Origin of the sequence: Agromyces sp. NPDC056389 (assembly GCF_042262385.1) — a bacterium.
In the GTDB taxonomy this organism is placed as follows: Bacteria; Actinomycetota; Actinomycetes; order Actinomycetales; family Microbacteriaceae; genus Agromyces.
This window is the reverse complement of the sequence record NZ_JBHJPN010000001.1, coordinates 1190023-1246073: the sequence shown is the minus strand read 5'-3', so window position 1 is coordinate 1246073 and position 56051 is coordinate 1190023. Positions and strand designations below refer to the sequence as shown.

General features: G+C 70.5%; 54 protein-coding genes, 1 tRNA gene and 1 riboswitch (1 of these 56 running past the window's edge). Of the genes, 31 read left to right on the top strand and 24 right to left on the bottom strand.

The genetic code is table 11. The features are described from left to right. The 4 genes in view from ACFCVM_RS05800 to ACFCVM_RS05785 are tightly spaced (each overlapping or abutting the next) and all read right to left on the bottom strand, a layout consistent with a single transcriptional unit that may run on beyond the window. Positions 1-288: the 5' portion of a ketose-bisphosphate aldolase gene (locus tag ACFCVM_RS05800; RefSeq protein ID WP_375834990.1), read on the bottom strand. It extends 561 nt beyond the left edge of the window; only the first 288 of its 849 coding nucleotides appear in the window; it begins with the start codon at positions 286-288; its stop codon lies beyond the left edge, outside the window. Then, positions 285-1277 (bottom strand): 1-phosphofructokinase family hexose kinase, encoded by a 993-nt coding sequence (locus ACFCVM_RS05795; RefSeq protein ID WP_375834988.1) that lies wholly within the window; start codon positions 1275-1277, stop codon positions 285-287. Before ACFCVM_RS05795 ends, ACFCVM_RS05800 begins: the two co-directional genes overlap by 4 nt. After that, positions 1274-2248 (bottom strand): ROK family protein, encoded by a 975-nt coding sequence (locus ACFCVM_RS05790; protein ID WP_375836667.1) that lies wholly within the window; start codon positions 2246-2248, stop codon positions 1274-1276. The genes ACFCVM_RS05795 and ACFCVM_RS05790 overlap by 4 nt, the downstream gene beginning before the upstream one ends. Next, entirely contained in the window at positions 2248-3117 is an 870-nt protein-coding gene (locus tag ACFCVM_RS05785) for an SIS domain-containing protein (RefSeq protein ID WP_375836666.1), read from the bottom strand. Before ACFCVM_RS05785 ends, ACFCVM_RS05790 begins: the two co-directional genes overlap by 1 nt. Positions 3118-3532: 415 nt before the next feature. On the opposite strand from ACFCVM_RS05785, the gene ACFCVM_RS05780 reads away from it, so the two are divergent. From ACFCVM_RS05780 to ACFCVM_RS05770, 3 genes are all read left to right on the top strand, one after another. After that, on the top strand, positions 3533-4777 hold the full coding sequence (locus ACFCVM_RS05780; protein WP_375834986.1) for an extracellular solute-binding protein: 1245 nt from the start codon (positions 3533-3535) through the stop codon (positions 4775-4777). A 61-nt stretch (positions 4778-4838) separates the two neighbouring features. After that, positions 4839-5825, top strand: coding sequence for a carbohydrate ABC transporter permease (locus ACFCVM_RS05775; protein ID WP_375834984.1), 987 nt, complete (start codon positions 4839-4841; stop codon positions 5823-5825). A gap of 2 nt (positions 5826-5827) precedes the next feature. Further along, a complete protein-coding gene (locus ACFCVM_RS05770) occupies positions 5828-6736 on the top strand; it encodes a carbohydrate ABC transporter permease (protein ID WP_375834981.1) in 909 nt (302 codons plus the stop codon). 140 nt (positions 6737-6876) lie between these two features. Here the strand turns inward: ACFCVM_RS05770 and ACFCVM_RS05765 are convergent, their stop codons facing one another. After that, a complete protein-coding gene (locus ACFCVM_RS05765) occupies positions 6877-7266 on the bottom strand; it encodes a VOC family protein (RefSeq protein ID WP_375834979.1) in 390 nt (129 codons plus the stop codon). A gap of 98 nt (positions 7267-7364) precedes the next feature. Beyond that, positions 7365-9029: a family 20 glycosylhydrolase gene (locus ACFCVM_RS05760; RefSeq protein ID WP_375834977.1), complete on the bottom strand. Its 1665-nt coding sequence runs from the start codon at positions 9027-9029 to the stop codon at positions 7365-7367. Between the two features lie 115 nt (positions 9030-9144). Then, positions 9145-9225, top strand: a riboswitch (ZMP/ZTP riboswitch). 68 nt (positions 9226-9293) lie between these two features. Between ACFCVM_RS05760 and glyA the strand changes: the two genes are divergently transcribed. Continuing rightward, complete coding sequence (gene glyA / locus ACFCVM_RS05755; RefSeq protein WP_375834975.1) at positions 9294-10568, top strand: serine hydroxymethyltransferase; 1275 nt, start codon at positions 9294-9296, stop codon at positions 10566-10568. Positions 10569-10576: 8 nt separating this feature from the next. Continuing rightward, positions 10577-11461 (top strand): bifunctional methylenetetrahydrofolate dehydrogenase/methenyltetrahydrofolate cyclohydrolase, encoded by an 885-nt coding sequence (locus ACFCVM_RS05750; protein ID WP_375834973.1) that lies wholly within the window; start codon positions 10577-10579, stop codon positions 11459-11461. A 70-nt stretch (positions 11462-11531) separates the two neighbouring features. Here ACFCVM_RS05750 and ACFCVM_RS05745 read toward each other — a convergent pair whose 3' ends face one another. Continuing rightward, positions 11532-12614, bottom strand: coding sequence for a type I restriction enzyme HsdR N-terminal domain-containing protein (locus ACFCVM_RS05745; protein ID WP_375834970.1), 1083 nt, complete (start codon positions 12612-12614; stop codon positions 11532-11534). 211 nt (positions 12615-12825) lie between these two features. Here ACFCVM_RS05745 and ACFCVM_RS05740 point away from each other — a divergent pair, with 211 nt between their 5' ends. From ACFCVM_RS05740 to ACFCVM_RS05730, 3 genes are read left to right on the top strand one after another with little or no spacing between them, the layout of a single operon-like run. Next, complete coding sequence (locus tag ACFCVM_RS05740) at positions 12826-14256, top strand: cytidylyltransferase domain-containing protein (RefSeq protein WP_375834968.1); 1431 nt, start codon at positions 12826-12828, stop codon at positions 14254-14256. A gap of 10 nt (positions 14257-14266) precedes the next feature. After that, complete coding sequence (locus ACFCVM_RS05735) at positions 14267-15142, top strand: N-acetylneuraminate synthase family protein (protein ID WP_375834966.1); 876 nt, start codon at positions 14267-14269, stop codon at positions 15140-15142. Then, positions 15139-16467, top strand: a complete 1329-nt coding sequence (locus tag ACFCVM_RS05730; protein ID WP_375834964.1) for a DUF6716 putative glycosyltransferase — start codon at positions 15139-15141, stop codon at positions 16465-16467. Before ACFCVM_RS05735 ends, ACFCVM_RS05730 begins: the two co-directional genes overlap by 4 nt. Positions 16468-16592: 125 nt before the next feature. Here ACFCVM_RS05730 and ACFCVM_RS05725 read toward each other — a convergent pair whose 3' ends face one another. After that, a complete protein-coding gene (locus ACFCVM_RS05725) occupies positions 16593-17129 on the bottom strand; it encodes a gamma carbonic anhydrase family protein (RefSeq protein ID WP_375834962.1) in 537 nt (178 codons plus the stop codon). A 9-nt stretch (positions 17130-17138) separates the two neighbouring features. Next, complete coding sequence (locus ACFCVM_RS05720; protein ID WP_375834960.1) at positions 17139-18455, bottom strand: APC family permease; 1317 nt, start codon at positions 18453-18455, stop codon at positions 17139-17141. A gap of 88 nt (positions 18456-18543) precedes the next feature. Between ACFCVM_RS05720 and ACFCVM_RS05715 the strand changes: the two genes are divergently transcribed. Further along, complete coding sequence (locus ACFCVM_RS05715; protein WP_375834958.1) at positions 18544-19035, top strand: YbaK/EbsC family protein; 492 nt, start codon at positions 18544-18546, stop codon at positions 19033-19035. 30 nt (positions 19036-19065) lie between these two features. Here the strand turns inward: ACFCVM_RS05715 and galK are convergent, their stop codons facing one another. Together galK and galT are read right to left on the bottom strand one after the other, a co-directional pair. Further along, positions 19066-20250 (bottom strand): galactokinase, encoded by a 1185-nt coding sequence (galK, locus tag ACFCVM_RS05710; protein WP_375834956.1) that lies wholly within the window; start codon positions 20248-20250, stop codon positions 19066-19068. Then, the gene (galT, locus tag ACFCVM_RS05705; RefSeq protein WP_375836665.1) at positions 20247-21353 is read right to left on the bottom strand and encodes a galactose-1-phosphate uridylyltransferase; all 1107 of its coding nucleotides are present in this window, start codon (positions 21351-21353) and stop codon (positions 20247-20249) included. The genes galK and galT overlap by 4 nt, the downstream gene beginning before the upstream one ends. 139 nt (positions 21354-21492) lie before the next feature. Here galT and ACFCVM_RS05700 point away from each other — a divergent pair, with 139 nt between their 5' ends. Together ACFCVM_RS05700 and ACFCVM_RS05695 are read left to right on the top strand one after the other, a co-directional pair. Beyond that, positions 21493-22338 (top strand): DeoR/GlpR family DNA-binding transcription regulator, encoded by an 846-nt coding sequence (locus ACFCVM_RS05700; protein ID WP_375834954.1) that lies wholly within the window; start codon positions 21493-21495, stop codon positions 22336-22338. After that, positions 22335-23267 (top strand): aldose 1-epimerase family protein, encoded by a 933-nt coding sequence (locus ACFCVM_RS05695; RefSeq protein ID WP_375834951.1) that lies wholly within the window; start codon positions 22335-22337, stop codon positions 23265-23267. The genes ACFCVM_RS05700 and ACFCVM_RS05695 overlap by 4 nt, the downstream gene beginning before the upstream one ends. Positions 23268-23294: 27 nt before the next feature. Here the strand turns inward: ACFCVM_RS05695 and ACFCVM_RS05690 are convergent, their stop codons facing one another. Continuing rightward, positions 23295-24473, bottom strand: a complete 1179-nt coding sequence (locus tag ACFCVM_RS05690; RefSeq protein WP_375834949.1) for a MarP family serine protease — start codon at positions 24471-24473, stop codon at positions 23295-23297. 155 nt (positions 24474-24628) lie between these two features. Then, positions 24629-25297 carry a fasciclin domain-containing protein gene (locus tag ACFCVM_RS05685; protein ID WP_375834947.1) on the bottom strand — a complete coding sequence of 223 codons (669 nt, stop codon included), beginning with the start codon at positions 25295-25297 and terminating at the stop codon, positions 24629-24631. 154 nt (positions 25298-25451) lie between these two features. Between ACFCVM_RS05685 and ACFCVM_RS05680 the strand changes: the two genes are divergently transcribed. From ACFCVM_RS05680 to ACFCVM_RS05660, 5 genes are all read left to right on the top strand, one after another. Further along, on the top strand, positions 25452-27167 hold the full coding sequence (locus tag ACFCVM_RS05680; RefSeq protein WP_375834944.1) for a cytochrome c biogenesis protein DipZ: 1716 nt from the start codon (positions 25452-25454) through the stop codon (positions 27165-27167). Further along, a complete protein-coding gene (gene sigK, locus ACFCVM_RS05675; protein WP_375834941.1) occupies positions 27164-27829 on the top strand; it encodes an ECF RNA polymerase sigma factor SigK in 666 nt (221 codons plus the stop codon). Before ACFCVM_RS05680 ends, sigK begins: the two co-directional genes overlap by 4 nt. After that, entirely contained in the window at positions 27826-28704 is an 879-nt protein-coding gene (locus ACFCVM_RS05670; protein ID WP_375834939.1) for an anti-sigma factor domain-containing protein, read from the top strand. The genes sigK and ACFCVM_RS05670 overlap by 4 nt, the downstream gene beginning before the upstream one ends. Before the next feature lie 101 nt (positions 28705-28805). Continuing rightward, a complete protein-coding gene (locus tag ACFCVM_RS05665) occupies positions 28806-29846 on the top strand; it encodes an LLM class F420-dependent oxidoreductase (RefSeq protein ID WP_375834937.1) in 1041 nt (346 codons plus the stop codon). 166 nt (positions 29847-30012) lie between these two features. Beyond that, complete coding sequence (locus ACFCVM_RS05660; protein WP_375834934.1) at positions 30013-30195, top strand: YegP family protein; 183 nt, start codon at positions 30013-30015, stop codon at positions 30193-30195. A gap of 75 nt (positions 30196-30270) precedes the next feature. Here ACFCVM_RS05660 and ACFCVM_RS05655 read toward each other — a convergent pair whose 3' ends face one another. Beyond that, positions 30271-31473, bottom strand: a complete 1203-nt coding sequence (locus tag ACFCVM_RS05655) for a hypothetical protein (protein ID WP_375834931.1) — start codon at positions 31471-31473, stop codon at positions 30271-30273. A 158-nt stretch (positions 31474-31631) separates the two neighbouring features. On the opposite strand from ACFCVM_RS05655, the gene ACFCVM_RS05650 reads away from it, so the two are divergent. From ACFCVM_RS05650 to ACFCVM_RS05630, 5 genes are all read left to right on the top strand, one after another. Next, the gene (locus ACFCVM_RS05650) at positions 31632-32957 is read left to right on the top strand and encodes a histidine kinase (RefSeq protein WP_375834928.1); all 1326 of its coding nucleotides are present in this window, start codon (positions 31632-31634) and stop codon (positions 32955-32957) included. Further along, entirely contained in the window at positions 32954-33613 is a 660-nt protein-coding gene (locus ACFCVM_RS05645) for a response regulator (protein ID WP_375834926.1), read from the top strand. Before ACFCVM_RS05650 ends, ACFCVM_RS05645 begins: the two co-directional genes overlap by 4 nt. A 41-nt stretch (positions 33614-33654) precedes the next feature. Continuing rightward, positions 33655-33727, top strand: a tRNA-Lys gene (locus ACFCVM_RS05640). 32 nt (positions 33728-33759) lie between these two features. Then, positions 33760-34398, top strand: coding sequence for a DNA-directed RNA polymerase subunit beta (locus ACFCVM_RS05635; RefSeq protein ID WP_375834923.1), 639 nt, complete (start codon positions 33760-33762; stop codon positions 34396-34398). A 230-nt stretch (positions 34399-34628) separates the two neighbouring features. Further along, a complete protein-coding gene (locus ACFCVM_RS05630) occupies positions 34629-35516 on the top strand; it encodes an aminodeoxychorismate lyase (protein ID WP_375834920.1) in 888 nt (295 codons plus the stop codon). 12 nt (positions 35517-35528) lie between these two features. Here ACFCVM_RS05630 and pstB read toward each other — a convergent pair whose 3' ends face one another. The 7 genes from pstB to ACFCVM_RS05595 all read right to left on the bottom strand — a co-directional run bounded on the left by pstB (position 35529) and on the right by ACFCVM_RS05595 (position 43609). Continuing rightward, positions 35529-36308, bottom strand: coding sequence for a phosphate ABC transporter ATP-binding protein PstB (gene pstB, locus ACFCVM_RS05625; RefSeq protein ID WP_375834918.1), 780 nt, complete (start codon positions 36306-36308; stop codon positions 35529-35531). Between the two features lie 22 nt (positions 36309-36330). After that, the gene (gene pstA, locus ACFCVM_RS05620; RefSeq protein ID WP_375834915.1) at positions 36331-37425 is read right to left on the bottom strand and encodes a phosphate ABC transporter permease PstA; all 1095 of its coding nucleotides are present in this window, start codon (positions 37423-37425) and stop codon (positions 36331-36333) included. Further along, a complete protein-coding gene (pstC, locus tag ACFCVM_RS05615; protein WP_375834912.1) occupies positions 37425-38363 on the bottom strand; it encodes a phosphate ABC transporter permease subunit PstC in 939 nt (312 codons plus the stop codon). The genes pstA and pstC overlap by 1 nt, the downstream gene beginning before the upstream one ends. 91 nt (positions 38364-38454) lie before the next feature. Further along, positions 38455-39546: a phosphate ABC transporter substrate-binding protein PstS gene (locus tag ACFCVM_RS05610; RefSeq protein WP_375834909.1), complete on the bottom strand. Its 1092-nt coding sequence runs from the start codon at positions 39544-39546 to the stop codon at positions 38455-38457. Between the two features lie 206 nt (positions 39547-39752). Next, positions 39753-40688 (bottom strand): NUDIX domain-containing protein, encoded by a 936-nt coding sequence (locus tag ACFCVM_RS05605; protein ID WP_375834906.1) that lies wholly within the window; start codon positions 40686-40688, stop codon positions 39753-39755. Next, positions 40685-42877, bottom strand: coding sequence for an RNA degradosome polyphosphate kinase (locus ACFCVM_RS05600; protein ID WP_375834904.1), 2193 nt, complete (start codon positions 42875-42877; stop codon positions 40685-40687). The genes ACFCVM_RS05605 and ACFCVM_RS05600 overlap by 4 nt, the downstream gene beginning before the upstream one ends. A gap of 45 nt (positions 42878-42922) precedes the next feature. Continuing rightward, entirely contained in the window at positions 42923-43609 is a 687-nt protein-coding gene (locus ACFCVM_RS05595) for a DNA-binding response regulator (protein ID WP_375834901.1), read from the bottom strand. Between the two features lie 78 nt (positions 43610-43687). Between ACFCVM_RS05595 and ACFCVM_RS05590 the strand changes: the two genes are divergently transcribed. The 4 genes from ACFCVM_RS05590 (at position 43688) to ACFCVM_RS05575 (ending at position 46716) form a co-directional block, all read left to right on the top strand. Then, a complete protein-coding gene (locus ACFCVM_RS05590; protein WP_375834899.1) occupies positions 43688-43999 on the top strand; it encodes a hypothetical protein in 312 nt (103 codons plus the stop codon). A gap of 154 nt (positions 44000-44153) precedes the next feature. Then, the gene (locus ACFCVM_RS05585; protein ID WP_375834896.1) at positions 44154-44762 is read left to right on the top strand and encodes an FABP family protein; all 609 of its coding nucleotides are present in this window, start codon (positions 44154-44156) and stop codon (positions 44760-44762) included. Beyond that, the gene (locus ACFCVM_RS05580) at positions 44762-45928 is read left to right on the top strand and encodes a YgfZ/GcvT domain-containing protein (RefSeq protein ID WP_375834894.1); all 1167 of its coding nucleotides are present in this window, start codon (positions 44762-44764) and stop codon (positions 45926-45928) included. The genes ACFCVM_RS05585 and ACFCVM_RS05580 overlap by 1 nt, the downstream gene beginning before the upstream one ends. A gap of 41 nt (positions 45929-45969) precedes the next feature. Continuing rightward, positions 45970-46716 carry a phosphoglyceromutase gene (locus tag ACFCVM_RS05575; protein WP_375834891.1) on the top strand — a complete coding sequence of 249 codons (747 nt, stop codon included), beginning with the start codon at positions 45970-45972 and terminating at the stop codon, positions 46714-46716. Between the two features lie 66 nt (positions 46717-46782). Here ACFCVM_RS05575 and phoU read toward each other — a convergent pair whose 3' ends face one another. Then, positions 46783-47442, bottom strand: coding sequence for a phosphate signaling complex protein PhoU (gene phoU / locus ACFCVM_RS05570; RefSeq protein ID WP_375834888.1), 660 nt, complete (start codon positions 47440-47442; stop codon positions 46783-46785). Positions 47443-47626: 184 nt separating this feature from the next. Here phoU and ACFCVM_RS05565 point away from each other — a divergent pair, with 184 nt between their 5' ends. Together ACFCVM_RS05565 and ACFCVM_RS05560 are read left to right on the top strand one after the other, a co-directional pair. After that, positions 47627-48811 (top strand): sensor histidine kinase, encoded by a 1185-nt coding sequence (locus tag ACFCVM_RS05565; protein WP_375834886.1) that lies wholly within the window; start codon positions 47627-47629, stop codon positions 48809-48811. Then, entirely contained in the window at positions 48808-49488 is a 681-nt protein-coding gene (locus tag ACFCVM_RS05560) for a winged helix-turn-helix domain-containing protein (RefSeq protein ID WP_375834884.1), read from the top strand. Before ACFCVM_RS05565 ends, ACFCVM_RS05560 begins: the two co-directional genes overlap by 4 nt. A 100-nt stretch (positions 49489-49588) precedes the next feature. Here the strand turns inward: ACFCVM_RS05560 and ACFCVM_RS05555 are convergent, their stop codons facing one another. Beyond that, positions 49589-50071: a hypothetical protein gene (locus ACFCVM_RS05555; RefSeq protein WP_375834882.1), complete on the bottom strand. Its 483-nt coding sequence runs from the start codon at positions 50069-50071 to the stop codon at positions 49589-49591. Positions 50072-50227: 156 nt separating this feature from the next. Between ACFCVM_RS05555 and ACFCVM_RS05550 the strand changes: the two genes are divergently transcribed. Genes ACFCVM_RS05550 through rlmB form a run of 4 tightly spaced genes read left to right on the top strand, consistent with a single transcriptional unit; the run spans position 50228 to position 54501 of the window. Next, positions 50228-50710, top strand: a complete 483-nt coding sequence (locus ACFCVM_RS05550) for a CarD family transcriptional regulator (RefSeq protein WP_022889889.1) — start codon at positions 50228-50230, stop codon at positions 50708-50710. A 28-nt stretch (positions 50711-50738) separates the two neighbouring features. Continuing rightward, positions 50739-52013 carry a 2-C-methyl-D-erythritol 4-phosphate cytidylyltransferase gene (gene ispD / locus ACFCVM_RS05545; RefSeq protein ID WP_375836664.1) on the top strand — a complete coding sequence of 425 codons (1275 nt, stop codon included), beginning with the start codon at positions 50739-50741 and terminating at the stop codon, positions 52011-52013. Positions 52014-52057: 44 nt separating this feature from the next. Continuing rightward, positions 52058-53482 (top strand): cysteine--tRNA ligase, encoded by a 1425-nt coding sequence (cysS, locus tag ACFCVM_RS05540; protein WP_375834879.1) that lies wholly within the window; start codon positions 52058-52060, stop codon positions 53480-53482. Next, on the top strand, positions 53479-54501 hold the full coding sequence (rlmB, locus tag ACFCVM_RS05535) for a 23S rRNA (guanosine(2251)-2'-O)-methyltransferase RlmB (protein ID WP_375834877.1): 1023 nt from the start codon (positions 53479-53481) through the stop codon (positions 54499-54501). The genes cysS and rlmB overlap by 4 nt, the downstream gene beginning before the upstream one ends. Before the next feature lie 90 nt (positions 54502-54591). On the opposite strand, the gene ACFCVM_RS05530 is transcribed toward rlmB, so the two are convergent. Then, a complete protein-coding gene (locus ACFCVM_RS05530) occupies positions 54592-55914 on the bottom strand; it encodes a DUF4032 domain-containing protein (protein WP_375834875.1) in 1323 nt (440 codons plus the stop codon). Positions 55915-56051 lie beyond the last annotated feature (137 nt).

Here is a 56051-nt window from a genome sequence, read left to right as displayed (position 1 = left end):
GTCGATCGCGAGCAGCGCGAGCGCCGGGTCCTCGGCGTGGTCGAGGTGCAGCGCGACGGCGGCGCTCGAGGCTTCGGCGACGGCGAGGGTGGCGCGGGCGATCGGTTCGAAGCCGCCGTGATAGCGGATCGCGTTCTCGGAGATCTGCAGGATGACGGGCAATCCGGTCGACTCCGCCGCGCGCACGAGGGCCTCGGCGGTCTCGAGGTGCAGCACGTTGAACGCGCCGACGGCGCGTCCGGCTGCGACGGCGTCGGTGAGGATGGCGCGAGTGGGAGTGAGGGTCATGCTGTCGCTTCCGGGTCGGAGGGTCCGGCGCTGCCGGTGCTGGTCGTGGTCACGACGACCTCGAGTTCGAGGGCGGTGTGCTCGGGCGAGAGGTCGCCCGCCAGGGGCATGAGCACCGCCGAGGCCGACCAGGCGGTGGCCCGGCGTGCGAGCCGGGCGCGCGCGTCGGCCGAGGCCGCGGTGTCGGCGGCGAGGTCCGGCGTCTCGGCGAGTGCCGCCGCGATCGCCGCCACCGCGGCATCTCCCGCGCCGGTCGCGTTGCCGTGCAGCCTGCGCGGCAAGCGGGCCCGGACCTGGTCAGGGGCATCCGACGACACGATCATGAGGCCCTCGGAGCCGAGCGAGGCGACGACGATGGCCGCGCCGAGGTCGAGCAGGGCGCGGGCTCCGGCGGCGGGGTCCTCGAGGCCGGTCGCCGCGCCGAGCTCCTCGGCATTGGGCTTCAGTGCCGAGGCTCCGGCGCGAGCGGCCGCGAGCAGGCCGGGCCCACTCGTGTCGATGATCACGGGCACGCCGGCATCGACGAGCGAGCCGACGAGCGAGGCCAGCTCGGCGGGACCGAACCCGTCGGGCAGGCTTCCGCAGATCGCGACGGCGTCGGCGCCGCGGCCGAGTTCGAGCGCGCTCGTCGTGAGGGCCTCGACATCGAGTGGTGCGAGCGCGGCGCCGCGTTCGTTCAGCACGCTCGTCTCCCCGGTCGCCTCGTCGACGAGGGCGATGCTGCGCCTCGTCGCCCCGGTCACGGGGATCAGGCGATGCGGGATGCCGCTCGAGGCGAGTTCCGCCGCGAACTCGTCGCCGACCGCGCCTCCGACGGTCGTGAGCGCGAGCACGTCGTGCCCCTCGGCGTGGAGCACGCGAGCGACGTTCAGTCCCTTGCCGCCCGCACGAGCGGCGCCGGCGTCGACCCGGTGCGTCTCACCCGGCTGCAGGCGATCGACGTGCCACGTCAGGTCGAGTGCCGGGTTCGGCGTCACGGCGAGGATCACGCGGCACCGCCCTCGCGTCGCGCAGCGGCGAGGTCGCGGGCCGCGAGCGCCGTGCCGAGGAGGCCCGCGTCATCGCCGAGTTCGGCGTGCACGAGTGCCGGTCGGCGGTGGAAGCTGAGCAGGGCGTCGAGGCGCGCCCCGAGCGGGCCGAAGAGGGCGGGGCCGGCCTGGGCGAGCCCGCCGCCGATCACGACGGCCTCGGGCGCGAGGATCGCGACGAGTCTCGCGATCGCCTCCGCGAGCGCCTCGACGGCGTCGTCCCACACCCGGCGTGCGAGCGGATCGCCCGCGGTGGCGGCATCGAGCACTTCGCGCGCCCCGCCGACCGGTGTGCCCGACGCGGCGGAGTACCGACGGGCGATCGCGCCGGCCGACGCGATGGTCTCGAGGCAACCGATCGCGCCGCAGGGGCAGCGCTCGCCGAGCGGGTCGGCGAGCGAATGACCGATCTCGCCGGCGAATCCGCCGCCCGCGTACGGGCGGTCGCCGAGCACGAGCGCGCTCGCGATGCCCGTGCCGATCGCGAGCACGACGACATCGCCGTAGCCGCGCGCCGCCCCGAGCCGGTGCTCGGCATCGCCCGCGGCCCGCACGTCGTGGCCGAATGCCACGGGCAGGTCGAGGGCGGCTTCGGCGAGTGAGCGGATCGGGGCGTCGCGCCAGCCGAGGTTCGAGGCGAACATGCCGACGCCGGCGCGCTCGTCGACCAGCCCGGGCACGCTGACGCCCGCGGCCACCGGAACGACGCCGGGAGCTGCGGCGAGATGCTCGCGGGCGAGCACCGCGAGCGAGGCCACGATCGTGCCGGCGGGGTCGGCGGAGTCGAGGGGCGTCGGCGTGCGGCGGAGGCCGAGCACCCGCCCCGACGCGTCGACGAGCGCCGACTTCGTGTCGGTGCCGCCGACATCGAAGGCGAGTACCGCGTCGCCCGGGCCGAGCCGGGTCGCGTCGGGAGAAGGGCGCTCGGTCATCACGCGTCGAGGATGACGGAGCGGGTGAGGTTGCGCGGCGCGTCGGGGTCGAGGCCCTTCGCGCGGGCACGGGCCAGGGCGACCCGCTGGGCGCGCACGAGCTCGGCCATCGGGTCGAGCGCGCCCGCCTCGAAGTGGGCGCCGGTGACGGCGACGTCGCCGGCGAGGCCCTCGGGCGCCTCGCCGAACTGCCAGGTGACACGGCCGGGCGCCGCGATCGCGATCGGGCCGTGGCGGTACTCCATCGACGGGTACGACTCGGTCCACGACTGCGAGGCCTCGCGCATCTTCAGCGCCGCCTCATGCGCGAGGCCGACCGACCAGCCGCGGCCGAGGAAGGTGTACTGCTCGGCGCCCGTCAGTTCAGGGGCGAGCTCTTCGGCCACCGCGCGCTCGGCGTCGGCGATCGCACCGCTCAGGTCTTCGCCGAGCGACGCACGGAAGAGCGCGAGCGCGGTCGTCGCGAACCGGGTCTGCACGACCGACTGCTCGTCGGCGAACGGCAGGAGCACGGCGTCGTCGACGAGGCCGACGAGCGGCGAGGATGCATCGCCGATGACGCCGACGGTGCGCACGCGCCCGCGCAGTCCCTCGACGAGTTGGAGCACCTCGGTGGTCGTCCCCGACCGGGTGAGGGCGACGACGGCGTCGTAGCCGCGATCGACGAAGGCCTCGGACGCCGCGAAGGCGTCGGTCTCGCCGTGGCCGCCGGCCTCGCGCAGCCACGCGTACGACTGCGCGATGAACCAGGACGTGCCGCAGCCGACTACGGCGATGCGCGCACCGCTGGCCGGGAGCAGCGCCTGCTCGGCGCGGAGCGACTCCGCCTTCGCCCAGGTCTCGGGCTGCGAGGCGAGCTCGGCCGCCATGTGCGCGGCAGGGGTGTGTTCGGTGGTCGAATGCTCGGTCAAGACGGCTCCAGACGGGTGTTCGGCGGCCGGCGCACGAGATCGGCGCCGACATGACTACTCATGATTGCAGATGACTGCAATCTGTGTCCAACGATCAGTCAAACGATCGAATGGAGCACTTTCGCTGCACTATCGAATTTGTGAGGGATCTGAACAAAATCTCATAACGAATCAGTTGCACGGCTTGACGGCCGATCCGGATTCGACATAGATTTCGTGCGTCGAGTGAACGAACATGATCGTTTGCACGGCGAAACGTTCAGGAAACAGCACTCCGGCAGAGTCGTCGGGTGCGAGTTCTCGAACACACGCACCGTCGCGCGAGGCTCCATCCGGGCGTTGGTGCACCATCCACCACAGTGAGGAAGCATCCATGAAGAAGTCTCTGCGCCTCGGCACGGCCGTCGCGCTCGCCGCCACGGCGTCGCTCACGCTCGCATCCTGCGGCTTCGGCGGCGGTTCGGGTGAGGAAGCCGGTGGCAAGACCACGCTCGACCTGCTCGTGCCGAGCTACTCCGACAACACCCAGGGCCTCTGGGAAGACGTCATCGAGGGCTTCGAAGCCGAGAACACCGACATCGACGTCAAGCTCGAAGTGCAGTCGTGGGACAACCTCGAGACCGTCATCGCCACGAAGATCCAGGGCGGTGAGGCTCCCGACATCTACAACGGCGGCCCCTTCGCCGGCTTCGCCGCCGACGAACTGCTCTACCCGGCCGAAGACGTCGTCTCGCCCGAGACGTTCAGCGACTTCCAGGACTCGTTCATCGCGAACGCCGAGGTCGACGGCACGGCCTACGCCCTGCCGCTCATCGCCTCGGCTCGCGCGCTGTTCGTGAACAACGCGCTGCTCGAGCAGGCCGGTGTCGCTGCGCCGCCCACCAACTGGGACGAGCTGCTCGACGCCGCCACGAAGGTCTCGGCGCTCGGCGGCGGCATCGCCGGCTACGGCATGCCGCTCGGCTCCGAAGAGGCGCAGGCCGAAGCAGCCGTATGGCTGTGGGGCGGCGGCGGCACGTTCGGTGACGCGACCGAGATCACGGTCGACGACCCGGCGAACCTGCCCGGCGCCGACCAGATCAAGAAGATGATCGACGCGGGCGCCACGCAGGCCGACCCGGGCTCGACCGACCGTTCGCCGCTCATGGACATCTTCATCCAGGGCAAGATCGGCATGCAGGTCGGCCTTCCGCCGACCGTCGGCCAGATCGAGGAGAACAACCCCGAGCTCGACTACTCGATCGTCCCGATCCCCACGAAGGACGGCAGCCCCATGACGGTCGGCGTCATGGACCAGCTCATGGCCTTCCAGAACGACGGCGACAAGCAGGAGGCGATCACCAAGTTCCTCGACTACTACTACACGGCCGACGTCTACGTGCCGTGGGTGCAGACCGAGGGCTTCCTGCCCGTCACCAAGTCGGGTGCCACCGAGCTCTCCTCCGAGGAGGCGCTCGCGCCGTTCCTCGAGGTGCTGCCCGACGCGCAGTTCTACCCGAGCACCAACCCCAAGTGGTCGGCGACGGATGCCGCGTTCAAGGCGCTGTTCGGACAGCTTCAGACGAAGCCCGCGCAGGACGTCCTGACCGAGATCCAGACGCAGGCCGACGCGGGCTGATCCCCGCTCGACCAGCAGTCCGCTTTCGCAACACCCCGGAGGGATCGGTGACCACCGAACCATGAGCACCACATCCGATGCGTCACCGATCCAGGCGGGGGCGGCCGATGGCCGCCCCCGCCCCGGGCGCGGAACCGAAACCCAGGGCCGCGCCGGCGGCCCCCGCCCCGGCGGCCGCGACCTGCTCGCCTCGCTGCCCTGGATCGGGCCCGCCCTGATCCTCATCTTCGGCGTCGTGCTGTTCCCGGCCGTCGTCATGTTCTACAACTCGACCCGCGACATCTCCCAGAGCGGCGTCGACAAGGGCTCGGTCGGCCTCGACAACTACATCGAGGTCTTCAACTTCCCCTACTTCTGGCCGATCTTCGGCCGCACGATCGTGTGGGTCGTCGTGGTCGTCGCCGCGACCGTCGTCATCTCGCTCGGCCTCGCGCAGCTGCTCAACAAGGCCTTCCCGGGGCGGCGCATCGTGCGCCTCGCCGTGATCATCCCCTGGGCGGCGTCCGTGGTCATGACCACGATGGTCGTCTACTACGGCCTCGAACCGTACTTCGGCATCATCAACAAGTTCCTCGTCGACGTCGGCCTCGTCGCCACGCCGGAGGGCTACGGCTGGACCCGCAACCCGGCGACGGCCTTCGCATGGTCGATCGTCGTCGCGATCTTCGTATCGCTGCCGTTCACGACGTACACGATCCTCGCCGGACTCCAGACGGTGCCGGGCGAGGTGCTCGAGGCCGCCAAGATGGACGGCGCCGGACCCGTCCGTACGTACTGGGGCGTCGTACTGCCGCAGCTGCGCAGTGCCATCGCGGTCGCGGTGCTCATCAACATCATCAACGTCTTCAATTCGCTGCCGATCCTGAAGGTGATGACCGGGTCGATCCCGGGCTACGACGCCGACACGATCATGACGATGATCTTCAAGTACATCCAGAACCAGCACAAGGTCGATGTCGCGAGCGCCCTCTCGGTCGTCGCGTTCGTCATCGTCATCGTGATCGTCGCCATCTACGTGCGCGTGGTCAAGCCCATGAAGGAGGTCTGATCGTGGCCGTCACCGCACCCGCGTTCGAGACGATCGCCCCGCCCGCGGCATCCGCTCGCAAGCGCCGTTACACCGAAGATCAGGTGCCGCTCCGCAAGGTGATCGTGCGCATGATCGCGGGCTTCGTCGTGCTCGCGATCTTCGTGCTCCCGTACGTCATCATGTTCTTCGGCTCGGTGAAGACGAAGGCGCAGATCCGCTCGGTCGACCCCACGTACCTCCCGACGGAGTGGCACTGGGAGAACTACATCAACATGTGGTCGACCCCCGAGACGCCGCTGCCGCAGAACCTGATCTCGACGATCGTGATCTCGGTCTTCGCGACCCTGCTCGTGCTGCTCGTCGCGATGCCCGCGGCGTACTACACGGCGCGCTTCAAGTTCCCGGGCCGCATGGTGTTCCTCTTCCTCGTGATCGTCACGCAGATGCTGCAGCCGGCGGTGCTGACCTCGGGCCTGTTCCGCCAGTTCCTCGCGTTCGACATGATCGACACCTGGGCGGCGATGATCTTCATCAACGCCGCGTTCAACCTCTCGTTCGCAGTGTGGATCATGCACTCCTTCTTCGCCGGCATCCCGAAGGAGGTCGACGAGGCCGCGCAGATCGACGGCGCAGGCCGGCTCCGGGTGCTCTTCACGATCAGCCTGCCGCTCGTCTGGCCGGGCATCGTCACGGCGATCGTGTTCACCTTCGTCGCGTGCTGGAACGAATTCGCGGCCTCGCTCGTGATCCTCTCGACCGCGGGCAACCAGCCGCTCTCCGTGGCCCTCACGAAGTTCGTCGGCCAGTACGAGACCTCGTGGCAGTACGTGTTCGGCGTCTCGATCGTCGCGATCGTGCCGGTCGTCATCCTCTTCATGATCATCGAGAAGCGCCTCGTCGGCGGGCTCACCGCCGGCAGCGTCAAGTAACCACCAGAACCAGCGGATGTCGCGGGTGCCGCCTGCCCCGCGACATCCGCTTCACTTCCGAGGAGATCATCGATTCCGAGGAGCGATCGGCGAGATCGAGTCCTCTGAACTGCAGATCTCCGCTCGAACCGCTGAATCGGTCACGAGGCGCTGGGGTCGGTCGTCCACAGCCCGAGGATGTTCCCCTCGGAGTCCTCGAAGTACGCGAACCACCCCATGCCGGGCACCGGAGCGCGCGGGGACACGACGGAGCCGCCGATCTCGGTGATGCGCTCGAGGGAAGCGTCGATGTCGTCGACGTCGACCGTGAGGATCGGGGTCGTCAGCCGTTCGGCACGCTGGAACATCCCGCCGTTGATCGCTCCCGGGGTGAGCGGCTGCCGGGTGGCCTCATCGACCGGTGTGGTGACCACGTTCGTGTAGTCCATGCCGGGGACGAGGTCGAGCGTCCAGTCGAACGCTGCACGGTAGAACGCGCGTGCACGCTCCTGGTCGTCGGCCGGAATCTCGAAATGCACGATGCCTGGCATCTCCGCCTCCTTCGTCGGGGCACGGCACGACCGTGCCTCACGGGAGGATAGACCCGGCGCAACGACGCCGACAGTGGACACGGGACGTGCTGCCCCGATCACTCGACCCAGGGCACCCCGCCGACCGCGCGGTACGCGACGCCGAGCGCGTCGAAGTGGGTGCCGAGCGACGCGAGCCGCGCGTGGAACGACGACTCGTCGCGTGCTCCGCCCTCGGGCGCCGGCGACCACGCGATCTCGGCGATCGCCGTGATGCGCGGGAACACCATGAACTCGAGCTCGGGCACGGTGCCGATCGTCTCGGTCCAGACTGGCGCCTCGACGCCGAGGATGTCGCTCTCGGCGAGGCCCGGCACGATGGCGGTCGGCTCCCAGGAGTAGGCCTCCTCGAGGGTCGTCGGACCGTCGGCCCAGAGCTGGCCGACCTTGCCGCCGAGCGGGCCGTCGGGGTCGTCGGGGTACTTCATGTCTAGGTACGTGACATCGGCGGGGGAGAGGACGACGCTGCCGCCCTGCTCCACGAACGAGGTCGTGAGCTCGGCCGCATCGTCGCGGGGGGTCACGAAGTCCCAGTACTGGCCGACCGTGCCGGCCGGCAGCTCGCGGGACGCTCCCATCTCGTGCCAGCCGATGACGGTCTTGCCGGTCGCGGCTCCGGCCGTCGTGATGCGTCGCACGAGATCGAGGTAGTCGGCCTCCGACGTCGCGAGCGACTCGTCGCCGCCGACGTGCAGCCAGGGGCCGGGCGTGATCGCGGCGACCTCGCCGAGGACGTCGGCGAGGAAGCGGTCGGTGGCCTCGGCGCGCTCGGTCGACGCGCAGAGCGACGAGAAGCCGACCTCGATGCCCTCGTAGGGCTTCGGCGCGACCCCGTCGCAGTTCAGCTCGGGATACGCGCTGAGCGCGGCGTTCGTGTGTCCGGGCAGGTCGATCTCGGGCACGACGGTCACGAATCGCTCCGCGGCGTACTCGACGATGCGCCGGTAGTCGTCCTTCGTGTAGAAGCCGCCGTCGTCGCCGCCCGTCGAGGTCGAGGCGCCGATGCCGGTCAGCTCGGGCCACGCGTCGATCTGCAGTCGCCAGCCCTGGTCGTCGGTGAGATGCAGGTGCAGCACGTTGAGCTTCAGCAGTGCGATGCGGTCGATGTGGTCGAGCACGTCCTCCACCGCGAAGAAGTGGCGGGCCACGTCGAGCATCGAGCCGCGGTAGGCGAAGCGCGGGGCATCGGCGACGGATGCCGCGGGCACGATCCACCCGTCGGCGGGCGCCTTCGAGGCATCCGATCGCTCGATCTCGGCAGGGAAGAGTTGGCGGAGCGACTGCGTGCCCCAGAAGAGGCCGGCCGCGGCGGGCGCCTCGATGCGCACACCGTCGCCGCCGCTCTCGAGCGTGTACGACTCGGCACCCGTGCCGGCCCCGGCGTCGATGACGAGCGCGATGTCGGATGCCGCGGCCTCGCCGCCGACCACGGGCAGGTCGAATCCGGTGGCGATGCGCGCCCGCGCCGCGAACGTCTCGGCGACGGCGGCAGCCTCGCCCTCCGCGACGAAGCGCGAGTCCTCGGTGAGCGTGAACGGTGCACCGCCCGCGAGCTCGAATCCGACGGGGGCCGGGATGATGCCGGTCACGGCGTCTCCGTTCTCTTGCGTGGCGGTGCAGCCGCCGAGGGCGAGCGCAGCGCCGACGAGCGTTGCGGCGGTGAGGCTCGCGGTGATGCGGGTGCGGGTGCGGGTGCGGGTGCGGGTGCGGTTGCGACGTTGCATGCGTCCTCGCTCGGTCGGAGCTGGCAAAGGTAAGGAATCCTAACTCACATCGTGGCACGAATCGTCGCCGTGCGGCAGTGCCGTCGTCGGCGCCGGGCCGCATCCATTGCTAAGCTTCGAGGGTCGCGACTGGCGTTGAGATGGATACCATCGGGGAGCGACTGGCACGGACCGACCGCACGCCTGGGCCGGTACGCATACCTCGGCGCTGGCGCGCGCGAGGCAGCACCCTACGTAGGTCCGTTCGTCATGAAGGAGCCAGTCTTGGCCGAGTCCGTTTTCAATGCGCCGCTTTCCGAAGTCGACCCCGAGATCGCCGAAGTTCTCGAGCTCGAACTCGGTCGCCAGCGCGACTACCTCGAGATGATCGCGAGCGAGAACTTCGTTCCCGTCTCCGTGCTGCAGTCGCAGGGCAGCGTTCTCACCAACAAGTACGCCGAGGGCTACCCCGGTCGCCGCTACTACGGCGGCTGCGAGTACGTCGACGTCGCCGAGTCGCTCGCGATCGAGCGGGCGAAGTCGCTCTTCGGCGCCGAGTACGCCAACGTGCAGCCCCACTCGGGCGCCACCGCCAACGCCGCGGTGCTCTCCGCGATCGCCTCCCCGGGCGACACCATCCTCGGACTCGAGCTCGCGCACGGCGGTCACCTCACGCACGGCATGAAGCTGAACTTCTCGGGCAAGCTCTACAACGCCGTCTCGTACGGCGTCGACCCCGAGACCTTCCTCGTCGACATGAACGTCGTGCGCGACAAGGCTCTCGAGCACAAGCCGCAGGTCATCATCGCCGGCTGGAGCGCCTACCCCCGTCACCTCGACTTCGCCGCGTTCCGCGCGATCGCCGACGAGGTCGGTGCGAAGCTCTGGGTCGACATGGCGCACTTCGCCGGCCTCGTCGCCGCGGGCCTGCACCCGAGCCCCGTTCCCTACGCCGACGTCGTCTCGTCGACCGTGCACAAGACGATCGGCGGCCCCCGCTCGGGCTTCATCGTCTCGCGCGACATGGAGCTCGCGAAGAAGCTCAACTCCAACGTCTTCCCGGGCCAGCAGGGCGGCCCGCTCATGCACGTCATCGCGGCCAAGGCGACGGCGTTCAAGATCGCAGCATCCGAGGAGTTCAAGAACCGTCAGGAGCGCACCATCCGCGGCGCGCAGATCCTCGCGGCCCGCCTCACGGCCGACGACTCGCGTGCGGCGGGCGTCGACGTGCTCACGGGCGGCACCGACGTGCACCTCGTGCTCGCCGACCTCCGCAATTCGAAGATCGACGGCCAGCAGGCCGAAGACCTCCTGCACGCGGCGCTCATCACCGTGAACCGCAACTCGGTGCCGTTCGACCCGCGCCCGCCGATGGTCACCTCCGGCCTCCGCATCGGCACGCCCGCGCTCGCGACCCGCGGCTTCGGCGACGCCGAGTTCACCGAGGTCGCCGACATCATCGCGCTCGCGCTCCAGGGCGAAGCGGATGTCGCGTCGCTCCGTTCGCGCGTCGAGGCCCTCACGGCGGCGTTCCCGCTGTACCCGGGCCTCGCGCAGTAGGGAGAGCAATGACCGCGATCACGCTCGACGGCGTCGCCACCGCGACGGCCGTCAAGACCGAACTCGCCTCGCGCATCCAGCTGCTCAAGGCGCATGGCGTCGTGCCGGGTCTCGGCACGCTCCTCGTGGGCGACGACCCGGGATCGCGGTCGTACGTCGCGGGCAAGCACCGCGACTGCGCCGAGGTGGGCATCGAGTCGATCCGCATCGACCTGCCCGCCTCGGCCACCACGGCCGACGTGCGCGCCGCGATCCGCGACCTGAACGCCGCCTCCGAGGTCACCGGCTACATCGTGCAGCTCCCGCTGCCTGCCGGTCACGACGAGAACGCGATGCTCGAGCTCATCGACCCCGACAAGGACGCCGATGGGCTGCACCCGACGAATCTCGGCCGTCTCGTGCTCGGCATCGAGGGCGAGCTGCAGTCGCCGCTGCCGTGCACGCCGGCCGGCATCGTCGAGATGCTGCGTCGCTACGACGTGCCGATCCGCGGGCGTCACGTCACCGTGATCGGCCGGGGCCTCACCGTCGGCCGCCCGCTCGGGCTGCTGTTCACCCGCAAGGGACTCGACGCCACGGTCACGCTCACGCACTCGCGCACTGAAGATCTCGCGGCGGAGGTGCGTCGCGCCGACATCGTCGTGGCCGCCGTCGGGGTTCCGCACCTCGTGCAGGCCGACTGGATCAAGCCCGGCGCCGCGGTGCTCGACGTCGGCATCACGCGGGTCCAAGACGAGGACACGGGCAAGGGCAAGCTGACGGGCGACGTCGATCCCGGCGTCGCGGAGGTCGCCGGGCACCTGTCGCCGAACCCCGGCGGCGTCGGTCCCATGACCCGCGCGATGCTGCTCGCCAACGTCGTCAAGGCCGCGGAGCAGCGCCTGCACCGCTAGTCGGTCTTCCGGTCGCGCAAGCTCGGCTTGAGTGGATGCCGCAGGCTCACGCCTGCGGCATCCGCCGTTTTCACATGTAGCGATTCACCGCTTCGCGGATCTCGCCGGCGAACTGATAGATGTCGTCGGGGCCGCTAATGGGATGCCGCGTCTCGACCTTGTCCGCGTCCATGAGCCCGAGGTACTTCTGCTTCCTCGAGTTGAAGTGGAGACGTGCGATCGGCTTTCGATTGTTGTCATCGAGAAGGATTGCGAAATACGACTTGGAGTCACGCTGGGTGACGCGTTGTGGTTTCACCTCGCTGCAGGCGATCGCTTTGACGATCTGGTAGGCCTCCAACTCTTCAAGCGTCGTCTCGATCTCGGTGTCGCGATCGAGATCTTCCTCCGCGACTTCTCGGCTTGTCACGGCCGCCTCGTCGTTCTCGCTGTAGCCGCCGCCCCGAAGCGCCGCCTTCAGCCGATCGTTGACCTGATCGTTGAGGAACTGAGCGGAAGCCTTGACCACGAGCGGCGCGAACTGTTCGCGGACCTTCTGGGTGATGGAACCGTCGTAGACCTTGCCGATGAAGAACCGCGTCCAGTCGTCGCTCGGAGCACGGAACTGCTCAGCGATCGTGCGCTTGAGTTGCCCGATGTACTTCAGCTCGCCTGCGGCACTGATGATCGAGTCCAGGTCGAAGGCGTCCTTGGTCAATTTCTTGATCTCTTCGATCAAGGTTTCATCGATATCGAGCAGGTCGAGCACGAGGAAGGGCTTCTCGTCCATGCGATTGGGGGCGTCGAGGTCCGTGAAGAAGTGATAGACCTGACCGTTCGTGAGAACGGCGACACGGGCGTTTGTCACCGCGAAGTAGCGGAAGAGTTGCGACGCGTGCTCAACCTTGAGTGGGGCGGTGGAACTCTTGCATTCGATCAGCATCTGGACTTCGCTGTCCCGCATGATGGCGTAGTCGATCTTCTCGCCACGCTTGATCCCCACATCAGCGGTAAATTCCGGAACCACTTCGATGGGATCGAACACGTCGTAGCCGAGCACCGTCGAGATGAACGGCATGACGAACGCGTTCTTCGTCGCCTCCTCGGTGAGGATGGCATCGCGCTGATTGGTCACCTTTTGTGCAAGGGCTGTCAGGGAATCCGCAAAGTCCATTCTTTGCCTTTCAGTTTGAAGTCCAACTCGTGACTCTATCGAGACGCATGGCGGCTGGCAGAGTGCGCAACGTCGCTTGCTACCCCTATTTCGAGGGACAAGCGTCCGATGAAGCCGAGCAATCAGGCATGCATCCGATGTCGACCCGATGGTCGCCGTTCGTTCACCGACCGTGCACCAGTCGGCTGCTCGTCGCGCGTAGCTTCTCGCCATGGCCAATGTCGAACTCGTCAATGCGTCGCGCGTGGCTGTCCCGCCGGCGCCCGTGTCGGCGACGCGGCTGAGCCGTCGCGCGGCGGGCCGAGCGGATGCCGCATCCGCGCGTGAGACCGCGCGGGCCACCGCGATCATCCCGGCCCGCGGCGGCTCGGTCGGCCTGCCGGGCAAGAACCTCGCGCGGGTCGGCGGAGTGCCGCTCATCGCCCGGGCGGTGCGCGCCGCGCTCGCCGCGGGGCGCATCGACCGCGTCGTCGTCTCGACCGACGACCCGGAGATCGCCGATGCCGCTCGCGCTGCGGGGGCGGAGATCGTCGACCGGCCGGCGGAGCTCTCAGGCTCCACCGCTTCGAGCGAGGCGGCGCTGCTGCACGCCCTCGAGCACCTCGAACTGCGCGATGCGTCAGGGTCGCCCGCACCGGATCAGCGCCGCGAAGGCGGTGAGGGACTCCGTCAGGGCGACGAACGCCCCGTCACGGTCTTCATCCAGGCCACCTCGCCCTTCATCGACCCGGCCGACCTCGACGCGGCGATCGGCCGCGTCGCTTCGGGCGAGCGCGATGTCGTCTTCTCCGGCGCGGCGACGCACGTGTTCCTCTGGCGCGACGACGCCGACGCGGACTCCGCGATCGGGGTGAACCACGCGGCGAACCGCCGGCTCCGCCGTCAGGAGCGAGAGCCCGAGTACCTCGAGACCGGGGCGTTCTACGTCTTCGCCACCGAGGGGTTCCGTTCGGCAGAGCACCGCTTCTTCGGGCGCATCGGCATCCAGCCGGTCGACGCCGACCACGCCATCGAGATCGACGAGCTCGCCGACCTCGAACGGGCGAGAGCACTCGCAGCGCACGTCGATCGCGGGCTCGCAGCATCCGCCCCGCCTGGCTCGACGCCCGGCGCGCACGGCCCGCGCATCGACGTCGACGCCCTCGTGACCGACTTCGACGGCGTGCACACCGACGACACCGTCATGGTCGACCAGCTCGGCCGCGAGTCCGTGCGCGTGAGCCGCAGCGACGGTGCCGGCATCGCGCGGCTGCGGAAGGCCGGCATCCCCGTGCTGATCCTGTCGGCCGAGCAGAACCCGGTCGTCGGGCGTCGGGCCGAGAAGCTCGGCGTCGAGTGCGCGCAGGGTGTGGGCGAGAAGGGCTCGGTGCTGCGCGAGTGGGCTGAGCGACGCGGCATCCGCCTCGATCGCATCGCCTACCTCGGCAACGACCGGGGCGACCTGCCCGCCCTCGAACTGGTCGGGTGGCCCGTCGCCGTGCCGGATGCCGCGGCCGAGGCGCTCGCCGCGGCGCGCCACGTGCTCACCAGCGCCGGCGGCCACGGAGCCGTCCGCGAACTGGCCGACCTGATCCTCGCCGCGCGCGACTCCGCCGAGGCGACCGAAGACCCCGATCCCGCGCCATCGCGCGATCCTGAATGAGGGAGCGAACATGTCTGTGCGCATCGGCCGATCGGTCGTCGGCAGCGAGTACCCGGTCTACGTCATCGGCGAGATCGGCCTGAACCACAACGGCGACGTCGAGATCGCGAAGCGCCTCATCGACGTCGCGGTCGAGGCGGGTGCGCAGGCCGTGAAGTTCCAGAAGCGCACCCCCGAGATCGCGACCCCCGAGCACATGCGCGACGTGCCGCGCGAGACGCCGTGGGGCACGATGAGCTATCTCGACTACCGGCGCCGCGTGGAGTTCGGCGAGCCCGAGTACCTCGAGATCGCCAGCTACGCGCTGCGCGCCGGCATCGACTGGTTCGCGTCGCCGTGGGACGTGCCGTCGGTCGAGTTCCTCGAGGGACTCGACGTGGTCGCGCACAAGGTCGCCTCGGCCTCGGTCACCGACCTCGCGCTGCTCGACGCGATCGCGCGCACCGGCAAGCCCGTGATCCTCTCGACGGGCATGTCGACGCTCGACGAGATCGACCGTGCCGTCGAGGCGCTCGGCACCGACCGCCTCGTGATGCTGCATGCGACCTCGAGCTACCCCATGCCGCCCGAGGAGGCGAACCTCCGCACGATCGAGACGCTCCGCGGGCGCTACCCGGGCGTGCCGATCGGGTACTCGGGCCACGAGCGCGGCCTCCAGATCTCGCTCGCCGCGGTGACCCTCGGCGCCGTCGCCGTCGAGCGCCACATCACGCTCGACCGTGCGATGTGGGGCTCCGACCAGGCGGCCTCGCTCGAGCCGACCGGCTTCGAGCACCTCGTGCGCGACATCCGCGTGATCGGCGAGGCGATGGGCGACGGCGTCAAGCGCGTGTTCCCCGGCGAGGAGGCGCCGCGGGCGAAGCTGCGCCGGGTTCCCGCGCTGTGAGCGACGGAGCACCCGCCGGCGCGCCGCCGGGGCTCGGCCCCTCCGGTCGCCTGCTCGTGGTCGCCGACTCGGACTCCTACGTGAAATGGGGCGCGGCGTTCGCCCGCGGGTTCCCGGAATCGTGGCGCCTCGACCTCGTCGTGCTGCGGACGCCGGTGCAGCCGAGCCCCCGGCAGTTGCGGGCCGCGCTCGCCGGATCGGGATTCACCGCCGGCTCGGTCGAGACCGTCGACCTCGATGGACTGGGGGAGCGGCTCGCGCGCACCCGACCCGATGTCGTGCTGCTCGCACTGCGCGGCCCGCTGGTGCGCGTCGTCGCGCCGATCATCGGGCGCCGGCCGGATCGTCCGGTGCTCGTGAGCGGCTTCCCGGGTCTCACGATCCCGGCGGAGCCGAAGGCGATCGTCTACCGCGAGCAGGTCGACCTCATCGTGCTGCACAGCCGCCGCGAGGTGCGCGAGTTCCGCGCCAACGCCGAGCATCTCGGGGTGGCGATCGAGTTCGGCCTCGCGACCCTCCCGTTCCTGCCCGATGACGTGGTGACGGATGTCGCGGCCGACCCGCATCGCACCGACCTCGTCTTCGCCGCGCAGGCCAAGGTGCCCGCCGAGCGCGAGGACCGCGTGCGCCTGCTCGGCTGGCTCGCCGCCGCGGCCCGGCGGCACCCGCATCGGCGGGTCGTCGTCAAGGTGCGCGCGCGGCGCGGCGAGGCGCAGACGCACGCCGAGGCGTTCGACTACGCCGAGCTCCTCGACGACGCCGAGGTGCGCCGCGAACTCGGCGGCACGCTTCCCCCGAACCTCGTCGTCGAGGACGGGCCGATGGCGGCGCACCTCGCCCGCGCGGCCGGCCTCGTGACCGTGAGTTCGACCGCCGTGCTCGAGGCCGTCGCCGCCGGGCTCCCCGTGCTGCTCGTCGACGAGTTCGGGGTGACGCCGAAGCTCATCAACACGGTCTTCGAGGGCAGCGGCCTGTTCGGCGGGGCCGGTGCCCTCGCCGCCTGGGAGCTCCGTCGGCCGAACGCGGACTGGCTCGCCGACGACTACTTCCACGGCAGGGGACACGACGACTGGGACACCCTGCTCACCCCGCTCCTCGAGCAGCGCGCGGCGGGGCGGCTCGGCGTGCGGACGCGGACGCACAACCTCACCGGCGGGGCGCTGCGACGCGCGTTCGAGCGCAAGCGGATGCTGGGGACGCACGACCGATCGGTCGTGGGTGTCGTCTCGATGGCCGTCGCGCTTCCCGCACGGTGGCTCCTGCGCCGCGCCCGCAGGGTTCGGAAGCGCGTGCTGGCGGCCCGCGGAGGCGTCGTCGAAGCCTGATCGGCGCACGGAGACCGGCAGCGCGTGCCGAAGCCGGCGCACCCCGTGCCTGGAGCGGGAGCCGTCTCGGCGCGTCATCCTGCTCTCAGACCGGCGATCACGACGGCGGCGGTGGCGCCCGCGGCTCAGTCGACGGGCGCCGAGTGCTCGTCGACGTGCATGAGGTACGCGGCGGCATTGCGCTGGATGCCGGCGCGCTCGATGTCGCTGAGCTCGCGACGCACCTTGGCGGGAACCCCCGCGACGAGGGAGCCGGGCGGCACGACCGTGCCCTCGAGCACCACGGCACCCGCGGCCACGAGCGAACCGGCTCCGATGACGGCGCCGTTCAGCACGGTCGCATTCATGCCGACGAGGCAGTGGTCCCCGACGGTGCAGCCGTGCAGTACCGCGCCGTGCCCCACCGAGACGCCGCGACCGACCTGGAGCGGGTAGCCCGCGTCGACGTGGCAGACGACCGTGTCCTGCAGGTTCGAGCCCTCGCCGATGCTGATCGGCTCGGCCTCGGCGCGGAGCACCGCGTTGTACCAGACGCTCGATCCCGCTGCGAGGCGCACGTCGCCGACGATCACCGCTCCGGCGGCCACGAAGGCCGTCTCGTCGAGGGCGGGTGCGGCGATGCCGGCGATGGTCAGGATTCGAGCCGAGGGATCTGCGGACATGCGCACAGCCTACGCGTGCCCGTCGGGCGGCCCGCCGAGCCCGCGTCGGAGTCTCGCGGAGCGAGCGGCCCGGGCGATGAGGCGGTAGACGACACCGAGCGCGAGCACCGCGACGCCCGCGCCGATCGAGACCGGCGGAAGCGTCACGACGAGCACGAGGCATCCGACCGCCCCTGCCGCCGAGAGCGCCCTCGGCACGCGCCGTTCCGATCGCGGCTGGCTGATCGCCGCGAGGTTCGCGACGAGGTAGTACAGCAGCACGCCGAACGAGGAGAAGCCGATCGCGCCGCGCAGGTCGACGGTCGCGACGAGCGCGATGACGACGACGGCGACGGCGACCTCGGCGACGTGCGGCACCCGGAACCGCGGATGCACCCGGGCGAGCGGTCGGGGCAGCTCGTCGTCGCGCGCCATCGCGAGGGCGGTGCGACCGATGCCCGCGAGGAGGGCGAGCAGCGCCCCCAGTGCCGCCACCGCGGCACCGAGGCGCACGAGCGGTGCGGCCCAACCCCATCCGGCGTTCTCGACGACGTCGACGAGCGGGGCGACGGATGCCGCGAGCCCCGCCGGCCCGAGTGCGCCGAGTGCTGCGGCGCCGACGGCGGCGTAGACGAGCACGGCGACGGCGAACGCGATGCCGATCGCCCGGGGGATCGTGCGCGAGGGCTCGCGGACCTCCTCACCGAGCGTCGCGATGCGCGCGTAACCGGCGAATGCGAAGAACAGCAGTCCCGCCGACTGCAGGATGCCGAGCCAGCCCTGGTCGTCCGTCGGCGCGAGCAGGGGCGACGCGCCGGCCGAGGCGCCGCCGGTGCCGCCGCCGAACGTCGCGGTCGCGCCCGCCGCGACGACGAGCGCGAGCACCACGAGCACCCCGATCACGACGACGGTCGCCACGCGTGCAGTGCGGGTGATGCCCCGGAGGTCGACGGCGGCGATCGCGATGACGGCGACGATCGCGAGCGGCCGCTGCCAGTCGGGCGGCGCGAGGTAGGCGGCGAAGGTCATGGCCATGGCGGCGCAACTCGCCGTCTTGCCGATGACGAAGCTCCAGCCGGCGAGGAATCCCGGCCACTCGCCGAGGCGCTCGCGGCCGTATCGGTAGGCCCCGCCCGACTCCGGGTACCGTGCGGCGAGCTGCGCCGTCGAGCCCGCGTTGGCGAGCGCCACGAACGCCGCGATCGCGAGCCCGATCATGAGCCCGGCCCCCGCTGCCTGCGCGGCGGGGGCGAACACCGCGAAGACGCCGGCGCCGATCATCGCGGCGAGGCCGATCGCGACCGCCTGCCGGAGGCCGAGGCGGCGGGCGAGGGAGGGCTGATCCACGCTCGCACACTAGGCCATCGAGGTGACGAGCGGGAAGCCGCCCGGGAACCGGCGAGGCCGGCCGGCCGCGGTCGCTAGGATCTTCGGCATGCCATCGCCATCGCACGCCGCCGTCGACCGAGTCGCCAGCGCCCTCGCCGGGCACGGGCTCGCCCCCGAGATCGTCTGGTTCGACGATGCCGTCACGACCGCTCCGCTCGCTGCGGAGGCGCTCGGCGTCGAGGTCGGCCAGATCGCGAACTCACTCGTCTTCACGATCGACGACGAGCCGATCCTGGTGCTGACGTCGGGGTCGCACCGGGTCGACACGGAGTGGCTCGGGCGCCAGCTCGGCGGCGTCATCCGTCGCGCCTCGAAGGAGACGGTGAAGGAGGCGACCGGCCAGGTGATCGGCGGGGTCGCACCGCTCGGTCATCCCGCGCCGGTGCGCACGGTCGTCGACGTGCAGCTCGCCGACTACCCGGCCGTCTGGGCGGCCGCGGGCCACGCGAAGACGGTCTTCCCGACGTCGTTCGACGAGCTCGTGCGCATCACGGGCGGCACGCCGAGCGCGGTCGAACCGCCGGCCGCGTCGCGGTGATCCGGCGCGCCCGATCGGGCGCGCCGAGCCTCAGGCGACGCGGTGAGCGCCTGCGTCGGCCTGCACCGTGAAGATCGCCGGCTCACGGTAGCCGCGCTCGGCGAACACCGCGAGCACCTCGCGGGTCACGACGGGAACGAGCGCGTCGACCATCAGCGCGATCGCCGCGCCGCCGAAGCCGCCGCCCGTCATGCGGGCGCCGATCGCACCCGTCGCCTGCGCGGTCTCGACGGCGAGGTCGAGTTCGGGCACCGAGATCTCGAAGTCGTCGCGCATCGAGACGTGCGAGGCGTCGAGGAACGGACCGATCGCACCCGGTCCGTGCTCGCGCAGGGCGCGCACGGTGTCGAGCACGCGCTGGTTCTCGGTCACCACGTGGCGCACGCGGCGGAACGTCTCGTCGTCGAGCAGCTCGGCGGCGCGATCGAGGTCGTCGACGCGGATGTCGCGGAGCGACTCGACCCCGAGGGCGGCAGCGCCGGCCTCGCACGAGGCACGACGTGCGGCGTACCCGCCCGAGGCGTGCGCGTGCTCGACGCGCGTGTCGATCACGAGCACCGAGAGCCCGTCGGCCCGGAAGCCGAGCGGGATGACCTCGGAGTCGAGGCTGCGGCAGTCGAGGAAGACACCGGCGTCGGCTTCGCCGAGGAGTGACGCCGACTGGTCCATGATGCCGGTCGGTGCACCGACGGCACGGTTCTCGGCGAGTCGGCCGACCTTCGCGAGCGTGGGGCGGTCGAGCCCGAGGCCCCAGTGCTCGTCGAGGGCGAGCGCGACGGCGCATTCGATCGCGGCCGACGACGAGAGCCCTGCGCCGATCGGCACCTCGGAGGCGACGTAGAGGTCGACGCCGCGAACGCCGGCGAGCTCGGCGCCGAACTCGCCGAGCGCCCAGGCCACGCCGAGGGGGTAGGCGGCCCAGCCGCTCACCGCGTCGGGGGTGAGCTCGTCGAGGTGGATCGTGACCGCCTCGGGCGAGAACGCCGAGGCGACGCGGATGACGCGGTCGTCGCGGTCGCCGAGAGCCACCGCCGTGCGCCGGTCGATCGCGAACGGGAAGACGAATCCGTCGTTGTAGTCGGTGTGCTCCCCGATGAGGTTGACCCGCCCCGGTGCCGACCAGACGCCCGCAGGGCGCCTGCCGTACCATTCGGCGAACCCGTGCTCCGCGGTCGCCGTGATGCGCTCCGATGCGCCGTTCGTCGTCTCGCTCATGCTTCAGTCTTTCCGATCACGGCGCGCAGCGCCTCAGCCTGGGATTCCGGGGTGACGTCGCCGATCCATGCTCCCATCGCCGCCTCGGAGCCGGCGAGGAACTTCAGCTTGTCGGCGCCGCGGCGCGGGCTCGTGAGCTGGAGCATGAGCCGCACCTCGTCCCGGCGCTCGTGCACCGGCGCCTGGTGCCACGCGGCGATGTACGGCGTCGGGGTGTCGTAGAGCAGGTCGACGCCGCGCAGCAGCCGCAGGTAGAGCGTCGCGAGCTCGTCGCGTTCGGCGAGGGTGGTCTCCGCGAGGTCGGGCACGTGACGGTGGGGGAGCAGGTGCACCTCGATCGGCCAGCGCGCGGCGAACGGCACGTACGCCGTCCAGTGCTCGCCCGAGAGCACGACTCGGGGGCCGCCGCGTTCGCGCTCGAGCACGTCGGCGAAGAGCGTCGGCCCGTACGCGTCGATCGAGGCGAGCAGCCGCTCGGTGCGCGGCGTCACGTACGGGTACGAGTAGATCTGGCCGTGCGGGTGGCCGAGCGTGACGCCGATCGCCTCGCCGCGGTTCTCGAAAGGAAAGACCTGCTGCACGCCGGGCATGGCCGAGAGCGCGGCGGTGCGCTGCGCCCACGCCTCGATGACGGTGCGCGCGCGGGAGGCGGTCTGGGTGCCGAAGGAGCCCTCGTGCTCCGGGCTGAAGCAGACGACCTCGCATCGGCCGATCGAGGGGAGCGTGCGCTCGAGCCCGACACGGCGGAGCGCTGCGAGGGTGTCGGCGTTCGAATCATCGGGGTCGGCCAGCGCGGGGCCGAACGACGGCGAGCGGTTCTCGAAGACGGCGACGTCGTAGGTGCTCGGGATCTCCGACGGGTTGCCGGGCCGCTGCGGGGCGAGGGGGTCGAGATCGGCGGGCGGAAGGAAGACGCGGTTCTGACGCGCTGCGGCGATCGAGATCCACTCTCCGGTCAGTGGATCCTGCCGCATCTGCGCATTCGCGGGCCGCGGGTCGAGCACTCGCTCGTCGATCGCGCGCGCTGCGGGCAGCGTCGAGTCGGCGTCGTCGAAGTAGATGAGCTCGCGGCCGTCGGCGAGCAGGGTTGAGGTCACGGTGATGCGCGGGTCGACAGGGGCAGCGGATGCCGCGCCGGCGACGTCGTTCGAGTCGGTCACGCGCACACCCTACGCGACTTTCGTTTTGCAAACAAACGCGTTTCGTATTGCAAAGTCGCCGTCGAGCGCGCATGATTCCGGTATGTCCCTCGATGCCGCGTCCGCGAACGCGCCGCTCGACGCACCGCGGCGACGGGAGCTCGCCCTCGCCCTCGTCGCCGAGCGGGGGTTCGTGCGCGTCGCCGAGCTCTCGCGCGCCTTCGGCGTCACGACCGTCACCGCACGCGCCGACCTCGACGCGCTCGAGCGGCAGGGCGGCATCCGTCGCGTGCACGGCGGCGCGGTGCCGGTCTCGTCGCCGCTCGCCGTCGATCGCCCCGAACGCGAACCGAGCTTCGAGGAGGCGCTCGAGGCATCCGTCGAGCCCAAGCGCCTGATCGGTTCGCTCGCGGCGTCGTTCGTGCGGAGCGGGCAGAGCATCATCCTCGACGTGGGCACCACGACCCTGCAGGTCGCCCGCGCGCTCCGCGCCCGCGCCGAGCTCGAAGACGTCGTCGTCTTCACGAACGGACTCTCGATCGCCCTCGAGCTCGAACCCGAGATCCCGCGCTTCACCGTCGTCGTGACCGGCGGCACGCTGCGGCCGAAGCAGCACTCCCTGGTGCATCCGCTCGCCGGCTCGATGCTCGACGAGGTGCACGTCGACCTCGCCTTCATCGGCGGCAACGGAGTCGATGCCGCGCACGGCGTCACGAACGCGAACCTGCCCGAGGCCGCGGTCAAGGCGCTCATGATGCGCTCGGCCGCGCGCTCGATCGTCGTCGCCGACGCGTCGAAGCTCGGCGAGGTGCACCTCGGCCGCATCGCCCCGGTCGACGCCTTCGACGGGCTCGTCACGGATGCCGCCGCCCCGTCGCCGATCGTCGCCGAGCTCCTCGATGCCGGGCTCGCCGTGCACTTCGCCCGAGACCCTAGAGTGGATCCATGACCCTTCCCACGGGCGAGCAGTTCGTGCTCGAGACGACGACGTCGAGCGGCGACATCCGCGCGACCATCACCGCCGTCGCCGCAGGCATCCGCACCCTCAGCATCAACGGCATCGACCTGGTGCCGCCGTTCGCAGAAGACCAGACGCCGCCCATGGGAGCCGGCATCGTGCTCGTGCCGTGGCCGAACCGCATCCGCGACGGTCGCTGGAGCCACGACGGCGTCGACCACCAGCTCGCGATCTCGGAGCCGGCGAAGAACAACGCCATCCACGGGCTCCTCCGCAACACCGAGTACAAGCCGATCTCGCGCGAACGCGACTCCGTCACGCTCTCGGCGACCGTGTACCCGCAACTCGGCTACCCGTTCCTGCTCGGCACGGCCGTGCACTACGAGCTGGTCTCCGACGGACTGCGGGTCACGCACTACGTCGAGAACCTCGGCGCCGACCCCGCTCCCGTCGCGATCGGCACCCACCCCTACCTGAAGATCGGCGGCGTGCCGACGGTCGACCTCGTGCTGCGCCTCGACGCTGCAAGCCACATCGAGGCCGACGAGCGGCTGCTGCCGACCGGCGAGGTGCCCATCGACGGCACCGAGTGGGACTTCCGCGAGGGTCGCCGCGTCGGCGACGTCTCGCTCGACGATGCATTCGGCGAGATCGCGAGCGAAGACGGGCAGGTGCTGCACACGCTCACCGCGCCCGACGGCCGCACCGTCTCGGTCTGGGCGGACTCGGTGTTCGAGTACGTGCAGGTCTACACCACGACCCGCTTCCCGGGCGAAGAGGGCGACGTCGCGATCGCGATCGAGCCCATGACCGCGCCGGCCGAGGCCTTCAACTCCGGACGCGGCCTGCGCTGGCTCGACCCGGGCGAGGAATGGCAGATCTCATGGGGCATCCGCTTCGAGGGGTTCACGGCGGAGTAGCGGCGACGCCGGCCTGACGGACGCCGGTCATCCGACGACGCACGACCCGGAGTCGACCGTCGTGTCGAGTCCCGGCGCGGCACTCGCGAGCGGCGAGAGCGTCGACGTCGGGATGGCGAAGCCCACGTTGTCGACCGTCTCCGACTTCGCGAAGACGACGGCGGCGACCTCGCCGTCGCCGGTCAGCACCGGGCCGCCCGAGTTGCCGTGGTCGACATCGGCGGCGAGCGTCACGATGTCGCGCGTGGCGGTGCTGCCGTCGGTCCGAATGGTCAGCGGCCCGCTCGACATGACGTTCGCCGGCCGCAGTTCAAACGGGCCGCCGAAGGGGTAGCCGGCCACGGCGACCTCCTGCCCGAGCGACGGAGTCGAGAGGGCGAGCGGCGGGGTCGCGAGGCCGTCGACCGCGATCAGCGCGAGGTCGTTCTCGGGGTCGTACGACACCACCCGGCCGGGCACGGCGGGCTGGCCCGGGGCCTCGACGATCGGCTCGGTCACCCCGGCGACGACGTGCGCGTTCGTCACGATGCGGTCGGGGGCGACGACGAAGCCGCTGCCCGAGAGCGTCGAACCGCACTGGAAGGCGCTGCCGGTGACGCGCACGACGGATGCCGCGGCGACGGCGAGCTCCGGGTCGTCGACGTCGAACGTCGGCAGGGCCGGTGCCTCGGTCGGCCCGCCGAGCACGTCGACGAGCCAGGGCAGGCCCTCGCCGAGGGCGGCCGTGCGGATCTCGGCGAGCAACGTGCGCGTGGGCGCCGGTGTGACGGCGTCGAGTCCCTGCAGCACGCGTGACCCGGCGATCGCCGGGGAGAGCACGGGCACGCCCATGGCCGAGACGCCCGAGGCCACGAGTGCGACGACGAAGGCGGTGACGAGCAGGTTGCCGAGGGCGCCGAGGATGCGGTCGAGCACTCCGAGCTTGACCGCGCGCACGCCGCGGCTGAGGAGCCGGCCGACCACGGCGCCGAGCCAGGTGCCGAGACAGAGCAGCGCGATGGCCGCGGCGATCGCGGCGGGTGCCCGCCACTCGGGCCACGGCACGATGCCGGCGATCCACGGCATGACGAAGTAGGCGGCGATTCCCGCGGCGACGAGGCCGACGAGACCGGCGGCGGTGCGCAGGAGCCCGGCGCGCCAGCCGTTCACGATCGCGCCGATGAAGACGAGCACGAGGGCGACGTCGAGCAGGATGCTCCAGACCACGGGGCTCCCTTCGAGGCCGGGGGAACTCCAGCCTGCGGCATCCGTCTTCGAGAGTGCTGAAGGCGCGCAGACGGTGACGCGGGGAACGCCGTGATGCAGACCGGGAACGGCCCCGTCGTCGGGTCGACGGAGCCGTTCGGTCGTGCTCGGCGCTCCTACATCGTCGGCATCAGCACCGAGTCGATGAGATAGACCGTCGCGTTCGCGGTGTGCACGCCGCCGCAGACGACCGCAGCGTCGTTGACCTTCAGGTCGTCGCCGGAGCCGGTCACCTCGACCGTGCCGCCCTCGACGGTCGTCTGCATGCCGACGACCTCGTCGGGCGAGAGCTGACCGGGCACCACGTGGTACGTGAGGATCTTCGAGAGGGTCGCCGAATCGGTCTTCAGCGACTCGATCGTCGCCGCGTCGATCTTGGCGAACGCCTCGTCGACCGGGGCGAAGACGGTGAACTCGTCGCCGTTCAGGGTGCCGACGAGGTCGACCTCGGGGTTCAGCTGGCCGGAGACCGCGGCGACGAGCGTCGTCAGCAGCGGGTTGTTCGAGGCGGCGACGGCCACCGGGTCGGTGGACATCCCGACGACGGAACCGGGGCCGTCGGGCACGGCGTCGGCGTAGGCGGCGCAGCCCGGGCCGACGAGATCGGCTGCGGGGTCTGCTGTCATCGCCTCTTCGCTCGGCTGGGTCTCCTCCGACGACATCGCGGGTTCGTCGCTCTCGGCGGCGCTGCCGCCCATGCTGCAGCCGGCGAGCCCGAGCGCGGCGACAGCCGTGATCGAGAACGCGGCGAGGGCGGTGCGGGTGCTGCGGTTCGTGGAACGCATCGGTCGACTCCTTCGTGAATGGCGACCGCGGAGCGGGTCGTTGCGAGGGGTTCGGCGCCCGCGGCCGATCGGATTGGTCGGCCCCGGCTTCGCCCCGACCAATCGGATCCGGCCTCCGCGCCGAACCACCGGCGACCCGAGAAAGCAGGACCCCGTGATCACCCTCGCCCTCATCGGCCTCCTCGGAGGCCTCATCACCGGTATCTCGCCCTGCATCCTCCCGGTGCTGCCGGTCATCTTCCTGTCGGGCGGGGCGCAGAGTGCGAGAGGCACGGCGGATGCCCCGGCGGCCGGGCGCTGGCGACCGTACCTCGTCATCGCGGGGCTCGTGGTGAGCTTCAGCGTCTTCACCCTCGTCGGCTCGCTCCTGCTGGCGCTGCTCGGACTGCCGCAGGACGTGCTGCGGTGGGCGGGCATCGTCGTGCTCGTGCTCATCGGCATCGGCCTCATCGTGCCCCGCTTCGAAGAGCTGCTCGAGAAGCCGTTCTCGTGGATCCCGAGGAGGAACGTCGGCACCGAGCAGGGCGGGTTCCCGCTCGGCCTCGCCCTCGGCGCCGTCTACGTGCCGTGCGCGGGGCCGGTGCTCGCGGCGATCACCGTCGCGGGGTCGACGGGCCGCATCGGGGTCGAGACCGTCGTTCTGACCGTGTCGTTCGCGGTGGGCGCCGCGCTGCCGCTCCTCGTCTTCGCCCTCGCCGGGCGACGGGTCGCCGAACGGGTCAGGACCTTCCGCACGCATCAGCGCGGCATCCGCATCACGGGCGGCGTCGTGATGATCGCGCTCGCCGTGGGGCTGGTCTTCAACCTTCCCCAACTGCTGCAGCGGCTCGTGCCCGACTACACGAGCGCGTTCCAGCAGGAGCTCGCCGATTCCGAGGAGGTCACGCGTGCGCTCGACCTCGGGGGGCTCGTGAACGACGAGAACGACGAGCTCGACCAGTGCACGAACGGCGCCGCCGACCTCGAGTCGTGCGGCACGGCACCGTCGATCAGGGGCATCGACCAGTGGTTCAACACCGACGGCGGGGCGCCGGTGAGCCTCGCCGGGCTCCGCGGTCGAGTCGTGCTCGTCGACTTCTGGGCGTACTCGTGCATCAACTGCCAGCGCTCCATCCCGCACGTCGTCGCCTGGGACGGCGCCTACCGCGACGCCGGGCTCTCCGTCGTCGGCATCCACTCGCCCGAGTACGCCTTCGAGAAGGAACCGCGCAACGTCGAGGCGGGCATCGCCGACTTCGGCATCGACTACCCCGTCGGCCTCGACAACTCGCTCGCGACGTGGACGAACTATCGCAACCGCTACTGGCCCGCGCACTACCTGATCGACGCCGACGGGGTCGTGCGCCACATCTCGTTCGGCGAGGGCAACTACGCCGCGACCGAGGGCCTCATCCGCGAACTGCTGCAGGACGCCGACTCCGAGGTCGTGCTGCCGCCCGTCACCGAGCAGGCCGACGACACCCCCGAGGCCGGTTCCACGACGCCCGAGAGCTTCCTCGGCACGACGAAGCAGGTGAACTTCGCCGGCGGCGAGCCGTATCGCCGGGCGACGACGGACTTCGTCTTCCCGAAGCAGCTCGCTGCAGACTCCTTCGCCCTCGACGGCGCGTGGGCGCTCGACACGCAGTCGATCGCCCCGTCGACGGGCGATGCGCGGGTGCGGCTCGACTACACCGCGCGCGAGGTGCGGATGGTGCTCGGCGGCGAGGGCACGATCGTCGTCGTCGACGACGGCGGGCAGCGGCGCGAGATCGCCGTCAGCGGCGTGCCGAGGTCGTACGAGCTCGTGAAGACGGATGCCGCGACATCCGGAACCATCATCGTCACCGTGAGCCCCGGTGTCGACGCCTACTCCTTCACATTCGGATGAACCATGTCATCGCACTGCAGCGCGCCGCCGTCGCGGCCCGCACGACGACCGGCACCCGATCTGGCAAGCTGGGGCGCGTGGCCGACCGCGACAGTGACCTCACTGCGCCGGTGCCCGATCCGACCGCCGAGCAACTGCTCACGCGCGTCGGCACGGGCGACCGGGACGCCTTCGGCGCGCTCTACGACCAGACGTCGGCGCGGGTCTTCGGCCTCGTGCGCCGGCTCGTGGTCGACCCGGCGCAGGCCGAGGAGGTGACGCAGGACGTGTACCTGGAGATCTGGCAGACCGCCCCGAGATTCGACGCGGCCCGCGGCGGCGCCCTCGCCTGGATGTTCACCCTCGCGCATCGCCGTGCGGTCGACCGCATCCGGGCGTCCCAGGCGGCGCGCGATCGCGACCTCCGCATCGGGGTGCGCGACCTCGACGTGCCCGTCGACACGGTCGCCGAAGCGGTCGAGATCAGGGTCGAGCACGAACGGGTGGTCGACGCGCTCGACGCACTCAGCGAACTGCAACGCGAGTGTGTTTCGCTGGCCTACTACGGCGGGCTCACGCAGACTGAGATCGCCGACCGCCTCGAGGTGCCCCTCGGTACGGTCAAGACCCGATTGCGAGACGGGATGATCAGATTGCGAACCGCATTGGGGGTGACGACATGAGCGAGCCGAACGAGCCACGCGATGAGCACGACGGGATTCGCGACGAGTCCGCGCCCGACGAGCTCGACGCGCTCCGCGACGCCGTCGCCGCGTACGCGCTCGACGCGGTCGATGCCGACGAGCGGGAGGCCGTCGAACGTGCGCTCGCCGACGACCCCGAGTTGCGGGGCGACGCCGACGGGTTCGCCGAGACGGCGGCACTGCTCGCCGGCGCGGCCGCGCCCGTCGAGCCGCCGCCCGACCTGAAGTCCCGGCTCATGGCGCAGCTCGACGGCCTGCCGCAGCAGCGTCCGGACGCTCTGGCGCCCGCGGCGTCCGTTGCACCGCCGCAGCAGCTTCCGGAGACCCCGGCGCCCGCTGTTCCCGCGGCGGCGCCGGCCGCGCCGCGCGAACCCGGCCCGGCCGAGCATGCCGCGCGGCGCCGCTGGTTCCAGCGTCCGGGGGCGATCATCGCGGCAGCTGCGGCATCCATCGTGCTCATCGCCGGAGCGATCATCGGAATCGGATGGACCGGACCCAACGGCTGGGGCGCGCAGCGCGAGATGGCGGCGATCGCCGAGGCGCCCGATGTGGAGTCGTCGACGCACGAACTCGAGGACGGCGGCGCCGTCACGCTGTACTGGTCGGCCGAGCAGGGCCGCTCGGGCGTCGTCGTCGAGGGGCTGCCCGATGTCGGCGCCGACTCGACCTACGAGCTCTGGTACATCGACGATGCGGGCGCGCAGTCGGCGGGCACCTTCGACGTGCAGGGCGACGAGACCTGGCGTGTGCTCGACGGCGACTTCGCGCCGGGTGTCGCCGTCGGCGTCACCGTCGAGCCCGCGGGCGGTTCGCCGCAACCCACGACCGAACCGATCGTCGTCATCCCCACATAGTCGACCTGCGACAACGGATGCCGCAGCGCCACTGCCTCTCGGTTAGGGTCTGAGTGCCCGTGGCCGAACGGCCGGGCCCAGCACACGATGAGGAGTGACGGATGCGCGTCGGCATGTTCCTGAATTACGCGGGCGGCTTCCGGGAGGTCGCCGACGAGGTCGTCGAGCTCGAGCGCGCAGGCGTCGACCTCATCGCCGTGCCCGAGGCGTACTCGTTCGACGCCGTGAGTCAGCTCGGCTTCCTGGCGGCCCGCACGTCGACGATCACCCTCGCCTCCGGCATCCTGCAGCTCTACACGCGCACGCCAACCCTCACGGCGATGACCGCGGCCGGTCTCGACTTCGTCTCGGACGGCCGGTTCGAGCTCGGCATCGGGGCATCCGGCCCGCAGGTGATCGAGGGATTCCACGGCGTGCCCTACGACGCACCGCTCGGCCGCACGCGCGAACTCGTCGACATCTGCCGCATGGTCTGGCGCCGCGAGCCGGTCGTGCACGACGGTCGCCGCTACAGGATCCCGCTGCCCGCGGGGGAGGGCACGGGGCTCGGCAAGCCGCTGAAGCTCATCAACCACCCCGTGCGCGAGCGCATCCCGATCACGATCGCCTCCCTCGGCCAGAAGTCGGTCGAGCAGACCGCGGAGATCGCCGACGGCTGGCTGCCGATGTTCTTCCACCCCGAGCGGGCGGCCGGCGTGTGGAGCGACGCGCTCGCCGCGGGCGCCGTCAAGCGCGCCCCCGAGCTCGCATCGCTCGACATCTTCGCGAGCCCGGCGTTCGCGATCACCGACCACCCCGAGCAGGTGCTGCCGCTCGTGAAGCCGCAGCTCGCGCTCTACATCGGGGGCATGGGCGCCCGCGGCAAGAACTTCTACAACGAGCTCATCTCGAGCTACGGCTTCGAGGCCGAGGCCGCGCACATCCAGGACCTCTACCTCGAGGGGCGCAAAGAGGAGGCGATCGCGGCGGTGCCCGACGAACTCGTGAGCGCGATCTCGCTCATCGGCCCGGCCGGTCACGTCGCCGAGCGGGTCGCGGCATTCGCCGAGGCCGGCGTGACGACCCTCGCCGTGACCCCGCTCGCCCGCAACTCCGCAGAGCGGGTCGCGCTCATGGCCGGGCTGCGCTCGATCGTCGGCTGACCTCGCGCCGCGGCATCCGCTTCGATCGGTCGATGAGCGGATGTCGCGGCTGCGAACAATCCCGGTGAAGTCGCGTCTGCCTCTGGCGCCCGGGCCGGGTACGGGGCTAGCGTGAGATCGTGCCCGCGATGAAGCGGGCGCAAGGGACACCTGGGGAGGAGCCGCCATGGCGGGAACGTTCGAGCTCTACGAGGATGCGAGCGGACAGTTCAGGTTCCGACTGAAGGCCGGCAACGGCCAGACGGTCGCGGCATCCGAGGCCTACACGACGAAGGCGGCCGCGCAGAACGGCATCGAGTCGGTGCGCACCAACGCCCCCGACGCACCCATCGTCGACCAGACCGCGTAGTTCGAGCGCCCGCCGAGGCGGTGCCCGGGAACGGGCGGCGATCGAGCGTGCCGGTGGTGTTGGGGTTCGTCGGCATCAGGGGGCTGCCGAGGTGCCGGTGCCGGCCGTTTCGTCGATCGTGACGACGTGGTCACCGTCGATCGTGCGCCGCCATGCGGCGTACGCCCAGACCGCGAGCGCGAGCATGGGCCCCCAGAACCACATCGGCAGCACGAGGTTGAACACGATGATCCCGCCGAGCGAGTCCGCGTCGAGCGACAGCAGGAGGATCGGCACCGCCGAGATGGTGATCACGGTGGCGGCGGCGAGGCCGGGCACGATGGCGAGCCGGGCCGGCACCGTGCGGCCGCCGATGCGGGGCATCCAACTCGGGAACACCCGCCCCCATCGCAGGACGAGTCCGAGTGTCAGGATGCTCGCAGCGACCGCGCCGGAGCCGAGCATGAGGCCGGTCGCAAGCGTCGCGGGGTCGAGTTCGCCGCGTGCCGGGGCGAACAACGGCCAGGGGGTGAGCCAGCTCGCACGCATGACCGCGTAGGGCAGCGGGCCGAGCGCGGCGAGCACGGTCAGCGCGCGTCGGTGGCGCACGAGCCACCCCTCGAAGCGGCGCAGTCCGCGGGTGGTGCGTCCCGCCACGATGGCGATCGCCGTCCACGAGAGCACGGCGACGACGGAGACGGCGGAGATCAGGATCAGCATGCCCTGGGCGGCGAGCGCGGCGCCGAACGAGACGAGGAAGGTGGTCACGCCGGCCCAGGTGAGCCCGGCCGACCAGACCGCCACGCCGATGAGAGCAGCGAGCAGCACGAGCAGCGGTACGCCGAGGCGGGGCGCACGCACGACGAGCACCGCGGTCGTCACGACACCGGCGACGACCGCGGCGAGTCCGAACAGGTAGCCGGCGAGGGTGATCGTGCCGGTGTCGCCGAGCACGAATGCCACGGCGAGGGCGCAGAGCGCCGCCGCGCCGGCGATGAGCGGGGCCCGTCGGGCGAGTGCCGCGGGGGCGGCCGTCGCGATCGCGACGACGAGGCCCACGGCGCCCGTCGCGACGACGGTCGCCGCGAACTGGGCGGGGCCGAGCAGGGCGCTCGCCGGGCTCTGCGACGTCGCGGTCGCGAACGGGTTCGACTCGGGCACGAGCCACCAGACGAGCCCGAGCGTGGAGATCGCCGCGGAGGCGAGCAGGGCGACTGCGCCGAGTGCGCGCAGCAGTCGCGTGGACGGCGCCGGGGGCGCTGTGGTGGAACCGGTGACCGGTTCTCGGACGGACGTCATCGATGCTCCTCTTCGTCGCTCGGGAGGGCCGCTCGATCGGCGGTCGCCCGAAGGGCCGGATCCGGCCCGCACCGGACAGCCTCCCGGCACGGAAGGCCTCTTCGCCTCACCCGGGCGGGTGACCCGAACGGTTCGGCACGGCCGGTAGCGTGGGGCCGATGAAGGATGTCACGACCGCCCCTGCGCGGGGCCCGAGCCCGACCGACTGGGCGTGGACGGCCGTGGCGGCGGCCGCGCTGCTGCCGTTCACCGTCGTCGAGGTGCTCGACGAGTCGGGCACGGCGGCGGCATGGTCGGTCGTCGTCCTCTCGCTCTACGGCATGCTGCACCTCACCGTCGCCGTGCGGCGGCGGTGGCCGCGTGCGGCGATCGTCGTGGCATCCGCCCTCATGCTGGCCCTCGTGATCGCGAGCCTGCCCGGCATGCCCGGGCTCGCCGTGATGCAGGCGAGCTCGCTCGTCTACCTCGCCGTCGTCTACTCCGCCGCCGCGAGCGACGACCACCTCGCGGGGCTCGCCGCGCTCGTCGTCGGCATCGTCGGCGCCGGGATCGTCACCTGGACGGTGCTCCTCTCGGGGCGGGCGAGCGACGCGGCGATGATCGCGAGCCCTTGGGCGGCGCTCACGCTGTTCGGCTCGCTCGGCGGCGGCATCGGCGCCGCCTGGGCGCTCGGCCGGTACCGGCGCGAGGCGCTCCGCAAGCTGGCGGCGCAGGAGCTCGCGATCGCGCAGGCCGCCGAGCTGCGGCATCAGGGCGAGCTGCGCGCGGTCGCCGAGGAGCGCCGCCGGATCGGCCGGGAGCTGCACGACGTCATCGCCCACTCGCTCGCAGTGATGGTCGCGCAGGCCGAGGCGTCGCGGTTGCTCGTCGGGCGCGACGACGACCGCGCCCGCGGCGCCGTGGAGCACGTCGTCTCGACCGGACGCGCCGCGATGGCCGACATGCGGGGACTCCTCGGTGCGCTCGCCGCGGTGCCCGACGGAGCAACCGGTGCCGCGCGCGACGGGTCGCCGGCACAGCCCGGTTCGCCCGAAGATTCCGCGCCCCGCGAGCCGAGCCCCGGCCTCGACGGCCTGCCCGCGCTCGTGGAACGCTCGCAGGCACCTGAGCGCACCGCCGAGCTGTTCATCTCCGGCGCCCCCGCCGAGGTGCGGCCGGGCGTCGGCCTGACGGCCTACCGGGTGGTGCAGGAGGCGCTTACCAACACGATGAGGCACGCGTCGCCGCCCACCCACTCGCGGGTGCGACTCGACTGGGGCGACGTGCTCACGGTCACCGTCGTCGACGATGGGTCGCCGTCGTCGCCGCCGCCGGCCGACGGCGCCGCCCGCGCCGCCGGGCGCGGACTGCGGGGCATGAGCGAACGGGTCGAGCAGGCGGGCGGCGAGTTCGAGGCAGGGCCGAGCTCGGATGCACGGGGGTGGCGCGTCGTCGCGAGGCTGCCGCTCGCCGTTGCGGGCGAATCCGAGGAGGTTGCGCGATGACCGCTCCGCGCATCCGTGTCGCGCTCGCCGACGACCAGGAGCTCATGCGCTCCGCCCTCGAGGTCATGCTCGAGGCGTCGCCCGGCCTCGATCTCGTCGCGCAGGCCGCCGACGGCCTCGAGCTCCTCGAACGGCTCCGGGTGCACCGCGCCGACGTCGTCGTGATGGACGTGCGGATGCCCCGGCTCGACGGCATCGAGACGACGAGGCGGGTGCGCGCGGAGCATCCGGCCAGCCGGGTGCTCGTGCTGACCACCTTCGACCTCGACGAATACGTGTTCGCAGCCGTCAGAGCCGGGGCGAGCGGGTTCCTGACGAAGGATGCCTCGGCTGAGGAGCTCGCGGCCGCGATCCGCGCCGTGCACGCGGGCGACGCGATGCTCGCGCCCCGCGCGACGGCGAGTCTCGTCGACTTCGTCGCGCAGGTTCCCGGGCCGGTCGACGCCGAGACGCTGCTCGAGCCGCTCACGGCCCGGGAGCGCGAGGTGCTCGCCCTGCTCGTCACCGGCGCCTCGAACGAGCACATCGCCGCCCGGCTCTACCTGACCGGCAACACCGTGAAGACGCATATCAAGGCGATCCTCGCGAAGCTCGAGCTGCCCGACCGGGTGCACGTCGTCATCTGGGCCTACGAGCACGGGATCGTGGCGGGGTGACGTGCAATCGCGCACTGGGCTCATGGAAGAATGGTCGGCGAGCCCCTCTAGCTCAGTTGGTAGAGCAGCGGACTTTTAATCCGCGGGTCGTCAGTTCGAGCCTGACGGGGGGCACCGTTCCGGCGCGGCGGAGTATCCTGTTCCGAATGGCCGCAGACTTCCACCGCCCCACCAAGCTCCCGCCGGGCATGTTCGAGGACTTCGTGGGCGGCGCCGACCCCGCGCAGCTCAGCCGGGCCGCGCATGACACCGCCGCGGCACTGCTGGCGCGGGTGCGGGCGGACCCCGATCCCGAGATCGTCGCGCGGCTCATCGACTACACCGACCAGCACGGCATCGACGCGATCGCCGAGCTCTGGTCGCGATCGTCGGCGAAGAGCCTGCCGGGTGCGCTCTGGCGCATCTACCTGCTGCGCACGCTCATCGGGCAGGACGCCGAGATGCTGAGCCTCGCCTACCGCCGCGGCACCGATGTGTCGCGGACCATCGACCAGGTCGTCGCGGGCGCGGCCGCGCCCGCGGGGCCACCCGAGGTGCGCGATGTCGCCGACCGAGTGCTGCACGGCGCCTTCACGGGTGATTTCGCCATCGCCCTCGACCGGGCGGCGGCCTTCGCGCGCGTCTGCGCGGCCGGGTTCGCGAGCCTCGCCGATGATGCGGACGCCTCGGACACGGTGCATCCCGACCGCCCTGCGGCCTTCACCCGCCGCGCCCTGCGCCTCACCGAACTGGCCGACGAACTCAGCGCGTGCGCACGGCTCTGGCGACGCGACGCGCTCGACTGACGAACCCGCAGGGGCGGGTGGGAATGAACTCGCTCCCGACGTCGTTTAGAATTGACGTGGCCGGCCGCAGTAACCCCGGGCTCCAATATTCGCCGCTCCGAGCGGCCTCGCGCCGAGAGGCGTTCCTGCGGCCGGCCTCTTGCATGCCCGGCTCCTGACGCCGCAACGTGAGCCGACGATCGGATGCCTCGGCACGGCGCGAGCCCGCGGCATCCGCGTAGCATCGGAGCATGCCCGAGACCGTCACGCTCCTCATCGAACCCGCACCCGCCGATGCTCTCGACCTCGACGTCGCGTCGACCTTGCGCGACGTCGACGCAGCAGCTCCCGCGCTCCGCGTCGGGGAGCTGTCGACCCAGCGCGGCGACGGTATCTTCGAGACCATCGGCGTCGTCGACGGCCACGCGCAGGAGACCGGGCCGCACCTCGCGCGCCTGCGCAACTCCGCCCTCATCTGCGAACTGCCCGAGCCGAATCTCGCCCAATGGCGAGTCGCCATCGACACGGCGGTCGCGCGCCTCCCGCAGCGCGGCGAGTTCGCGATCAAGCTCGTGCTGAGCCGAGGCGTCGAGCACGGGCCGGCCCCGACCGCATGGCTGCACGCCGTGCCCGCGACGGACTTCACCGCGGTGCGCGAACGCGGGGTGGCCGTCGTGACCCTCGATCGCGGCTACGCGCACGACGCCGCCGAGCGCGCGCCGTGGCTGCTGCTCGGAGCGAAGACCCTCAGCTACGCCACCAACATGGCGGCGCTGCGCGAGGCGCACCGACGCGGCGCCGACGACGCGATCTTCCTGTCCTCCGACGGCTACGTCATGGAGGGGCCGACATCGAGCGTCATTCTCCGGCACGGCGACGTCTACTCGACGCCCGCGCCGTCGGGAGCGATCCTGCACGGCACCACGCAGCAGAGCCTCTTCGAGCACCTCGAGTCGACGGGTCGCGCCACGGAGTACCGCGACATCCCCGTGGCCGAGCTCGCCACCGCCGACGCGATCTGGCTCGTCTCCAGCGTGCGTCTCGCGGTCGGGGTGACCCGTCTCGACGGGGGATCGATCGCGGGCGACGCCATCGAGACGCGCGCGTTCAACGACTACCTGCGGTCGCCCCGCGACTGACCGGGGCCGGGCTCAGCCGAAGCGGCCCGAGACGTAGTCCTCGGTCGCCTGCACCGACGGGTTCGAGAAGATCGTCGTGGTGTCGTTGTACTCGATGAGGTTGCCGGGCTTGCCCGTGCCCGCGATGTTGAAGAACGCGGTCTTGTCGCTGACACGAGAGGCCTGCTGCATGTTGTGCGTCACGATCACGATCGTGTACTTCTGCTTGAGGTCCTCGATGAGGTCCTCGATCGCGAGTGTCGAGATGGGGTCGAGCGCCGAGCACGGCTCGTCCATGAGGATGACCTCGGGGGAGACGGCGATCGCCCGCGCGATGCAGAGACGCTGCTGCTGGCCGCCCGAGAGCCCCGAGCCGGGGCGGTCGAGACGGTCCTTGACCTCGTTCCACAGGTTGGCGCCGCGCAGCGACTTCTCGACGAGCTCCTCGGCGTCGGGCTTGGAGATCCGCTTGTTGTTGAGCTTCACGCCCGCGAGCACGTTCTCCTTGATCGACATCGTCGGGAACGGGTTCGGCCGCTGGAAGACCATGCCCACCTGACGGCGCACGAGCACCGGGTCGACGTCGGGGTCGTAGAGGTTGTTGCCGTCGATGAGCACCTCTCCCTCGACGCGCGCCCCGGGGATGACCTCGTGCATGCGGTTCAGCGTGCGGAGGAAGGTCGACTTGCCGCAGCCCGAGGGGCCGATGAACGCGGTCACGCTGCGGGGCTCGATCGCGAGGTTCACACCCTCGACGGCGAGGAACTTCGAGTAGTAGACGTTGAGGTCGCGGACCTCGATGCGCTTGGACACGGGTTTCCTTTGCTTGCGGGGGTCAGCGGCCGAACTTCGGCGCGAAGAATCGGGCGACGAGCCTCGCGATGAGGTTCAGCGCCATGACGATGAGGATGAGGGTGAGGGCGGCTGCCCACGCGCGGTCGAGGAACGCCTGCGGGGGATTGCCCTGGTTCGCGTACTGCGTGTACACGTACACGGGCAGAGACTGCATGCGATCGGAGAACAGGTTGTAGTTCATGCTCGCGGTGAAGCCGGCGGCGATGAGGAGCGGTGCCGTCTCGCCGATGACGCGGGCGATCGAGAGCATGATGCCCGTCGTGATGCCGGCGATGGAGGTCGGCAGCACGACCTTGACGATCGTCAGCCACTTCGGCACGCCGAGCGCGAAGGCGGCCTCGCGGAGCTCGTTCGGCACGAGGCGGAGCATCTCCTCGCTCGAGCGCACGACCACGGGGATCATGAGGAGCGAGAGCGCCACGGCGCCGGCGATGCCGGTGCGAGTGCCGGGGCCGAGGAAGATCGCGAACAGGGAGTAGGCGAAGAGGCCCGCGACGATCGACGGGATGCCGGTCATGACGTCGACGAGGAAGGTGACCCCGCGCGCGAGCTTGCCGCGCCCGTACTCGACCAGGTAGATCGAGGTCATGAGGCCGATCGGGATCGAGATGACCGCGGCCGCGCCCGTCATGAGCAGGGTGCCGATGATCGCGTGCAGCGCGCCGCCGCCCTCGCCGGTGACGTTGCGCATCGACATCGAGAAGAAGTCGGCGTCGAAGCGGGCGGCGCCGAGCGTCACGACCGTGATGCCGAGCGAGACGAGCGGAATCATCGCGAGGAGGAAGGCGCCCGTCACGAGCGCCGTGACGAGGCGGTCCATCGCCCGACGGCGTCCCTCGACGAGCGTCGAGAACAGCCAGATCGCGGGGATGTAGAGCAGGGCGCCGACGAAGAGCGCCCCGCCCCAGTTGTAGCCGGAGCCCGACCCGAACGAGACGACGCCGAACACCGCGGCCGAGACGGCGACGGCGGCGGCGAGGATCGTCCACGGCGCCGACTTCGGCAGCCGTCCGGCGGTCAGCGAGTTGGAGATGGCGACGCCGGTCTCCGGAGGCCGAGTGGTCTGGATGGTCATCAGTTGGCTCCCGAGAATTCCTTGCGGCGGCTGACGATCCAGCGTGCGAAGGCGTTGACCGCGAAGGTCACGACGAAGAGGATGAGGCCGGTGGCGATCAGGACGTTGACGTTCAGTCCGTACGCCTCGGGGAAGCTGAGTGCGATGTTCGCCGCGATCGTGTTCGGGTTGACCGAGGTCAGCAGCTGGAAGGTGATCACCGGCGAGGCGGAGAGCACCATCGCGACGGCCATCGTCTCGCCGAGCGCGCGACCGAGGCCGAGCACCGAGGCGGAGATGATGCCCGAGCGGCCGAAGGGCAGCACCGCCGTGCGGATCATCTCCCAGCGCGTGGCCCCGAGGGCGAGGGCGGCCTCTTCGTGCAGCACGGGCGTCTGCAGGAACACCTCGCGGCAGATGGCCGTCATGATCGGCAGCACCATGACGGCGAGCACGAGGGCCGCGGTCAGGATCGTGCGGCCCGTCGCCGAGGGCGTGCCGCTGAAGAGCGGGATCCAGCCGAGGTTCTCGTTCAGCCAGGCGTAGGCGCCGACGAGCGCCGGGGCGAAGACGCCGATGCCCCACAGGCCGAAGACGACCGAGGGCACCGCGGCGAGGAGGTCGACGACGTAGCCGAGCACCGAGGCGAGCCGGCGGGGCGCGTAGTGCGAGATGAAGAGGGCGATGCCGATGGAGATCGGCAGGGCGACGAGGAGCGCGAGCGCGGCCGCCCAGACGGTGCCGAAGACGAGCGGACCGACGTAGTCCCAGAAGTTCGTCTTGAGGATCGAGGCGTCCTCGCTCGAGGCCACCACTGCAGGGATGCTCTGCACGATGAGGAAGATGGCCACCGCGGCCAAGGTGACGAGGATCATCGATCCCGCGAACACCGCCGAGCGGGAGAAGACGAGGTCGCCGATGCGGAGCTTCGCCTTGATCGGGGCCTGTGCGGACGTCATCTGGTGCGTTCCTCGGAGTTCTTGAGTCGGATTCTGGAGACGCGATCATGCCCGACCCCGCCGCGAACGAGCGGGGTCGGGCACGAACCTACTACTGGATCGAGTCGATCGCAGCCGTGATCTTCTCGCGGAGCGAGTCCGAGATCGGAGCCGAACCGGCGTCGGCCGCCGCGACTTCCTGGCCCTCGGGGCTCGCGATGTACGAGAGGTAGCCCTTGACGAGGTCGACGTTCGCCGGGTCCTCGTACTGGCCGCACGCGATGAGGTAGCTCACGAGCACGATCGGGTAGACGCCGGCCTCTTCCGAGGTGCGGTCGATCTCGATGGCGAGGTCGCCGTCTGCGCGGCCTTCGGCGAACGGCGAGTGGTCGACGATCGCGGCAGCGGCCTCGGGCGAGTACGGCACGAACTCGTCGCCGACCTTGATCGAGACGGTGCCGAGGTCACCGGCGCGCGACGCGTCGGCGTAGCCGATGGTGCCGTTGCCGTTGCTCACGGCGTCGACGAGGCCCGAGGTGCCCTGAGCGGCTTCGCCGCCCTCGAACGGCCAGACGCCGTCGGCTTCCCAGGTCCACACGTCAGCAGCTGCTGCGCCGAGGTACTCGGTGAAGTTCTCGGTGGTGCCCGAGTCGTCCGAGCGGTGCACGGGCGTGATGGCGAGGTCGGGGAGGGTCGCGTCGGGGTTCGTCGCGGCGATCGCCGGGTCGTTCCAGTTGGTGATCGTGCCGGCGAAGATGCCCGCGACGGTCGCCGCGTCGAGGTCGAGCGAGTCGACGCCCTCGACGTTGAAGATGACCGCGATCGGCGAGATGTAGAGGGGGAGCTCGACGATCGTCGAGTCGGGAGCGCACTTCTTGAAGCCGCCCGCGGCGAGCTCCTCGTCCTTGAACGCGCGGTCGGAGCCGGCGAAGTCGCTGGCGCCCTCGAGGAAGGTCTCGCGACCTGCACCCGATCCGGAGGGGTCGTAGTCGACGGTGACGTCGGGGTTCGCGGTCTGGAAACCGGCGATCCACGACTGCTGGGCCGCATCCTGCGAGGATGCGCCCGCGCCGACGAGGTTGCCCGAGAGCGTCGATGCCGACTCCGACGGAGCTGCGCCGCCTTCGTTCGTGGCACAGGAGCTGAGCGCGATCGCCGCGGTGACGGCGATGACGGCGGGCACGCCGAGACGCTTGAGGTTCACGTGAATTCCCTTCCGGGGTTCGATTGCAGGTTGTGGGCCGGTGCCGACCCGCCTGCGACGCTAATGAGCGCGCCTTACGAGCATCCGTTACGACGGTAAACAGCAGGTGAACGACCGCTGTCGCACTGGACTCGCCCCCGGAATTCCGCGGCTTCGGGCGCGCGGTGCGTGCGGTGGGAGGCGCGCCTCCTCGACCCGCGGAGTCGTCAGGCGCGCGGTGCGTGCGTCTCGATCGCGATGATTCCCGAGCCAGGGCTCGTGGACGAGAGGTGCACGACGCTGAACGAGCCGGTCTCGAGCCCAGCGGCATCCGTCACGTAGGAACCGAGCGGTGTGCCGGTGGCGAGCGCCAGCTCTCGCATGATCTCGGGAAGCACGGGGCGGTGGCTGCAGATGATCGCGCTCCGACCGGCGCGCACCCGCTTGCCGACGACGCGTCGCACCTCGTCTTCGCCGGCCTCCCACGCGTCTTGGCTGATGCCGGCGTCGCGCTTGATCTCGATGCCGGTGGCGGCGGAGAGCGGAGTGACCGTCGTGACGCAGCGCACGGCCGGACTCGACACGATGCGCTGCGGGGCCCATGCGCCGAGCGTCGCGACGAGTCCCGCCGCCTGTTCGACCCCGCGTTCGGTCAGCGGCCGCGCGGCGTCGTCGCCCTTCCAGCCCGAACGGCCGACGGCCTTGCCGTGTCGCACGAGCGCGAGCGCGAAGGTCGACGTGACGTCCTGGTCGAGGAGCTTCGAGAAGGCGTCGAGGATCTCGACATCGGGTTCGTAGCTCAAGTAGCCGCGGGCGCGCTTGACGGTGACCCATTCGAGCGCCGCGACCTCGGCATTGGGCTTGAACGTCGAGCGCTGCACGGCGCGGTCGCTCACCTCGGCGGCCCAGTAGTGCACGATCTTCTCGCGGCCGCTCGGCAGCGGATACCGGGAGACGCCGAGCGGCACGCCGAGCGCGACGGCGAGGCCGGTCTCCTCCTCGATCTCGCGCACGGCGGTCTCGGGCAGGGACTCGCCCGGGTCGACCTTGCCCTTGGGGATCGTGACATCGCCGTAGACCGTGCGGTGGATGACCAGCACGTGCACCTTGCCGTCGATGAGGCGCCAGCAGACGGCCCCCGCGGCGTAGATCGCCGTCGTCACCGCCGTGGTCCCGATCGCGGGCGCTGCCCCGAGCGGGTGCGCTGGCCGATCTGCTGCATGAGCCTATTCTGCATGTCGTCGAGCGGATGTCCCGCCTCGTCGGTCGCGTGGCGGACCCAATCGCCCGACCCGTCGAGCCACCACGAGCTCGTCGTGTCCGCCATCGCGAGGTCGAAGAGCGCGTCGATCTCGGTCAGGTGATTCGGGTCGGCCAGACGTACGAGGGCCTCGACCCGGCGGTCGAGGTTGCGGTGCATCATGTCGGCCGAGCCGATGTAGACCTGCGGATCGCCGTCGTTCAGGAACGAGAAGACACGCGAGTGCTCGAGGTAGCGGCCGAGGATCGAGCGCACGGTGATGTGCTCGCTCAGCCCCGGGATGCCGGGGCGGAGGCTGCAGATGCCGCGCACCCACACCTCGACCGGAACGCCGGCGTTCGATGCACGGTAGAGCGCGTCGATGATCGCCTCGTCGACGATCGAGTTCACCTTGATGCGGATGCCCGAGGGGCGCCCGGCCTCGGCGTTGGCGATCTCGCCCGCGATGAGCTTCAGGAGGCCCTTGCGCAAGTGCAGCGGGGCCACGAGCAGTCGCTTGAACTTCTTCTCGATGGCGTAGCCCGAGAGCTCGTTGAAGAGACGGGTGAGGTCTTTGCCCACCTGGTCGTCGGCGGTGAGCAGGCCGAGGTCTTCGTAGATGCGACTCGTCTTCGGGTTGTAGTTGCCGGTGCCGATGTGGCTGTAGTGGCGGAGGCCGCCCTTCTCCTGCCGGATCACGAGCGCGAGCTTGCAGTGCGTCTTCAACCCGACGAGGCCGTAGACGACGTGCACGCCGGCCTTCTCGAGCTTGCGCGCCCACGAGATGTTGGCCTGCTCGTCGAAGCGGGCCTTGATCTCGACGAGCGCGAGCACCTGCTTGCCCGACTCGGCCGCATCGATGAGCGCCTCGACGATCGGGCTGTCGCCGGAGGTGCGGTAGAGCGTCTGCTTGATCGCGAGCACGTCGGGGTCTGTCGCCGCCTGCTCGAGGAAGGCCTGCACGCTCGTGGCGAAGGACTCGTAGGGGTGGTGCAGCAGCACGTCTTGACGCGAGATGGCCGTGAAGACGTCGGCGCGCAGGTTCGAGTCGCTCGGCTGCAACTGCAGCGCGGTCGTCGGGACGTGGGTCGGGTAGTGCAGCTCGGGGCGGTCGAGGCGTGAGAGGTCGAAGAGGCCGCCGAGGTCGAGCGGGGCGGGCAGGCGGAAGACCTCCTGCTCGGTGACGTCGAGCTCGCGCACGAGGAGCCCGAGCGTCACGTCGTCCATGTCGTCGGTGATCTCGAGGCGGATGGGCGGGCCGAACCTGCGGCGGAGCAGTTCCTTCTCGAGCGCCTTGATCAGGTTCTCGGTCTCGTCCTCCTCGATCTCGACGTCTTCATTGCGCGTGACGCGGAACACGTGGTGCTCGACGATCTCCATGCCGGGGAAGAGGTCGCCGAGGTGGTTGGCGATGAGGTCTTCGAGCGTGATGTACCTGGCGTCTTCGATCGACTCGCCCGGGTCGACCCGCACGAACCGCGGCAGCATCTGGGGCACCTTGACGCGCGCGAACTCCTGCCGGCCGGTGCGGCTGTTGCGCACGCGCACGGAGAGGTTGAGCGAGAGGCCCGAGATGTAGGGGAAGGGGTGGGCCGGGTCGACCGCGAGCGGCATCAGCACGGGGAAGATCTGCTTCGAGAAGTAGTCGCGCAGGTGCTCGCGCTCGACGTCGCCGAGCTCGGCCCAGGTGATGACGCGGATGCCGGACTCCGCGAGCGTGGGCTTCACGAGCTGCTGGTAGGCGGCGGCGTGTCGCTCCTGCAGTTCGTGCGCCTTCGCCGAGATGTCGCTCAGCACGTCGAGCGGTGAGCGGCCGATGTTCGAGGGCACCGCGAGGCCCGTGACGATGCGCCGCTTCAACCCGGCGACCCGCACCATGAAGAACTCGTCGAGGTTCGACGCGAAGATCGCGAGGAAGTTCGCCCGCTCGAGCACGGGAACCCGCGGGTCTTCGGCGAGCTCGAGCACGCGCTGGTTGAACGCGAGCCAGCTGAGCTCGCGGTCGAGGTAGCGTTCGGATTCGAGCTCGGGCGCGCCTTCGAGGTCGAACGGCTCGAAGTCGTCGTCGAAGTCGCTCGACGTGCGGTCGTCGAGGATGCTGTCGGCGGTCATCCTGACATCATGCCACTGGGGTGTGACCGCCAGATGAGGTATTGGTCAACGGGCGGTGACGGGTGCGTCTTCGTCGTCTTCGTGCACGTTGAAGCGGTAGCCGACGTTGCGCACCGTGCCGATGAGGCTGTCGAGGTCGCCGAGCTTGGCGCGCAGCCGCCGCACGTGCACGTCGACCGTTCGCGTGCCGCCGAAGTAGTCGTAGCCCCAGACCTCGCTGAGCAGTTGTTCGCGGGTGAAGACGCGCGACGGATGCGCGGCGAGGAAGCGGAGCAGCTCGAACTCCTTGTAGGTGAGGTCGAGTGTGCGACCGTGCACCTTCGCGGAGTAGCTCGCCTCGTCGATCACGACGCCGGAGGTCTGGATGCGCTCGCTCGGCTGCGACGATTGCGATCGCCCGATCGCGAGTCGGATGCGGGCATCGAGTTCTGCGGGGCCGGCATGTTCGAGCACGACGTCGTCGATGCCCCAGTCGGGCGTGACCGCGGTGAGTCCGCCCTCGGTGACGATCAGCACGAGCGGCACCGAGAGTCCGGTGGTGCGGAGGATCTGCGAGAGCGCCTTCGCGCCGGTGAGATTGGTGCGGGCGTCGAGGAAGACGAGATCGGATTCCGGCGCTCTGACCAGCTGCTCAGGCGAAGCGGGAATGATCCGCGTTCGGTGAGTCAGGAGTGACAGGGCCGGAAGAACATCATCGTTGGCTGCCGGCGACAAGATCAGCAGCTGCGCCACGCATACCCTCCAGTAGTAAGGTGCGGTCAATACTACGGGACGCGATGAGGCGCTCCGCGACACGAACGGGGAGACGTTTTGGATCAGACCGACACGAGCAGCGGATGGCTCGGGATCGCCGTCGTCTGGGCGATCGCGCTCATCGGCGCCGTCGTGGTCGTGACGCTCGCCTACACGGGAACCGCCGCGTGGTTCGGGGACGGCTCGCGGCTCGGCGTCTACGGTGCGCTCGGCATCGTGCTCGCGGCATCCGTCATCGGAGCGCTCATCGTGCAGCTCGCGACACGACGCCCCGTGGGCTTCGTGCTCCGCGTCAGCTGGAGCATCACCGGCGCCGCGGCGATCGTCGCGATCGCCGCTCTCGTGGTCGCGCCCATCGCGACGTCGTGAGCGGGATACACTCGAAGCATGTCTGAGCTGCTCGCCCTCGAACTCCTCTTCATCGGCCTGCTCGGTCTCGCGAGCCTCGCGATCGCGTGGATCAGCGGCGTGGTCGTCTACAAGCTCTTCAAGGGCCAGCGCTAGGTGCTGTGAGAACGTGGCGATGATCGAGCTGCCCGTCGACCTCCCGGCCGAGCTCGTGCCGCTCTCCTGGCTCCTCGGAGTCTGGGAGGGGTCGGGCGTCATCGACTACACGGTCGGCGACGAATCGGTCACCCACGAGTTCGGACAGCGCGTCAGCTTCAGCCACGACGGCCTGCCGCACTTGAACTACACCTCGTACACGTGGCTGTTCCCCGCGGAAGAGGGCGGCGAACCGACCCCGCTCGTCACCGAGACCGGGTACTGGCGGCTCGCCCGCGAGCTCGGCGACGGCGACCAGGGCCCCGGCATGCTGCCGGCGATCGGCGAACCCCGATTCACCGATGCCGAGTCGGTCGAGACGCTGCGCAACGCCGACGGCGGGTTCGACGTCGAAGTATCGCTCGTGCACCCCGGCGGTGTCAGCGAGCTCTATCTCGGCCAGGTCAAGGGACCGCGCATCGACCTCGCGACCGACGCGGTCATGCGGGGGAGCGGCGCGAAGGACTACTCGGCGGCGACGCGCCTCTACGGACTCGTCGACGGCCACCTGCTCTGGGCGTGGGACATCGCCGCCCTCGGCCAAGAACTGCGCACCCACGCGTCGGCCCGACTCGCGAAGGTCGACTGATGACCGAATCCCCGTTCCTGGCGCTCCCCGGGGCCGTCGCAGCACCGGCCGACGGCGTCGACCTCGGCGTCGCCGGTCACTACGGCAACCCGATCATCGAGCAGCGCCACCTCGAGCGCGGTGCGGCGATCGTCGATCTGTCGAACCGCGGCGTCGTGACCGTGAGCGGTCCCGACCGCCTGTCGTGGCTGCACTCCATGGCGAGTCAGGCGCTCGCTCGACTGCAGCCGGGCGAGAGCACCGAGGCGTTGCTGCTCGACGCCTCGGGCCGGGTCGAGCACGCTGCCCACGTGATCGACGACGGCGAGACGACCTGGCTCATCGTCGAGGGCGACGAGGCAGCCGCGGTCGCCGCCTTCCTCGACCGCATGCGCTTCATGCTCCGCGTCGAGGTCGCCGACGCGAGCGGCGACGTCGCCGTGCTCGGCGCCATGTCGACGGCGGCGCTCGACGCCGCGACACCGGCCTTCGCCCCGGCAGGCGTCGCGCTCGACTGGGTCGACCCCTGGGCGCACCCGGGCCCCGGCGGGTACCAGTACGCCCACGACGCGGGCCACCCGGCAGCCGAGTGGCACTGGATCGAACGCATCGTGCCGCGCAGCTCGCTCGCCGCCGCCGCCGCCGCCGTGCGTGCCGGCACGGTCGATGCCGCGGGCTCGCTCGCCGCCGAGGCACTGCGCGTCGCCGCCTGGCGCCCACGGCTCGCGACCGAGGTCGACGAGCGCACCATCCCGCACGAGCTCGATTGGCTCCGCAGCGCCGTCGACCTCGGCAAGGGGTGCTACAAGGGCCAGGAGACCGTCGCCAAGGTGCTGAACCTCGGCCGCCCGCCGCGCCGACTCGTGCTGCTCCACCTCGACGGCAGCGACACCGTGCTGCCGGCGCCGGGCGACGAGGTCGTCGGCGAGAAGGTGCGTCCCGAGCCGGCTGCCGGCGAGGAGCCCGAGCGCAAGGTCGTCGGCCGCATCACGACGGCCGTCATGCACCACGAGCTCGGGCCGGTCGCGTTGGCCGTCGTGAAGCGCGCCGTGCCCAGCGATCTGCCGCTCATCGTGCTGAGCCACGGCGTCGAGGTCGCGGCCGCGCAGGTCGAGATCGTTCCGGCCGACTCCGGCGCCGCGGTCGAGGTGCCGCGGCTTCCGCGCCTCGGCGTGCACAAGCGGTAACCTCGCGCCGGCGACGGATGCCCCGCCGCTAGGCTGGTCGCATGCCTCACACCCTCGTGCTGCTTCGCCACGGCAACAGCGAATGGAACCAGAAGAACCTGTTCACCGGTTGGGTCGACGTGCGGCTCAGCGAACTCGGCACGGCCGAGGCGGCGCGCGCCGGCGAGCTGCTCGCCGAGTCGAACCTGCTGCCCGACGTGCTGCACACCTCGGTGCTCACGCGAGCGATCCAGACGGCGAACATCGCCCTCGACGTCGCCGACCGCGCGTGGATCGACGTGCGTCGTTCCTGGCGTCTCAACGAGCGCCACTACGGCGCCCTGCAGGGCCTCGACAAGGCCGAGACGCTCGAGAAGTACGGCCCCGAGCAGTTCCAGCTCTGGCGTCGCTCGTTCGACGTGCCGCCGCCGGTGCTGGCCGACGACGCCGAGTACTCGCAGGTCGGCGACCCGCGGTACGCGAACCTGTCCGACGACGAGCTGCCCCGCACCGAGTGCCTGAAAGACGTCATCGCGCGCATGCTGCCGTACTGGGAGGAGGGCATCGTGCCCGACCTCGCGGCCGGCAAGACGGTGCTCGTGACCGCGCACGGCAACTCGTTGCGCGCCCTCGTGAAGCACCTCGACGGCATCAGCGACGACGAGATCGCCGAGCTCAACATCCCGACCGGCATCCCGCTGGTCTACCGCCTCGGCGACGACTTCATGCCGCTCGGCCCGGGCGAGTACCTCGACCCCGAGGCCGCTGCCGCCGGCGCTGCCGCCGTGGCGGCGCAGGGCAAGAAGTAGCTCCGGCTCGCGCGTTCGACGAAGGCCCGGCGGATGTCGCATCCGCCGGGCCTTCTCGCACTCGCGTCAGAGTGCCGACTTCTCGGGGTCCCAGTCGCCCGTGGCGAGGTACTGCACCTTCTTCGCGATCGAGACCGCGTGGTCGGCGAAGCGCTCGTGGTACCGGCTCGCGAGCGTGGCGTCGACGGTGTCGACGGCCTCGCCCTTCCAGGTCTCTCCGAGCACCTTGTCGAACACCTGCAGGTGCAGGGCGTCGATCTTGTCGTCCTCGTTCCGGATCTCCTCGGCGAGGTGCACGTCCTCGGTGCGAAGGAGCTCCACGAGTCGGCGCGCGATCTCGACGTCGAGGCGGCCCATCTCGGCGAACGTGGGCCGGAGCGACTTCGGCACCACCTTGTCGGGGAAGCGGTAGCGGGCGAGCTGTGCGATGTGGGTCGACATGTCGCCCATGCGCTCGAGCGAGGCGCTGATGCGCAATGCGCTGACGACGATGCGCAGATCTCGCGCGACCGGCTGCTGACGCGCGAGGATCGTGATCGCGAGCTCGTCGAGTGCGACGGTCTCCTGGTCGATGTGGTCGTCGTCGGCGATCACCTCCTCGGCCAGGCTCACGTTGGACTCGTTGAAGGCCCGCGTCGCCTTGTCGATCGAATCGGCGACGAGCCCGGCGAGCCCGACGAGCCCTTCCTGCACTTCGCGCAGTTCCTGCTGGAACACCTCACGCATGTCTTCGGATCCTTGTCTGTTCTGGCCCGTGCCGGGCGCGGACGTGCCCGGGCATTCCGGCCCTCGGGACATCCTCCCGGCGGAAGATGAACAACAGGTGCCGGGATTCTGAATAGTCGTTAACGTACCGCCGCACAGGCGGCCAACGGCGAATCCGCCCCGAACCGCTGGTTAGTGTTGAGGCATGGACTCCACCTGGTCGGTGCTCACCGCGCTGGCCTTCGGCATCTTCCTCGGCGCCGCATTCATGATCGTGCTGCACATGGCCGAGCGTCGCGGCTCGAGCGCTGCGAAGGTCGTCGCACCGACGATCCCCGACGGGGTCGACCAGGTGCTCGACGTGCTCGAGTCGGCGGGAGTCGTGCTCGATCCGTCGAACAACGTGCTCCGCGCCTCGCCGGGCGCCCTCGCGATGGGGCTCGTGCGCCAGCAGTCGCTCGTGCATCCCGAGCTGCTCGAGCTCGCGGCATCCGTTCGCCGCGGCGGCGAGCCGCTCGTCGACGAGGTGACCGTGGCGCGCGGGCCGTTCGGCGACTCGACCATGCGCCTGCACGTGCGCGTCGCCCGGCTCGGCACCCGCTTCGTGCTGCTGCTCGCCGAGGACCGCACCGAGGCGCACCGGCTCGACGAGGTGCGTCGCGACTTCGTCGCCAACATCAGTCACGAGCTCAAGACGCCGATCGCGTCGGTGAGCCTGCTCGCCGAAGCACTCGACCAGGCCGCCGATGAGCCCGAACAGGTCCGCCGCTTCGCCGGCCGCCTCTCGGTCGAGGCCGCGCGCCTCGCGCACATCACGAGCGAGGTGATCGAACTCTCGCGGCTGCAGGCGCGCGATGCACTCCGGCCCGACCGGCTCGTGCGTGTCGATCGGGTCATCGCCGCTGCGGTCGACCAGAACCGCGTCGTCGCCGGCGGCAAGCAGGTCGAGGTCGCCGTGCGCGCATCGACCAAGGCCGAGGTCTACGGCGACCAGGCGCTCCTCATCGTCGCGGTGCACAACCTCATCGCCAACGCGATCGCCTACTCGAACCCCGGCGGCAGGGTCGGCGTCGGCGCGAAGGTCGACGGCGACGTCGTCGAGATCGCGGTCACCGACCAGGGCATCGGCATCGAGGCCGAGGAGCTCGAGCGCGTGTTCGAGCGGTTCTACCGCGTCGATCAGGCGCGCTCCCGCAACACCGGCGGCTCGGGCCTCGGCCTCAGCATCGTCAAGCACACCGTGCAGAACCACGGCGGCGACGTGCGTGTGTGGTCGCAGCCGGGTCGCGGTTCGACCTTCATGATCCGACTGCCGCGCGCCGAGGCTGCGATCGAACCAGATTCCGACGGTCGCGAGACCGATTCCATTGAACGAGGAGACCGTACGTGACCCGCATCCTGCTCGTCGAAGACGAGATCGCGCTGAGCGACCCGCTGAGCTTCCTGCTCGAACGAGAGGGCTACGAGGTGGAGGTCGCGGCCGACGGTCCGTCGGCCGTCGAGGCCTTCGACCGATCGGGCGCCGACCTCGTCCTGCTCGATCTCATGCTGCCCGGGCTGCCCGGCACCGAGGTGTGCCGCGAGATCCGGAACCGTTCGACGGTGCCGATAATCATGCTCACGGCGAAGGACTCCGAGATCGACATCGTCGTCGGCCTCGAGCTCGGTGCCGACGACTACGTCACGAAGCCGTACTCGACCCGTGAACTGCTCGCGCGCATCCGGGCGGTGCTGCGCCGCCGCATCGAGATCGAGGACTTCGACGAGGCCGTCATCGAGGGCGGTCGGGTGCGCATGGACGTCGACCGGCACACGGTCGAGGTCGACGGCGAGCCGGTGCCCATGCCGCTCAAGGAATTCGAGTTGCTCGAGCTCCTCATGCGCAACCCCGGCCGGGTGCTCACCCGTGGCCAGCTCATCGATCGCGTGTGGGGTTCCGACTACTTCGGCGACACGAAGACCCTCGACGTGCACATCAAGCGCATCCGCTCGAAGATCGAGCAGCAGCCGTCGGAACCGGTGCAGCTCGTCACCGTGCGCGGCCTCGGATACCGATTCGAGTCCTGAGCGGACGAGCCGAACCTGTCCGGACGAGCCGAACCTGAGCGGACACGCGAAACGGGTGGGATGCCGAAGCATCCCACCCGTTCACGTCTGTTCGCCGCGGCTACGGAACGAGGTTCTCGTACTCGGGGAGCCGGCCGTCGAGCACCGGGATGAGCTTCTCGACGCCTTCGGCGCCGGTGTACTCGAAGAACATCGGCAGGAATTCGCCGGGCAGGGTGTCGATGCCCTCGAGCACGATCGGCTCGACCTCATCGGTGCCCTCGACGTCGTCGACGCCGAAGACCACCTGGGAACCGGCCTCGACCTCGATGGTCTGGGCTTCGCTGCCGCCCTCGCCGAACTGCACGTCGAGCGAGACGTCTTCGGTGCCGTTGTTGACGACCGTCATGACGAGCGTGCCGTCGACGCCGTCGTCGGAGACGACGAGGACGTTGCGGAGGTCGAGCTGGCCGACGTCGACCGAGACGCCGTCGCTGGCGTCGTAGTGCTCGGTCGTCGCCTGGTAGGTGACCATCGAGCAACCGCTCGCGCCGAGCGCGATGCCGATGGCCAGAGCAGCGGATGCCGCGAGACGCGCCTTCACAGAACCTCCAAGTGCGTGGTGCGCACGAGCGGAGGCCCGGGCGCGAAGGGATCGCACCGAGCATATCGTACGAGCCGCGCCCGCCTCGAGAGGGGGCGGAACCTTAGCATGATCCCGAATGTGATATCCTGATAGTTGCCGAAAGGACATCTATTCATGCTTTTTGAGGTTGGCGAAACCGTCGTTTACCCCCACCACGGTGCCGCAACGATCACCGAGGTCAAGAAACGCATCATCAAGGGTGAAGAGAAGCTCTACCTCAAGCTGAACGTCACGCAGGGCGACCTCGTCATCGAGGTGCCCGCTGAGAACGTCGACCTGGTCGGCGTTCGCGACGTCATCGGCAAAGAGGGCCTCGACAAGGTCTTCGAGGTGCTGCGCGCCCCCTTCACCGAGGAACCGACCAACTGGTCGCGTCGTTACAAGGCGAACCTCGAGAAGCTCGCATCGGGTGACGTGATCAAGGTCTCGGAGGTCGTGCGCGACCTGTGGCGCCGCGATCAGGACCGCGGGCTCTCTGCAGGCGAGAAGCGAATGCTCGCCAAGGCTCGTCAGATTCTCATCTCCGAGCTCGCGCTCGCAGAGAAGACCGACGAAGAGGCGGCTTCGACCGTTCTCGACGAGGTCCTCGCCTCGTAGCGGGAGTCTTCACGAACGGCGGGTGCCCATGCACCCGCCGTTCGTCGTTTCTGCGGCGGTCTCGGCGCCCGAGTACGCTCGAACCGTGAGTTCTGCGATCGCCGTCATCGTCGTCGCCGCGGGCAGCGGCACCCGGCTCGGGCATGTCGAGCCGAAGGCGTTCGTGCCCCTCGGCTCCGGCACGGTGCTCTCCGTCGCCGTCGATTCCGTGCTCGGCATGCTCGAAACGCCGCACCTCGTGCTCGTGGTGCCTGGAGAGCGCGTCGAGTCGACGCGGGCTCGTTTCGCACCCATCGCCGCGGCGTCGACCGCGGTGCTCGACGTCGTGCCGGGCGGAGCGACGCGGCAGGAGTCCGTCGCGAACGGCCTCGCGGTGCTCCCCGCCGGCGTCGACGTCGTGCTCGTGCACGATGCCGCTCGCGCGCTCGCGCCCGCCCTGCTCTTCGACGAGGTCGTCGGCGCCGTCCGCGCGCGGCGACGCGGCATCGTGCCCGCGCTCGACGTCGTCGACACCGTCAAGCGCGTCTCCGACGACGGCCGTGTGCTCGAGACCGTCGATCGCTCCAGCCTCCGAGCAGTGCAGACACCGCAGGGGTTTCCGCGCGCCTCGCTCGACCACGCATACGCCACGGCGCACGGCGAGTTCACGGACGACGCGGCGCTCGTGGCATCCACCGGCCTGGTCGTCGACGCCGTGCCCGGCGATGTGCGGGCGTTCAAGATCACCGTGCCCGCCGACCTGCACCGCGCCGAGCAGCTGGTCACCGAGGCAGCCGGTCGGGTGGCCGTCGACGCGGACGGGTCCGCGACGTCGCCCGCCCGGCTCTGGCCGCGAGTCGGCACGGGCAGCGATGTGCACGCCTTCACCGACGACGCGTCGACGCCGCTCTGGCTCGCGGGCCTCGAGTGGCCGGGCGAACGCGGTCTCTCGGGGCACTCCGACGGTGACGCGGCGGCGCACGCGATCTGCGACGCCATGCTCGCGGCCGCGGGCCTCGGCGACGTCGGCCAGGTGTTCGGCACGACCGACGCGCGGTTCGCCGGAGCCCACGGCGAGGTGTTCCTCGCCGAGACCCGGCGCCTCGTCGAGGCTGCAGGATGGCGCGTCGGCAACGTGTCGGTGCAGATCGTCGGCAATCGCCCGAAGCTCGCACCGCGTCGGGTCGAGGCCGAGGCGCTGCTCTCGCGCGTACTGGACGCACCGGTGAGCGTCGCAGCGACGACGAGCGACGGGCTGGGGTTCACGGGTCGCGGCGAGGGCGTCGCCGCCATCGCGACCGCGATGCTCGTACCGCGCGGCTGAACCGCTGCGCAGGGGCGGACACGCCCGGCCGGTAGGCTTGGCGGGTGACCGTGCGACTCTACGACTCGAAGGCTCAGGCCCTGCGCGATTTCGCGCCCCTGCGCGATGGGCGCGTCGGCATGTACGTCTGCGGTCCGACCGTGCAGTCGAGCCCGCACATCGGGCACCTCCGCAGCGCCCTCGTCTACGACATCATGCGGCGGTGGTTCGCACATCGCGGCAACGACGTCGTGTTCGTGCGCAACGTCACCGACATCGACGACAAGATCTTGAACGCGGCCACCGACAACGGCACCGACGAGCAGTGGTGGGCGTTGGCCTACCGTGTCGAGCTCGAGTTCACGGCCGCCTATTCCTCGCTCGGCATCATGGCGCCCACGTACGAGCCGCGGGCGACCGCGAGCGTCTCGCAGATGCAGCAGCTCATTGCGCGGCTCATCGAACGCGGCCACGCATATGCGGCAGCGGATGACTCGGGCGACGTCTACTTCGACACCGGGAGCTGGCCGGCCTACGGCGAACTCACCCGCCAGGCCCGCGACAACATGGAGGCCGCGGCCGATGCCGACCCGCGGGGCAAGCGCGACCCCCGCGACTTCGCGCTCTGGAAGGGGCGCAAGGCGTCCGAACCCGACTCGGCGAGCTGGGCGTCGCCGTGGGGCGACGGCCGCCCGGGCTGGCACATCGAGTGCTCCGCCATGGCGGCTCGATACCTCGGCACCGAATTCGACATCCACGGGGGCGGCCTCGACCTGCGCTTCCCCCATCACGAGAACGAACTCGCCCAGTCGACCGCGGCCGGCGACGGCTACGCCCGGTACTGGGTGCACAACGGCCTCGTGAACATCGGCGGGCAGAAGATGTCGAAGTCGCTCGGCAATTCCGTCTACGCGGCCGAGCTCTTCGAGCTCGCATCGCCCCTCGCGGTGCGCTACCTGCTCGGCGCGGCCCACTACCGGTCGACGCTCGACTACGCGCCGGGCTCGCTCCTCGAGGCCGAGGCGGCCGTCGATCGCATCCGCGGCTTCCTCACACGCGTCGAACGGCGCCTCGCCGGCACCAGGTTCGCGGGTGTCGGTGCTCCCGTCATCCCCGACGCGTTCGCCTCGGCGATGGACGACGACCTGGGCGTGCCGCAGGCGCTCGCCGTGCTGCACGACACCGTGCGCGCCGGCAACCAGGCGCTCGACGCCGAAGAGCTGCACGACGCCGCAGTGGCACACGGACAGGTCGCGGCCATGGTCGAGGTGCTCGGCATCGACCCGAGGGACCCGCACTGGGCGACGGCCGACTCGGGCCCCGCGGCATCAGCGCTCGACGCACTCGTCACGCGCCTCATCGAAGACCGACAGGCTGCGCGCGAGTCGAGGGACTACGCTGCCGCAGACCGCATCCGCGCCGAACTCTCGGCAGCGGGCATCACCATCGAAGACAGTTCGACCGGAACGCATTGGAGCTTGGGACTATGAAGGGCAGCAGCGGCAAGTCGCGCGCCGGAGCCGTGCGGAAGGCGAAGAACAAGCAGGTCGGCTCGGGCGGCCAGGGGCGTCAGGCCCTCGAGGGCAAGGGGCCGACCCCGAAGGCCGAAGACCGTGCCTGGCACCCCGCCGGCAAGAAGAAGGCGGCGCAGGAGCGCTACAGCGCGAGCGGCGGCAAGCGCGTCGCCGGCCAGGGCTCGGGCCAGCGGCCCGGCGCCCCGCGCGGTGCGTCCGGTGCGGCTCGACGGGCGAAGACGGGCGACGAGTCCGAGATCGTGACCGGTCGCAACTCCGTCGTCGAGGCGCTGCGCGCCCGCATCCCGGCCACGACCCTCTACGTCGCGGCGCGTGTCGAGATGGACGACCGCGTGCGCGAGGCGATGAAGGTCGCCACCAATCGCGGCATCCCGATCCTCGAGGTCATGCGCCCCGAACTCGACCGGCTCGCCGGCGAGGGCGGCGTGCACCAGGGCCTCGCGCTCAAGGTGCCGCCGTACGAGTACGCGCACCCCATCGAATTGCTCGACGAGGTGCTCGCTCGCGACGAGACGCCGCTCTTCGTGGCACTCGACGGCATCACCGACCCCCGCAACCTCGGTGCGATCCTGCGCTCGACCGGCGCGTTCGGCGGACAGGGCGTCATCGTTCCGCAGCGCCGCTCGGTGGGCGTGAACGCGGCTGCCTGGAAGACCTCCGCCGGTGCTGCGGCGCGCGTGCCCGTCGCCATGGCGCCGAACCTCACGCAGACCCTCAAGGCGCTGAAGGAGCGCGGCGTCTTCGTGCTCGGACTCGACGGTGGCGGCGACGTCTCGCTGCCCGGGCTCAGCTGGGCCGATCGCCCGATCGTGATCGTCGTCGGCAGCGAGGGCAAGGGGCTCTCGCGTCTCGTCGCCGAGACCTGCGACGCGATCGTCTCGATCCCGATCTCCGCCTCGACGGAGTCGCTCAACGCGGGCATCGCGGCATCCGTCACGCTCTACGAGATCTCGAAGCTCCGCGCCGACGGCTGAGCGCTCCGAGCGGCACCGGCGAGCGGTCGCTCGTCGGTGTCGCCCCGGTCGTGCCATCCGATCGCGCGAACAGGCGAGCGGATGCCGCGATCAGACGTTCGCGCGCCAGTCGCCGTCGTCGTCGGGGTCGAGCGCGGCGAACGCCGCCGTATCGGTCGACGGGATCGTCTCGATCGGCGACGTGAACGCCCCGGTCGGCGGCCCGATCACGGTCGCCTCGTCGCGCCGGTGACGCAGCACGGTGTTGATGTACGAGCTCACGGCCTCGGCGAGCGGGATGTCGTGGCCCACCTGCTGCGCGAGGAACCAACGGTGATCGAGCAACTGGTGGAAGACCTCCGCCGGCTCGAGCTTGCCTCGGAGCTCGAGCGGGATCGCTCGCACGACGGGTTCGAACACGCGCATGAGCCACTCGTGCGCGACCATCTCCTCATCGAGTTCGGTCTTGCCGTACGCCGCCCGGTAGGAATCGAGGTCGTTGAGGAGTCGCCGGGCCTGGTTCTCGCCGGCGTCGAGGCCGGTGAGCCGAAGCAGGCGGCGCTGATGGTGGCCGGCGTCGACGACCTTCGGCTGGATGCGCACCGTCGTGCCCGATTCGTCCGTCTTGATCGCGAGCTCTTCGATGTCGAAGCCGAGCTCGTTGAGCCGGTTGACGCGCTCGTTGATGCGCCAGCGCTCCGCGCTCGAGAACGACTCGGAACCGGTGAGTTCGAGCCAGAGGCTGCGGTACGCCTCGACGATGCCGTTCGAGATGTTGACGGGGTCGAGTTCGTCGGCGACCTTGCCGCCCGCCTCGAGGTCGAGGAGCTCGCCGGCGATGTTCACGCGGGCGATCTCGAGGTCGTTCTCGCGCTGGCCGTTCGAGAGGCCGCCCTCGTAGAGCTTGCCGGTCTCGGCGTCGACGAGGTATGCGGCGAACGCACCGGCGTCGCGGCGGAAGAGGGTGTTCGAGAGCGACACGTCGCCCCAGAAGAAGCCGACGATGTGCAGGCGCACGAGCAGCACCGCGAGGGCGTCGACGAGTCGCGTCGCCGTGTCGGGTCGCAGCGTCTGGGAGAACAGCGCCCGGTAGGGGAGCGAGAATCGCAGGTGCCGGGTGACCAGCACGGGCTTCAGCGCATCGCCTTCGGCATCGGTGCGGTTGGTGATGACGGCGACCGGCTCGACGCACGGGATGTCGAGGCGCTGCAGCGTGCGCAGCATCTCGTACTCGCCCTTGGCCATCTCGGCCGTCGTCTCCTTGATCGCCACGATGTGCGCGCCGAGGTGGGCGAAACGCACGAGGTGGCGCGAGATGCCCTTCGGCAGCGCCGCGATCGTCTCGTTCGGCCATGCCTCGAGCGGGAGGTCCCACGGGAGGTCGAGGAGTGCCGGGTCGGCCATGGCCGACGTGATGGAGAGTGAGCCGCTCATTTGTGCCTCAGCGTAGTCGGATCGGGCAGCATCGAATCGGCGTGATGGAGAGTGAGCCGCTCATTTGTGCCTCAGCGTAGTCGGATCGGGCAGCATCGAATCGGCGTGATGGAGAGTGAGCCGCTCATTTGTGCCTC

Coding starts and splice junctions, on each gene's coding strand:
- ACFCVM_RS05745 (WP_375834970.1), bottom strand. CDS start 12,614: ATGGACTTTGCGGATTCCCTGACAGCCCTTGCACAAAAGGTGACCAAT.
- ACFCVM_RS05645 (WP_375834926.1), top strand. CDS start 32,954: ATGACCGCTCCGCGCATCCGTGTCGCGCTCGCCGACGACCAGGAGCTC.
- ACFCVM_RS05740 (WP_375834968.1), top strand. CDS start 12,826: ATGGCCAATGTCGAACTCGTCAATGCGTCGCGCGTGGCTGTCCCGCCG.
- ACFCVM_RS05630 (WP_375834920.1), top strand. CDS start 34,629: ATGCCCGAGACCGTCACGCTCCTCATCGAACCCGCACCCGCCGATGCT.
- ACFCVM_RS05750 (WP_375834973.1), top strand. CDS start 10,577: ATGACCGCGATCACGCTCGACGGCGTCGCCACCGCGACGGCCGTCAAG.
- ACFCVM_RS05685 (WP_375834947.1), bottom strand. CDS start 25,297: ATGCGTTCCACGAACCGCAGCACCCGCACCGCCCTCGCCGCGTTCTCG.
- ACFCVM_RS05565 (WP_375834886.1), top strand. CDS start 47,627: ATGGACTCCACCTGGTCGGTGCTCACCGCGCTGGCCTTCGGCATCTTC.
- ACFCVM_RS05550 (WP_022889889.1), top strand. CDS start 50,228: ATGCTTTTTGAGGTTGGCGAAACCGTCGTTTACCCCCACCACGGTGCC.
- ACFCVM_RS05575 (WP_375834891.1), top strand. CDS start 45,970: ATGCCTCACACCCTCGTGCTGCTTCGCCACGGCAACAGCGAATGGAAC.
- ACFCVM_RS05655 (WP_375834931.1), bottom strand. CDS start 31,473: ATGACGTCCGTCCGAGAACCGGTCACCGGTTCCACCACAGCGCCCCCG.
- rlmB (WP_375834877.1), top strand. CDS start 53,479: ATGAAGGGCAGCAGCGGCAAGTCGCGCGCCGGAGCCGTGCGGAAGGCG.
- ACFCVM_RS05790 (WP_375836667.1), bottom strand. CDS start 2,248: ATGACCGAGCGCCCTTCTCCCGACGCGACCCGGCTCGGCCCGGGCGAC.
- ACFCVM_RS05765 (WP_375834979.1), bottom strand. CDS start 7,266: ATGCCAGGCATCGTGCATTTCGAGATTCCGGCCGACGACCAGGAGCGT.
- ACFCVM_RS05650 (WP_375834928.1), top strand. CDS start 31,632: ATGAAGGATGTCACGACCGCCCCTGCGCGGGGCCCGAGCCCGACCGAC.
- ACFCVM_RS05715 (WP_375834958.1), top strand. CDS start 18,544: ATGCCATCGCCATCGCACGCCGCCGTCGACCGAGTCGCCAGCGCCCTC.
- ACFCVM_RS05780 (WP_375834986.1), top strand. CDS start 3,533: ATGAAGAAGTCTCTGCGCCTCGGCACGGCCGTCGCGCTCGCCGCCACG.
- ACFCVM_RS05785 (WP_375836666.1), bottom strand. CDS start 3,117: ATGGCGGCCGAGCTCGCCTCGCAGCCCGAGACCTGGGCGAAGGCGGAG.
- ACFCVM_RS05775 (WP_375834984.1), top strand. CDS start 4,839: ATGAGCACCACATCCGATGCGTCACCGATCCAGGCGGGGGCGGCCGAT.
- phoU (WP_375834888.1), bottom strand. CDS start 47,442: ATGCGTGAGGTGTTCCAGCAGGAACTGCGCGAAGTGCAGGAAGGGCTC.
- ACFCVM_RS05635 (WP_375834923.1), top strand. CDS start 33,760: ATGGCCGCAGACTTCCACCGCCCCACCAAGCTCCCGCCGGGCATGTTC.
- ACFCVM_RS05735 (WP_375834966.1), top strand. CDS start 14,267: ATGTCTGTGCGCATCGGCCGATCGGTCGTCGGCAGCGAGTACCCGGTC.
- ACFCVM_RS05580 (WP_375834894.1), top strand. CDS start 44,762: ATGACCGAATCCCCGTTCCTGGCGCTCCCCGGGGCCGTCGCAGCACCG.
- ACFCVM_RS05670 (WP_375834939.1), top strand. CDS start 27,826: ATGAGCGAGCCGAACGAGCCACGCGATGAGCACGACGGGATTCGCGAC.
- ACFCVM_RS05660 (WP_375834934.1), top strand. CDS start 30,013: ATGGCGGGAACGTTCGAGCTCTACGAGGATGCGAGCGGACAGTTCAGG.
- ACFCVM_RS05665 (WP_375834937.1), top strand. CDS start 28,806: ATGCGCGTCGGCATGTTCCTGAATTACGCGGGCGGCTTCCGGGAGGTC.
- pstA (WP_375834915.1), bottom strand. CDS start 37,425: ATGACCATCCAGACCACTCGGCCTCCGGAGACCGGCGTCGCCATCTCC.
- ACFCVM_RS05530 (WP_375834875.1), bottom strand. CDS start 55,914: ATGAGCGGCTCACTCTCCATCACGTCGGCCATGGCCGACCCGGCACTC.
- galK (WP_375834956.1), bottom strand. CDS start 20,250: ATGAGCGAGACGACGAACGGCGCATCGGAGCGCATCACGGCGACCGCG.
- ACFCVM_RS05695 (WP_375834951.1), top strand. CDS start 22,335: ATGACCCTTCCCACGGGCGAGCAGTTCGTGCTCGAGACGACGACGTCG.
- ACFCVM_RS05760 (WP_375834977.1), bottom strand. CDS start 9,029: ATGCAACGTCGCAACCGCACCCGCACCCGCACCCGCACCCGCACCCGC.
- ACFCVM_RS05700 (WP_375834954.1), top strand. CDS start 21,493: ATGTCCCTCGATGCCGCGTCCGCGAACGCGCCGCTCGACGCACCGCGG.
- ispD (WP_375836664.1), top strand. CDS start 50,739: ATGCACCCGCCGTTCGTCGTTTCTGCGGCGGTCTCGGCGCCCGAGTAC.
- ACFCVM_RS05600 (WP_375834904.1), bottom strand. CDS start 42,877: ATGACCGCCGACAGCATCCTCGACGACCGCACGTCGAGCGACTTCGAC.
- ACFCVM_RS05725 (WP_375834962.1), bottom strand. CDS start 17,129: ATGTCCGCAGATCCCTCGGCTCGAATCCTGACCATCGCCGGCATCGCC.
- ACFCVM_RS05585 (WP_375834896.1), top strand. CDS start 44,154: ATGATCGAGCTGCCCGTCGACCTCCCGGCCGAGCTCGTGCCGCTCTCC.
- pstC (WP_375834912.1), bottom strand. CDS start 38,363: ATGACGTCCGCACAGGCCCCGATCAAGGCGAAGCTCCGCATCGGCGAC.
- sigK (WP_375834941.1), top strand. CDS start 27,164: ATGAACCATGTCATCGCACTGCAGCGCGCCGCCGTCGCGGCCCGCACG.